General features: G+C 40.5%; 57 protein-coding genes, 1 other RNA gene, 2 pseudogenes and 2 riboswitches. Of the genes and pseudogenes, 46 read left to right on the plus strand and 14 right to left on the minus strand.

Annotated features, from left to right (window positions below; genetic code table 11):
• Nucleotides 1-203 precede the first annotated feature (203 nt).
• The 10 genes and pseudogenes from BABA_RS24950 to BABA_RS24985 all read left to right on the plus strand — a co-directional run bounded on the left by BABA_RS24950 (nt 204) and on the right by BABA_RS24985 (nt 10804).
• Nucleotides 204-950 carry an alpha/beta hydrolase gene (locus tag BABA_RS24950; protein WP_007088057.1) on the plus strand — a complete coding sequence of 249 codons (747 nt, stop codon included), beginning with the start codon at nt 204-206 and terminating at the stop codon, nt 948-950.
• Between the two features lie 28 nt (nt 951-978).
• Entirely contained in the window at nt 979-3363 is a 2385-nt protein-coding gene (gene rnr, locus BABA_RS24955) for a ribonuclease R (protein WP_007088058.1), read from the plus strand.
• A 94-nt stretch (nt 3364-3457) separates the two neighbouring features.
• Nucleotides 3458-3925, plus strand: a complete 468-nt coding sequence (smpB, locus tag BABA_RS24960; RefSeq protein WP_007088059.1) for an SsrA-binding protein SmpB — start codon at nt 3458-3460, stop codon at nt 3923-3925.
• Between the two features lie 177 nt (nt 3926-4102).
• Nucleotides 4103-4438, plus strand: a transfer-messenger RNA (tmRNA) gene (gene ssrA / locus BABA_RS26895).
• A gap of 496 nt (nt 4439-4934) precedes the next feature.
• Nucleotides 4935-5642, plus strand: a complete 708-nt coding sequence (locus tag BABA_RS24965) for a DUF421 domain-containing protein (RefSeq protein WP_007088060.1) — start codon at nt 4935-4937, stop codon at nt 5640-5642.
• 104 nt (nt 5643-5746) lie between these two features.
• Nucleotides 5747-6085 carry a YmaF family protein gene (locus tag BABA_RS24970; protein WP_007088061.1) on the plus strand — a complete coding sequence of 113 codons (339 nt, stop codon included), beginning with the start codon at nt 5747-5749 and terminating at the stop codon, nt 6083-6085.
• A gap of 233 nt (nt 6086-6318) precedes the next feature.
• A pseudogene (gene tnpA, locus BABA_RS26900) lies at nt 6319-6718 on the plus strand (IS200/IS605 family transposase).
• A 4-nt stretch (nt 6719-6722) separates the two neighbouring features.
• Nucleotides 6723-8138 (plus strand): RNA-guided endonuclease TnpB family protein, encoded by a 1416-nt coding sequence (locus BABA_RS24975; protein WP_007088062.1) that lies wholly within the window; start codon nt 6723-6725, stop codon nt 8136-8138.
• A gap of 789 nt (nt 8139-8927) precedes the next feature.
• Nucleotides 8928-10175: an MFS transporter gene (locus BABA_RS24980; RefSeq protein WP_007088063.1), complete on the plus strand. Its 1248-nt coding sequence runs from the start codon at nt 8928-8930 to the stop codon at nt 10173-10175.
• 16 nt (nt 10176-10191) lie between these two features.
• Nucleotides 10192-10804: pseudogene (locus BABA_RS24985) on the plus strand (undecaprenyl-diphosphatase).
• A 694-nt stretch (nt 10805-11498) separates the two neighbouring features.
• On the opposite strand, the gene BABA_RS24990 reads toward BABA_RS24985, so the two are convergent.
• Entirely contained in the window at nt 11499-12395 is an 897-nt protein-coding gene (locus BABA_RS24990; protein WP_007088065.1) for a pilus assembly protein TadG-related protein, read from the minus strand.
• Between the two features lie 3 nt (nt 12396-12398).
• Nucleotides 12399-12749 carry a DUF192 domain-containing protein gene (locus BABA_RS24995; RefSeq protein WP_007088066.1) on the minus strand — a complete coding sequence of 117 codons (351 nt, stop codon included), beginning with the start codon at nt 12747-12749 and terminating at the stop codon, nt 12399-12401.
• Nucleotides 12750-12983: 234 nt separating this feature from the next.
• On the opposite strand from BABA_RS24995, the gene BABA_RS25000 reads away from it, so the two are divergent.
• The 9 genes from BABA_RS25000 to BABA_RS25040 all read left to right on the plus strand — a co-directional run bounded on the left by BABA_RS25000 (nt 12984) and on the right by BABA_RS25040 (nt 19661).
• The gene (locus BABA_RS25000; RefSeq protein WP_007088067.1) at nt 12984-13160 is read left to right on the plus strand and encodes a Flp family type IVb pilin; all 177 of its coding nucleotides are present in this window, start codon (nt 12984-12986) and stop codon (nt 13158-13160) included.
• Between the two features lie 69 nt (nt 13161-13229).
• Complete coding sequence (locus BABA_RS25005) at nt 13230-13736, plus strand: A24 family peptidase (protein WP_007088068.1); 507 nt, start codon at nt 13230-13232, stop codon at nt 13734-13736.
• Nucleotides 13736-14134 (plus strand): TadE/TadG family type IV pilus assembly protein, encoded by a 399-nt coding sequence (locus tag BABA_RS25010; protein WP_007088069.1) that lies wholly within the window; start codon nt 13736-13738, stop codon nt 14132-14134. The genes BABA_RS25005 and BABA_RS25010 overlap by 1 nt, the downstream gene beginning before the upstream one ends.
• Before the next feature lie 67 nt (nt 14135-14201).
• Complete coding sequence (gene cpaB, locus BABA_RS25015; protein ID WP_007088070.1) at nt 14202-14798, plus strand: Flp pilus assembly protein CpaB; 597 nt, start codon at nt 14202-14204, stop codon at nt 14796-14798.
• A gap of 13 nt (nt 14799-14811) precedes the next feature.
• Complete coding sequence (locus BABA_RS25020) at nt 14812-15999, plus strand: AAA family ATPase (RefSeq protein WP_007088071.1); 1188 nt, start codon at nt 14812-14814, stop codon at nt 15997-15999.
• Between the two features lie 12 nt (nt 16000-16011).
• The gene (locus BABA_RS25025) at nt 16012-17355 is read left to right on the plus strand and encodes a TadA family conjugal transfer-associated ATPase (protein ID WP_007088072.1); all 1344 of its coding nucleotides are present in this window, start codon (nt 16012-16014) and stop codon (nt 17353-17355) included.
• A gap of 2 nt (nt 17356-17357) precedes the next feature.
• Nucleotides 17358-18320, plus strand: coding sequence for a type II secretion system F family protein (locus BABA_RS26210; RefSeq protein WP_007088073.1), 963 nt, complete (start codon nt 17358-17360; stop codon nt 18318-18320).
• A gap of 4 nt (nt 18321-18324) precedes the next feature.
• The gene (locus BABA_RS25035) at nt 18325-19257 is read left to right on the plus strand and encodes a type II secretion system F family protein (protein WP_007088074.1); all 933 of its coding nucleotides are present in this window, start codon (nt 18325-18327) and stop codon (nt 19255-19257) included.
• A gap of 74 nt (nt 19258-19331) precedes the next feature.
• The gene (locus tag BABA_RS25040) at nt 19332-19661 is read left to right on the plus strand and encodes a helix-turn-helix domain-containing protein (protein WP_007088075.1); all 330 of its coding nucleotides are present in this window, start codon (nt 19332-19334) and stop codon (nt 19659-19661) included.
• Between the two features lie 48 nt (nt 19662-19709).
• Here BABA_RS25040 and BABA_RS26215 read toward each other — a convergent pair whose 3' ends face one another.
• Together BABA_RS26215 and BABA_RS25050 are read right to left on the minus strand one after the other, a co-directional pair.
• On the minus strand, nt 19710-20342 hold the full coding sequence (locus BABA_RS26215) for a DUF2085 domain-containing protein (RefSeq protein ID WP_007088076.1): 633 nt from the start codon (nt 20340-20342) through the stop codon (nt 19710-19712).
• Nucleotides 20343-20465: 123 nt separating this feature from the next.
• Entirely contained in the window at nt 20466-20687 is a 222-nt protein-coding gene (locus BABA_RS25050) for a hypothetical protein (protein ID WP_007088077.1), read from the minus strand.
• Between the two features lie 325 nt (nt 20688-21012).
• Between BABA_RS25050 and BABA_RS26220 the strand changes: the two genes are divergently transcribed.
• The 5 genes from BABA_RS26220 to BABA_RS25075 all read left to right on the plus strand — a co-directional run bounded on the left by BABA_RS26220 (nt 21013) and on the right by BABA_RS25075 (nt 25583).
• Nucleotides 21013-22023: a polysaccharide deacetylase family protein gene (locus BABA_RS26220; RefSeq protein WP_007088078.1), complete on the plus strand. Its 1011-nt coding sequence runs from the start codon at nt 21013-21015 to the stop codon at nt 22021-22023.
• 79 nt (nt 22024-22102) lie between these two features.
• Nucleotides 22103-23113: an AI-2E family transporter gene (locus BABA_RS25060; RefSeq protein WP_007088079.1), complete on the plus strand. Its 1011-nt coding sequence runs from the start codon at nt 22103-22105 to the stop codon at nt 23111-23113.
• Between the two features lie 80 nt (nt 23114-23193).
• Nucleotides 23194-23427, plus strand: coding sequence for a hypothetical protein (locus BABA_RS25065; protein WP_007088080.1), 234 nt, complete (start codon nt 23194-23196; stop codon nt 23425-23427).
• Nucleotides 23428-23524: 97 nt separating this feature from the next.
• Nucleotides 23525-24499 carry a cation diffusion facilitator family transporter gene (locus BABA_RS25070; RefSeq protein ID WP_007088081.1) on the plus strand — a complete coding sequence of 325 codons (975 nt, stop codon included), beginning with the start codon at nt 23525-23527 and terminating at the stop codon, nt 24497-24499.
• Nucleotides 24500-24581: 82 nt separating this feature from the next.
• Nucleotides 24582-25583: a DUF3231 family protein gene (locus BABA_RS25075; protein ID WP_007088082.1), complete on the plus strand. Its 1002-nt coding sequence runs from the start codon at nt 24582-24584 to the stop codon at nt 25581-25583.
• 37 nt (nt 25584-25620) lie between these two features.
• Here the strand turns inward: BABA_RS25075 and BABA_RS25080 are convergent, their stop codons facing one another.
• On the minus strand, nt 25621-26133 hold the full coding sequence (locus BABA_RS25080) for an acyl-CoA thioesterase (RefSeq protein ID WP_007088083.1): 513 nt from the start codon (nt 26131-26133) through the stop codon (nt 25621-25623).
• A 122-nt stretch (nt 26134-26255) separates the two neighbouring features.
• Between BABA_RS25080 and nadE the strand changes: the two genes are divergently transcribed.
• From nadE to BABA_RS25130, 10 genes are all read left to right on the plus strand, one after another.
• Nucleotides 26256-27077 (plus strand): ammonia-dependent NAD(+) synthetase, encoded by an 822-nt coding sequence (gene nadE / locus BABA_RS25085; protein ID WP_007088084.1) that lies wholly within the window; start codon nt 26256-26258, stop codon nt 27075-27077.
• Nucleotides 27078-27235: 158 nt separating this feature from the next.
• Entirely contained in the window at nt 27236-28054 is an 819-nt protein-coding gene (locus BABA_RS25090; RefSeq protein WP_007088085.1) for an MASE3 domain-containing protein, read from the plus strand.
• A gap of 203 nt (nt 28055-28257) precedes the next feature.
• Nucleotides 28258-29088, plus strand: coding sequence for an amino acid ABC transporter substrate-binding protein (locus tag BABA_RS25095; protein WP_007088086.1), 831 nt, complete (start codon nt 28258-28260; stop codon nt 29086-29088).
• On the plus strand, nt 29075-29773 hold the full coding sequence (locus tag BABA_RS25100) for an amino acid ABC transporter permease (protein WP_007088087.1): 699 nt from the start codon (nt 29075-29077) through the stop codon (nt 29771-29773). Before BABA_RS25095 ends, BABA_RS25100 begins: the two co-directional genes overlap by 14 nt.
• 15 nt (nt 29774-29788) lie before the next feature.
• Nucleotides 29789-30523 (plus strand): amino acid ABC transporter ATP-binding protein, encoded by a 735-nt coding sequence (locus BABA_RS25105; protein WP_007088088.1) that lies wholly within the window; start codon nt 29789-29791, stop codon nt 30521-30523.
• Between the two features lie 396 nt (nt 30524-30919).
• Nucleotides 30920-31465, plus strand: a complete 546-nt coding sequence (locus BABA_RS25110) for an NfeD family protein (RefSeq protein ID WP_007088089.1) — start codon at nt 30920-30922, stop codon at nt 31463-31465.
• 18 nt (nt 31466-31483) lie between these two features.
• Nucleotides 31484-33004: a flotillin family protein gene (locus BABA_RS25115; protein ID WP_007088090.1), complete on the plus strand. Its 1521-nt coding sequence runs from the start codon at nt 31484-31486 to the stop codon at nt 33002-33004.
• A gap of 254 nt (nt 33005-33258) precedes the next feature.
• The gene (locus BABA_RS25120; RefSeq protein WP_051186087.1) at nt 33259-35595 is read left to right on the plus strand and encodes an immune inhibitor A domain-containing protein; all 2337 of its coding nucleotides are present in this window, start codon (nt 33259-33261) and stop codon (nt 35593-35595) included.
• A gap of 287 nt (nt 35596-35882) precedes the next feature.
• Nucleotides 35883-36593, plus strand: a complete 711-nt coding sequence (locus BABA_RS25125) for a response regulator transcription factor (RefSeq protein WP_007088092.1) — start codon at nt 35883-35885, stop codon at nt 36591-36593.
• Nucleotides 36571-37944, plus strand: a complete 1374-nt coding sequence (locus BABA_RS25130; RefSeq protein WP_007088093.1) for a sensor histidine kinase — start codon at nt 36571-36573, stop codon at nt 37942-37944. The genes BABA_RS25125 and BABA_RS25130 overlap by 23 nt, the downstream gene beginning before the upstream one ends.
• 30 nt (nt 37945-37974) lie before the next feature.
• Here the strand turns inward: BABA_RS25130 and BABA_RS25135 are convergent, their stop codons facing one another.
• The 5 genes from BABA_RS25135 to BABA_RS25155 form a co-directional block, all read right to left on the minus strand.
• Entirely contained in the window at nt 37975-38733 is a 759-nt protein-coding gene (locus BABA_RS25135; RefSeq protein WP_007088094.1) for a (S)-benzoin forming benzil reductase, read from the minus strand.
• A gap of 103 nt (nt 38734-38836) precedes the next feature.
• Nucleotides 38837-39580, minus strand: coding sequence for an ABC transporter ATP-binding protein (locus BABA_RS25140; RefSeq protein ID WP_007088095.1), 744 nt, complete (start codon nt 39578-39580; stop codon nt 38837-38839).
• Nucleotides 39577-40275, minus strand: a complete 699-nt coding sequence (locus tag BABA_RS25145; RefSeq protein WP_007088096.1) for an ABC transporter permease — start codon at nt 40273-40275, stop codon at nt 39577-39579. Before BABA_RS25145 ends, BABA_RS25140 begins: the two co-directional genes overlap by 4 nt.
• Nucleotides 40276-40308: 33 nt before the next feature.
• Nucleotides 40309-41178: an ABC transporter substrate-binding protein gene (locus BABA_RS25150; RefSeq protein ID WP_007088097.1), complete on the minus strand. Its 870-nt coding sequence runs from the start codon at nt 41176-41178 to the stop codon at nt 40309-40311.
• The gene (locus BABA_RS25155; protein WP_007088098.1) at nt 41175-42116 is read right to left on the minus strand and encodes a substrate-binding domain-containing protein; all 942 of its coding nucleotides are present in this window, start codon (nt 42114-42116) and stop codon (nt 41175-41177) included. The genes BABA_RS25150 and BABA_RS25155 overlap by 4 nt, the downstream gene beginning before the upstream one ends.
• A gap of 229 nt (nt 42117-42345) precedes the next feature.
• Here BABA_RS25155 and BABA_RS25160 point away from each other — a divergent pair, with 229 nt between their 5' ends.
• Complete coding sequence (locus tag BABA_RS25160) at nt 42346-43008, plus strand: FMN-dependent NADH-azoreductase (RefSeq protein ID WP_007088099.1); 663 nt, start codon at nt 42346-42348, stop codon at nt 43006-43008.
• Between the two features lie 148 nt (nt 43009-43156).
• Here BABA_RS25160 and BABA_RS25165 read toward each other — a convergent pair whose 3' ends face one another.
• The gene (locus BABA_RS25165) at nt 43157-43939 is read right to left on the minus strand and encodes an undecaprenyl-diphosphate phosphatase (RefSeq protein WP_007088100.1); all 783 of its coding nucleotides are present in this window, start codon (nt 43937-43939) and stop codon (nt 43157-43159) included.
• A gap of 161 nt (nt 43940-44100) precedes the next feature.
• On the opposite strand from BABA_RS25165, the gene BABA_RS25170 reads away from it, so the two are divergent.
• Together BABA_RS25170 and BABA_RS25175 are read left to right on the plus strand one after the other, a co-directional pair.
• Nucleotides 44101-44865, plus strand: a complete 765-nt coding sequence (locus BABA_RS25170; protein ID WP_007088101.1) for a DUF4931 domain-containing protein — start codon at nt 44101-44103, stop codon at nt 44863-44865.
• 90 nt (nt 44866-44955) lie between these two features.
• Nucleotides 44956-46125 (plus strand): FtsW/RodA/SpoVE family cell cycle protein, encoded by a 1170-nt coding sequence (locus tag BABA_RS25175; protein ID WP_007088102.1) that lies wholly within the window; start codon nt 44956-44958, stop codon nt 46123-46125.
• A 192-nt stretch (nt 46126-46317) separates the two neighbouring features.
• On the opposite strand, the gene BABA_RS25180 is transcribed toward BABA_RS25175, so the two are convergent.
• From BABA_RS25180 to BABA_RS26905, 3 genes are read right to left on the minus strand one after another with little or no spacing between them, the layout of a single operon-like run.
• Nucleotides 46318-46656: a spore coat protein gene (locus tag BABA_RS25180; RefSeq protein WP_007088103.1), complete on the minus strand. Its 339-nt coding sequence runs from the start codon at nt 46654-46656 to the stop codon at nt 46318-46320.
• Nucleotides 46657-46674: 18 nt separating this feature from the next.
• A complete protein-coding gene (locus tag BABA_RS25185; protein WP_007088104.1) occupies nt 46675-46953 on the minus strand; it encodes a hypothetical protein in 279 nt (92 codons plus the stop codon).
• A gap of 18 nt (nt 46954-46971) precedes the next feature.
• Nucleotides 46972-47103: a YuzL family protein gene (locus tag BABA_RS26905; protein WP_007088105.1), complete on the minus strand. Its 132-nt coding sequence runs from the start codon at nt 47101-47103 to the stop codon at nt 46972-46974.
• 207 nt (nt 47104-47310) lie between these two features.
• Here BABA_RS26905 and BABA_RS25190 point away from each other — a divergent pair, with 207 nt between their 5' ends.
• The 9 genes from BABA_RS25190 to BABA_RS25230 all read left to right on the plus strand — a co-directional run bounded on the left by BABA_RS25190 (nt 47311) and on the right by BABA_RS25230 (nt 56804).
• Entirely contained in the window at nt 47311-49698 is a 2388-nt protein-coding gene (locus BABA_RS25190; RefSeq protein ID WP_040347534.1) for a 3-hydroxyacyl-CoA dehydrogenase/enoyl-CoA hydratase family protein, read from the plus strand.
• Nucleotides 49699-49754: 56 nt separating this feature from the next.
• Nucleotides 49755-50930 (plus strand): acetyl-CoA C-acetyltransferase, encoded by a 1176-nt coding sequence (locus tag BABA_RS25195; protein WP_007088107.1) that lies wholly within the window; start codon nt 49755-49757, stop codon nt 50928-50930.
• A 49-nt stretch (nt 50931-50979) separates the two neighbouring features.
• A complete protein-coding gene (locus BABA_RS25200) occupies nt 50980-52761 on the plus strand; it encodes an acyl-CoA dehydrogenase family protein (RefSeq protein ID WP_007088108.1) in 1782 nt (593 codons plus the stop codon).
• Between the two features lie 195 nt (nt 52762-52956).
• Nucleotides 52957-53313: an arsenate reductase family protein gene (locus BABA_RS25205; RefSeq protein ID WP_007088109.1), complete on the plus strand. Its 357-nt coding sequence runs from the start codon at nt 52957-52959 to the stop codon at nt 53311-53313.
• Between the two features lie 72 nt (nt 53314-53385).
• A complete protein-coding gene (gene gcvH, locus BABA_RS25210; RefSeq protein ID WP_007088110.1) occupies nt 53386-53769 on the plus strand; it encodes a glycine cleavage system protein GcvH in 384 nt (127 codons plus the stop codon).
• A gap of 231 nt (nt 53770-54000) precedes the next feature.
• The gene (locus BABA_RS25215) at nt 54001-54357 is read left to right on the plus strand and encodes a toprim domain-containing protein (RefSeq protein ID WP_007088111.1); all 357 of its coding nucleotides are present in this window, start codon (nt 54001-54003) and stop codon (nt 54355-54357) included.
• 5 nt (nt 54358-54362) lie between these two features.
• Nucleotides 54363-54671, plus strand: coding sequence for a thioredoxin family protein (locus BABA_RS25220; RefSeq protein WP_007088112.1), 309 nt, complete (start codon nt 54363-54365; stop codon nt 54669-54671).
• 211 nt (nt 54672-54882) lie between these two features.
• A complete protein-coding gene (locus tag BABA_RS25225; RefSeq protein ID WP_007088113.1) occupies nt 54883-55239 on the plus strand; it encodes a hypothetical protein in 357 nt (118 codons plus the stop codon).
• Between the two features lie 80 nt (nt 55240-55319).
• Nucleotides 55320-55422: riboswitch (SAM riboswitch) on the plus strand.
• 65 nt (nt 55423-55487) lie between these two features.
• Nucleotides 55488-56804, plus strand: a complete 1317-nt coding sequence (locus tag BABA_RS25230) for an O-acetylhomoserine aminocarboxypropyltransferase/cysteine synthase family protein (RefSeq protein WP_007088114.1) — start codon at nt 55488-55490, stop codon at nt 56802-56804.
• Between the two features lie 133 nt (nt 56805-56937).
• Nucleotides 56938-57048, plus strand: a riboswitch (SAM riboswitch).
• Nucleotides 57049-57178: the final 130 nt, after the last annotated feature.

Genomic DNA, 57178 nt, shown 5'->3' on the forward strand with positions numbered 1-57178 from the left:
CTTTCTTGACAGAAGACCAACATTGGCGGAAATAATTCAAATGTTGGCGGAATCCCACCCCGATTTGGCGGAATCCCATCCAAACTTAGCGGAATCCAACGAAATTAAATGAACATTCTCCCGCCACAAGCCTTTTTTCTAGCATGTTCATCCACACTTTGCTTAAACTAATAGAAGCGAATCGAAACAAAAGGAGTTTTTACATGAAGGTCACCACACCAAAGCCATTTACCTTTGAAGGCGGCAAGCGAGCGGTTCTCTTGCTCCACGGTTTTACCGGGAATTCCGCAGATGTCCGGATGCTCGGCCGTTTCCTTGAAAAAAAGGGCTACACCTGCCATGCCCCCCACTACAAAGGACATGGGGTACCACCGGAAGAACTTGTCCACACTGGCCCTGAAGACTGGTGGCAGGACGTCATAAATGGATACCATTTTTTAAAAAATAAAGGCCACGAAGAAATCGCTGTAGCCGGACTCTCGCTCGGCGGTGTTTTTTCATTAAAATTGGGTTACACTGTACCTATAAAAGCAATTGTGCCGATGTGCGCACCAATGCATATAAAAAGTGAAGAAGTGATGTACCAGGGAATTCTTGATTATGCCCGTGAATTTAAGAAATATGAAGGAAAAACTAACGAGCAAATCGAAATGGAAATGAATCAGTTTAAAAAGACACCAATGAAAACATTAAAAGCACTGCAGGAATTAATTGCTGATGTTCGTGAAAATATCGATATGATTTATGCACCAACATTTGTGGTTCAGGCACGCCACGATAAAATGATTAACACGGAAAGTGCCAACATTATTTATGAAAACATTGAGTCAGTCAAAAAGGAAATCAAATGGTATGAAGAATCTGGGCACGTAATCACGCTCGATAAAGAACGGGATCAGCTTCACGAGGATGTTTATGCCTTTTTAGAAAAGCTGGATTGGCACGAATAACACAGAACACCCCTAAGGAGGAATTAGTTTGGAAGAAAACATTCAAAAGCACATTGATAGGCTTTTGCAATATATGAGGGAAGAGGCATACAAACCTTTAACGGTTCAGGAGCTGGAAGTAGCCTTTGGCATTCAGGACTCTAGCGACTTTAAAGAGTTTGTTAAAGCTCTTGTTCAGATGGAAGAAAAGGGTCTTGTGGTTCGCACCCGCAGCGACCGTTACGGTCTGCCGCAAAAAATGAACCTAATTCGTGGAAAGCTGATTGGTCATGCCAAAGGTTTTGCCTTTGTTGCCCCTGACGAACCTGGGATGGATGACATTTTTATTCCGCCTAACGAAACCAATACGGCGATGCATGGCGATATTGTTTTGGCCCGTGTTTCATCCGAAACATCCGGCCAGCGCCGGGAAGGTACGATTATCCGCATTATTGAACGCGGTGTGCAGCAAGTCGTCGGAACGTATGTCGAAAGCAAAAGTTTTGGCTTTGTGATTCCCGATGATAAAAAATTTGCCAGCGACATTTTTATCCCAAAATCGGCTTCTAAAGGAGCGGTTGAAGGGCATAAGGTAGTCGTTAAGCTTGTCACCTACCCTGAGGGGAGAAAAAGTGCCGAAGGTGAAGTCATCACGATTCTTGGTCATAAAAATGACCCGGGTGTGGACATTCTCTCTGTCATACATAAGCATGGATTGCCGATGTCTTTCCCTGATGAAGTATTAAAGCAGGCGAATGATACACCTGAAACCATCGATGAAAGTGAATTAGCAAATCGCCGTGATTTACGGAACGAAACGATCGTCACCATTGACGGCGCAGATGCAAAAGACCTTGATGACGCGGTAACCGTGACAAAGCTGGATAATGGCAACTATAAGCTAGGCGTCCATATTGCTGACGTCAGCTATTATGTAAAAGAAGGCACGCCCATTGACCTTGAGGCAGAGGAACGGGCAACAAGTGTTTATTTAGTAGACCGAGTGATTCCGATGATTCCACACCGCCTCTCCAACGGGATTTGTTCGTTAAATCCGAAGGTGGATCGGCTTGTTTTATCCTGTGAAATGGAAATCACATCTGAAGGTGCTGTCGTCTCCCATGAAATTTTTCAAAGTGTGATCAAAACAACCGAGCGGATGACCTATCATGATGTGAATCTGATTCTTGTTGAAAAAGAAGAAGAAACACGCAAGCGATACGAACCAATTGTCCCCATGTTTGAATTGATGGAAGAACTCGCCGCAATCTTACGCAATAAACGGATGAAGCGCGGGGCGATTGACTTTGATTTTAAAGAATCAAAGGTATTAGTGGACGAAGAAGGCAAGCCAACAGATGTGGTTCTTCGTGAGCGCTCTGTGGCGGAAAAATTAATTGAAGAGTTCATGCTTGCCGCCAATGAGACAGTTGCTGAGCATTTCCACTGGATGGATGTTCCGTTTATTTACCGTATTCACGAGGATCCGAAGGAAGATAAGCTGAGGAGATTTTTCGAGTTTATCACCAACTTCGGTTACATTGTGAAAGGAACCGCCAATGATGTACATCCAAAAGCCTTGCAGGAAATCATTGAAGAGGTTCAAGGGAAACCAGAGGAAATGGTGGTATCGAAGGTGATGCTCCGCTCGATGCAGCAGGCTAAATATGATCCGGAGAGCCTTGGACATTTCGGGCTATCAACGGAATTCTATACCCATTTCACCTCGCCGATTCGCCGTTATCCCGATACGATTGTCCACCGCTTAATCAGGACCTATCTAATCGAGGGCAAGCTTGATGAGACAACACGGGAAAAATGGAACGTGCGCCTACCTGAAATTGCTTCGCATTCTTCAAAAATGGAGCGCCGTTCAGTAGATGCCGAACGCGAAACCGATGAATTGAAGAAAGCGGAGTACATGGAGGATAAGATTGGCGTCGAGTATGACGGCATTGTCAGCTCTGTGACAAACTTTGGAATGTTTGTTGAGCTGCCGAATACAATTGAAGGCCTTGTCCATGTCAGCTATATGACCGATGATTATTATCGTTATGATGAGCGCCATCTGGCGATGATTGGTGAGCGAACCGGCAATGTGTTCCGAATTGGTGATGAAATCACCGTTCGCGTGGTAAAAGTCAATAAAGACGAGCGCTCGATTGATTTTGAAATTGTCGGCATGAAGGGAACACCCCGCCGGGAACGTTCTGAGACACCGAAGGTTTTTAAAACAGGCAGCGATACACATAAGCCGCGCCGCAATAAGCAGCAAGGTGACAGTGGTCAGGGTCGAAATAAAAACCGTAAATCCAGCCAAGAAGGAAATCAAAATTCCGAAGCTGGCGGTGGCCAGGGCAACAAAAAGAAAAAGAAACGCAAATTTTACGATAATGTGCCTAAATCGAAAAGCACAAAACGGAAAAATAAATAATTGTGTAGAGGGAGCCTTTTATTGAAGGCTCTCTTTCAATTGTAGCGGCACGTTTTTTTTGCTAAAATAAAAACTATAGATTGAGGTGAAAAATATGCCAAAAGGTGTAGGGAAAGTAGTCGCACAAAACAAAAAGGCTTACCATGATTATTTTATCGAGGAAACATATGAAGCAGGTATCGTTCTACAAGGGACAGAAATCAAGTCGATTCGCGCGGGTAAAGTGAATCTTAAGGATGCCTATGCGCGGATTCAGAATGGCGAGGCGATTCTGTTTGGGATGCATGTTAGCCCTTATGAGCAAGGCAACATTTTTAATCATGACCCATTACGAACACGTAAGCTTTTGCTCCATAAACGGGAGATCAGTAAGCTGCTGGGAGAAACAAAAGAGGCTGGATATGCCCTTGTTCCATTAAAGCTTTATTTAAAAAATGGCTTTTGCAAGGTTTTAATTGGTCTGGCAAAGGGTAAAAAGAATTATGATAAGCGTGAATCCTTGAAGCAAAAAGAAGCAAAGCGCGAAATCGAACGAGCCTTCCGCGATCGTCAGAAAATGTAAGGTACAGTCAAAAATGCATTTTACAAATAATTACAATTGAAAAATCCGCTCAATGTGTTATAATAAGTTTGTCGCTAAGTTAGCGGCACAAACTTTTGCTCAAGACATTGTTGAGCTTCCTAACGTCTGTTGCTAGAATCTTTAACTAGATTTAAGCACATTTTATAATGGGGACGCTACGGATTCGACAGGGGTAGTTTGAGCTTAGGTTGCGAGTCGAGGGGATCGGCCTCGTTAAAACGTCAAAGCCATAACTGGCAAAACTAACAACAACCTAGCTTTCGCAGCTTAATAACTGCATAGCTGTTCGCCCCTCCATTGCCTATGTGGTAGGGTAGCGGACTCACTCTTAGTAGGCTACGCCGGATTCCACCGCCTGAGGATGAAGGAAGAGAACAATCAGGCTAGCTGACCGGACGCCGGTCGATAGGCAGAAGGCTCAGCGAAAAACCAATATATCGACTACACTCGTAGATGCTTAAGTGGCGATATCTTTGGACGCGGGTTCGATTAAGTATTAGTCGCCTTATGTGGTAACACATAAGTGAAAATCTGGCTTTATCGGTGAAACCTAAGTCACTTTATAGTGATAAGGCAATGCCGAGCGGTATGTGGAGTAATCCAACAGCCGTGTATCGACTTATAGGCTGCCATCCTAAAATGGTAGTACTAGGATGCGAAATTCCACCATTTGGTGAAAATTATGTTTCGCATAAGACGCCAGGGGGCCTGTTCTAGGGCAGGTTCAAGATATAGTCAGTGCCATGACGAAAGCATGGAAACGCACGTCCCGCCGTCTCCACCATACATAGGTGGATAATAACAAGATCAGCAGAAAATGCTGGTCTTTTTTATATGCAAAAAAAGGTATCTTCAAAATAAATCCTTTCCTTTGGAATAGTTTTGAGTCATATAAAAAGTAATTTCTTCTGGTTTAACCACAGTGAATTCTTCTAATAATAACAACTAGGGATTTGTTAATGGAATTTTCCTTAGGAGAGAGATACGTATGGAGATAATCTACCGAACCTTCATTGTTTTTATAGCGGGGTATTTGTTTTTACGAGTGACAGGAAAAAAAGCAGTCTCCCAAATGCACACGTTTGATTTATTGTACATCTTTGTCCTCACTAATATTATCAGTACTCCTGTAGAGGTTAATCATATAGGAAAAGCTTTAGCCTATGCGGTGATTATGGTCATTTTATATAAAATTTTTATCCGTTTATCATTACATAATAAATTAAGATGGATCTTATATGAAAGTCCTACCGTATTAATTCGTAACGGTGATATTGATCGAAAAGGACTGAAAAAGGTACGAATGCCCGTATATGAATTATTGTCGCATTTACGTGTAAAAGGGTATACGGATTCACAGAACATTGCGATTGCGGTAATGGAGGAATCCGGAGAAATCAGTGTAATCCCCAAGGCAGAATACCGGCCAGTTCAACCGAATGATTTAAACATACATGTAAAAAAGGAATATCTGCCTATCCCGCTGATTATGGACAGTCAAATTGTGTATCATAATTTAAAATATCTGCAATTAGACCAAAACTGGCTAATGAATGAAGTTAATAAAATGGGAGAAAAAGTAGATAATATAATGTTGGCTACTTATTTAGAAAACGGAACGTTATTTATTGATAATCATGAAGTAAAAGATCATAAAGGTGATCCTTATTACTATAATCCAGGAAAAGATAATTAACATGACTGCCTATTTTTTTGGGGCAGTTTTTTTATGTGAACTTAAACATAATGGATGAAGCAGGCAAATATGATTAGTAATAAAGCTACGGAAGGGGTGGGTTTATGACTAGAGCAGGAAAAGATGATTTTGTTAACGGGTTTGTGCCGCACCATAATCATGGGTCGGTTGATTATACATCGGTGGATCACGGGCACGTTCATCAATGTTTAGATGTAACTTTTCCGCCGACACAGACTCAGGATGGGAGCCATATCCATTATACGGAAGGCTATGTAATGTTCGAAAACGGACATACCCATCATTATCAGGCCTATTCCGGACCAGCTATTCCAGTAGGAAATGGCATGCATGTTCATTATTATGATTTTTTCACCAGTGAAGATGATGGACACCGGCATCATGTGAAAGGGGTAGATAAACCGGCCCCAGGTAATATATAAATAGTAAAAATACCAAACCAAATGCAAAAGTTGTAGGCATAAGTCCAGTAAATTAATACTGGCTTTTTTTATTTCCTCGTTGAAGTTTTAAATCCTCTAATCAACATCAATAATACCAAAACAAACAACCCAAGCCCCAGCTTTCATGTATGGGGTTAGGTTGTTTATTTTTTTTAGAACAAATGTTCCCTAAAATATTGTAATTAGTATTAAATTTTTGATATAATAGATATATGAAATGTCAAATTCAGTACAAAAGTAAAAATAATGTAGTATATTCCTGCAAATATCATGTGGTTTTGTGCCCTAAATAAGAAGAAGTGTCTTAATAAATGGAGGAGATGAAGGGCTTAATTCTATTGTTTTTGAAGTTGCAGAAGAAACTTATTCTGAAGTGATTGAAATGGAAATCATGCCTAATCACGTTCATCTCCTTGTTGAACGAGACCCCCAGTTTTGGAATTAATAAACTCATTAGGATGATGAAAGGATCTCGTTATTTACGTAGTGAGTTCCCGTGGTTAAAAAGTAGAATCCCATCCCTTAAGGACGAATAGCTATTTTGTTTCCACTGTAGGTGGCACAACATTTGAAGTAGTGAAACTGTACATAGAAAACCAAAAAGGAGTGTAATACCATGGCAACATCAAAAGACAGAACGCCCTCTTTTGTGGCAACGATTCGATTGAAGACGAATTTGAAAGAAGAGAAACAGCTTTTGGTGTTGTCTGATTGTGCAAGGCAACTATACAATGCCTGTCTTGGTGAAAGTTTGAAAAGACTTAAGAAGGTTCAAGGGACGGATTTATACAAGGAAACGATTCAACTTTCAAAAGTAACTGAAGCAGATGTAGAGAAACGCAGAGCTAATTTTAAGTATCTAAATGATTTGTTTGGATTTACGGATGCTTCCATCCAATCATTTGGGATAAAGACGAAAAATGATTCTCAATTTATTGCAGAACATTTGGGAACCCATGTATGTCAAAAAATCTCTACTCGTGCATTTAAAGCCACTCAGAAATATGCATTTAAATGTGCCAAGAAAGTGAGGTTCAAACGTAAGGGTGAATTTGTATCCATAGAAGGGAAAAATAATAAAACATTTCTTATGTATTCAAATGGATATGTTTTCGTTGGGAAAAACCTTACATTGAAATGCTTAATAGATCCGAAAGATCAATGGATGCAGTATGCCTTAAAACAGAAAATTAAATATTGCAGAATGATAAAAAAAGAGGTAAAAGGAAAAAAACGCTTTTATGTCCAATTAATTTTGGAAGGAAATCCATATCAAAAATATGAATTAGGAAAAGAGAATATAGGATTGGATATTGGCCCTTCTACGATTGCAATTGTTGGGGAATCGCAATCGAAATTAAAAGAGTTTTGTGAAGAAGTGGTATTGATAGATAAAGAGAAAAGAAGAATAAACCGCAAAATGGACAGGCAACGGAGAGTCAATAACCCTGGTAACTATTACGCCAATGGAACGGTGAAAAAAGGGAGTAAGAAATGGGTTCACTCCAATAGATATCTACATACTCGATCAAAACACCGAGAATTGGAGCGAAAGATCAAAGAAGTGAGAAAGCAGCTGCATGGACGAGACACGAACCAAATATTACAACTCGCTTCTTCCATAAAAACTGAAAAACTGTCTTACAAAGCATTTCAAAAAATGTTTGGGAAAAGTGTGGGCAGAAAAGCACCAAGTATGTTTTTGAACATGTTAAAACGAAAAGTGAAGGCTCGCGGTGGGTCATTCCGAGAATTTCCTACCTCCTCCACGAAGTTATCTCAAACCTGTCACTGTGGAATGATTAAGAAGAAGCAACTCAAAGAGAGATGGCATAAATGTGAGTGTGGGTTAGTTGCCCAACGTGATTTATACAGTGCTTATTTGGCTCGATATGTAACCAATTCTAATCATGTAGACATCAAAAAGGCTAAAATGGATTGGATTCAATTTTCCAATGTTTTGGATGAGTGTGTTTCAAAATTGGAAAGTATGAAAGCGGAAAGGAAGTTCATTTCAACATTTGGCATTTAAACCCTTTGAGATGGCAGGTTAAATCTCTCGGTGCAGACGTACCCCGAAACAGTCAATAAGTTGTGAGTGGTAAGGGAATCCGAGCCCATGTAAATAGTCCTATTTCGATTATTTGCATTAGAACGATTTCGGCTGTCGAAACCTTTTAGACCAAAGTGAAATTCATTTTCTAGATTCATTCTGGAGTTTGGAAGAGCCTAGGTTATTTAAAGGTGGAACCCCCTCCATTTATGGATGGAGAGAGCGTCAGAAGTAGTTGAATTTTGGGGAACCTGTTGTTAAGGCTATAGAAGAAACTCCATAAGAGGCACCAGACATCAAACCTGTAAATATTATTATCCAACAGGGCAGTAACCAATTTGAAATTTCACCTATAAAAAGGAAGCTTTTGATGCTGCACTCAATCAAAGGAAGCCAGACGAAAAATCGGTGGTGCAGCGTAAGCAGATTCCATTCGCCTATTCATCTAGTGAAACAAATATGATGTTTATTTGAACATGATCATTGTGGGGATATTAAAAACCTAAAATTACCTGAAATGAAAAAACTTGATTTACTGCCTGAAATCATTTAGAATTAAGCTTACAAAAAACGGAAGGGTGACCTTGGAACGATGATCTTATAATCCTATTTCGTATGAAAAAAATACAATCTTTTTTTCTGAATAGGATTAGTCTGTACTTTTATACAAGTCGATAAGATCAAAGTGTCCCATCATACTGGGGTATTTTTCCGCCTTGAAATAGTATTGTACTGCCTCCTGTTCAGACATTACCAGGAGGTTTTTATATGGAAAAAAACGTAACACAAACGGCTCCATCAAGAGGCTTATTTCACAATCGCGTCTTTCTCGCCATTATTATGTCAGGATTATTCCTACAGGTTGGTATATGGGTACGAAACTTTGCCGTTCTCCTATTTGTAATGGATCAGACAAATGGCGATGCCTTTGCCGTTTCGATGATTTCAGTAGCAGAATTTGCGCCAATCTTTATTTTTTCCTTTATCGGCGGAACCTTTGCGGATCGCTGGGCACCGAAAAAAACAATGGTTTGGTGCGATATCTTGAGTGCAGTATCCATTTTTGTTGTGCTGATTACACTCGTTTTCGGGACGTGGAAAGTCGTCTTTTTCGCGACGTTAATCTCAGCCATTCTGTCACAGTTCTCCCAGCCATCTGGGATGAAATTGTTTAAAATGCATTTGTCGCCAGACCAAGTGCAGCAGGCGATGTCGGTTTACCAAACCGTGTTTGCTGTTTTTATGGTTTTAGGCCCGGTGATTGGAACGTTCGTTTTTCAATCGTTTGGAATTGATATCTCCATCACCATTACTGGTCTTGCTTTCTTACTTTCAGCCGCTGCACTCGGATTCCTGCCAAAGGATCGCCCATTAGAAGAAGTGGGAGAATCAACTTTATTGCAGGAAATGAAAAGTGGTATAAAGTATGTTCTTGGAAAAAAAGAATTGAGCCTATTAGGTCTATGTTTCATGGCTGCAGGGCTTGGAATTGGCTTCATTAACCCGTTATCGATTTTTCTTGTCACCGAACAACTAGGCTTGCCAAAGGAAAATCTTCAATGGCTACTAATGGTTAATGGTGTCGGAATGATTATTGGCGGTGCCGTGGCAATGATTTTTGCAAAAAATGTAGCGCCGCAGCGATTGCTTGTTTTTGGAATGCTGGTTAATGGGATTGGCATTGCGGTTATGGGCTGGTCAACAAACATAACGATTACGTTGATTGCCGAGTTCTTTAACGGTCTGATGATGCCATGTATCCAAATTGGAATCAATACATTGATTTTGAAAAAAACAGAAGAGGCCTTTATTGGCAGGGTCAATGGGATTTTAAGCCCACTATTCGCAGGATCAATGGTGATCACGATGAGTTTTGCTGGTGTGTTAAAAGAGAATTTTTCATTGGTAACCACATTTGAAATATCGGCGATTCTTTTTATCATCGGTGTACTTGTGATCTTGCCGATATACAATCAAAAACAACAAACAAAAGCCGAAGTTCTTGGTTCAAAATAGCAGGAGGTTGTAAATCATGTCTTTATCGCAAGTAAACATCGATGCCTTTCGCGCAATCAATGATTTAGGAAAAGAATATGATTCTTTAAACCCAATCGCCATCTTCATGGCAGAATATATGTTATATATTTTAGCCGCTGGATTATTAGTTTATTGGTTCACCCGGATCAACAAAAATAGAATGATGGTTATCCAAAGTGTGGTTGCTGTTGTAATAGCTGAAGTCCTTGGTAAAGTCCCCAGGGAACTTTTATTCGCATAACCAGCCGTTTGCCGTGCTGCCGCATGTAAACAAGTTAGTTGACCATGCAATCGATAACTCATTTCCAAGTGACCACTCGATTCTGTTCTTCTCCATCTGTTTTTCGATTTGGTTAGTCAGGAAAAATGAGGGCTGGATTTGGTTAGTCGTTGCAGCTTTAGTGGCTATCTCCCGTGTTATGGTTGGTGTACACTATCCCGGCGACGTCCTTACCGGCGCCATCTTCGGAATCATTGCCGCCATCATTTCCTATTGGCTCGTTCCGAAGCTCGGCTTTGTTAAATCCATCGTGAAGCAATATGAAAAAGTAGAACAATCCATACTGCCAATAAAAGCGAAAAGCAAAGACCAATCCAATCATTTATAAACAGCAAAATCTCATTGAACTAGTTTCAATGAGGTTTTATTATGTTATGTAAGAATCTTTTTATAGGAATTCCCCCATAAAAGTAGTTTTAACGGGTTAAATGGTAGATTGCTTTGGCATAAATGTGCATGGCCTTAAACATTTTCTCTATTTTGCGTAGTTCTGTTATTAAATTATCCATGCTATTCCTCCATTCTTTTTACTAAAGGCGGGAGGCAAGGCCATCAGCTCTTTTCTCCTTTATAGTTAGCAATTTTCTACGTGACCAAGTGTTACAGCCATGACAGCTTTAATTGTACTTTATTTTCAGTCTGAAAAAATACCTTTGGATACTCGATGCGGAAGGTTCATTTGTTACTTCCAATTCAGCATATCATCCTTATTATTCTCCTTTTATAAAATTATTTGCGTACATCTTTGGGTAAAATTGCATGCTCATGCATCTTGGCAAAATAAAAGGCGACTTGTTGTTGGAGTCAGCCTCATTTATAGTTCTTTAAAATAATCCGGTTGATGGATTCTCATTTTTTTTGAAGTTACCGAGATAATCTTTTCTCTTTTTAAATGGTTAATGCCAAATGATGGAGATTGAAATGAACGAATGATGAACAAATTATAAACGTTTTAAATGGAGAAAGAGGCTAACCCAAAGGTTATTTATAACACCTTTTGGTTCAGCCTCTAATCTCGATGGTTACTCAATTAATTTTGAAGTTATCTTTGAATCAATCCCAATAAAATCTTCTGGAAAGTCATTATTGACAATATCATAAGAATCTTCAACTGTTAAAATTAATCTTTTTGCCTGTTCATTGTAATCATTTATCCTTACCTTGAGTAGAACAATGTCACTAAGGGGAATGACAAATTTATTTTTTAAATTTGAGTCATACTTTTTATTATTGATAACTTTGTTCGATAAGCTAAATAGATAGACTGATTTATTTTGGTTATACACATTAGCAACTTCTTGTTTAATATTAGCAACAACTCCTTTTGTTACAGTTATTCCATCCTTATATTTAACCTTGAAATAAGTCTTTTCTGCCACATTAGGATAAAAAATATCAAAATCATCTTTCCACAAACTTTCAAAATCTCCCGGTCCTGTCTTTTCCCACGCTTCAATTTTTGCACCCGGCTGATAGATATCATCTAAATTAATAAACGGCAATGCCTCTCCATCCCAATTAGAGGAAAATTTCGCTTTTGCCTTAACAGTTAATGAAAAGGATTTTGTGGTAAGGGCATTTGCAAAAAATTTTGGTACACCTTGCGTCATTTCCACTTCTATTATTCCTTTTGCTCTATCTACCAATGGTTTTTTAACTGTTGCAGCTTGCTTTAGATTTGAATCAGCCATCCCCATTACAATTGTTTCCACTTGTGTATCTGTTGACTTGGGAGCTGCAAGTGCCCCTGCTAATGCTGCCGCATCAGCAGCAGTCTGTAGGTTGCTTTTTTGATTATACATATAACCCACATCAATCACGATGGCAGTAAATCCAAGTAATGCTACAAGTGAGACTGCAAATAGAACAAGTGACTGGCCGGATTCCTCTTTTAATATCGCTTTAAGCTTCGTTAACATAGTTTATCCCACTTTCCCCTGTTGGTTTTGACATAAGATCCTATTACCTATTTGAATATCAAGCATTTCAATCGCCCCTGCTGGAAGTTCTAAAGTGGAATAAGCGGCTTTTTGTGGTTTTGTCATTTTCCACGGCTTTAAGCTGTGGTGCATCTCGATAACTTTATGTTGTTCATTAAGGAGAACAACATCGATGGGGAACTTCATAAAAAACATATGAACCGCGTTGCAGGGTATGATCCACAACCCTTCATCCTTAAGGGGCTCCTTTCGAAACATGAGTCCTTTAAGCCGTTTGAAAAAAGAATCTGCCTTTTTTATTTGATAGGGGATCAAAATGTTTCTTTCCTTCATATTAAATCACCTCTCTATGGATAATACATTCATTATAATAAACAATTTGTTTTATATAAAGAACAAGAAACTAAGAAAAAACGAGGATGATAGAGAAAAAAGGGTAATTAGTCCTAAAAATTCACTAAAACGAATGAAAATGACTGTTTTCAAATCCGCTTGTTCATTATATATTAAATACATGTTCTAAATATAGAACGTAATATAAAATTAACTTTAATAGGAGGAATTGAAATGTTGAAAAAAATGAAAAACCTAGTAGTGGAAGAAAAAGGGCAAGCGTTAACGGAGTACGGGTTGATTATCGGGCTTATCGCTGTGGCATTGTTAGTTGTTGTGGTTGCTTTAGGGGATCAAATTAAAGCAAAATTTAATGAAATTATTGTTGGATTAGGTGGAACTGCAAAATAATATACATTTAGCCCTGCTTTTCAGGCACGAGAAGCAGGGCTTTACCTTATAGAAGGGAGTAACAGTCTCTTGGAAAAAGTCATTCTAGTCATTGTTCTTTTTATTTGTTTATTTACAGATATTAGGTCGCGGAAAATATTAAATATTGTGACATTGCCAGCTATTGTGTTTGGATTATTTTTTTACTTATCTACTACTGGATTTGAAGGTTTTCTATTTAGTGGCAAGGGCTTTCTTGTTGGCTTAGGGTTACTCATCATCCCCTACATATTAGGCGGTATGGGAGCTGGAGACGTAAAGTTAATGGCGGCAATCGGAGCATTAATGGGGACAGGTTTTGTTTTTTATGCGTTTATTTATACTGCACTATTTGGTGGAGTTATTGGACTTTTGCTGATTATTAAACAAAGAGGAATTGTTAACTTGATGAAATCGTCTATATTTACACTAGTTTTTTTTCGCAGCAATCTTGGATCTATAATAATTGAAAAAGATAAGCAGTCAAGTATCTCATTCCCTTATGGTATCGCTATCGTCTTAGGCACATTTTGTACACTTATCTGGGGTGGATTCTGATGAAATCCGAAAAAGGGCAATCACTCGTTGAATTTGCGCTGGTTCTTCCATTAATCATCGTACTGTTATTTGCCATTGTTGATTTCGGCAGGGCTTTTCATGTGTATCTCACACTTGATCATACAGGAAGGGAAGTTGCACGACTAATTAGTGTAGGTGGAAAAGAAGCTGATATTGTAAACGTCATTACCTCAACTAAAACCAGTATCGATACAGATGAAAGCCAACTAACTGTTACCTACCCTAAAACAAAATTGTCTAGTGGCTCAGAAGCGAAGGTGACATTAACCTATCCATTTAAATTTATTACACCATTGGCAGGAATCGTAGATGCATTCTTTCATACAAAGATCTCAGAACCTTTAATTACGGATACGACAGTGATGAGGGTGGAATAGGGCTAAGAATAAAGAAGAAGATTAAAATTCGCATAAATAAAGTGGTTCGGGATGTTAGGAGGGCGTCATGAATACAAAAAAAATCTGGATGATATCAGTCATATTAGGAATGGCGGTAGCGGCATTTGCCTACATTACTATCTTTTCAAAAGAAACGGTTACAACGGCTTCCGGGACAGAAAGCAGTCAAGAACAAAAGAAGGAAGATCAATCAAGCAAACAAGCTGAAAAAAAGAAGGAAGAAAAGGCGAAAAAGCCGGAACGGGAATTCACTAATTCTATTGTTGCGGTAAGTAAAGGAAAACGGGCGATCTCGTTAAAAGTCAACCTTGAACAGGGGGTATCTGGTTATGTTGCTCCTAATTCGATGGTGGATGTCATTGCATATGAAACAACAAAAGATGATGCAACAGGTAAGGAGTTTAAATCATCTGTGCTGGTTCTTGAAAATGCCAAGGTATTAACCTCGGGTAAATCCGCTGACAATAAGGCGGAGGCATTACAATATGAAACGGTAACAGTCGAAGTTACACCTGAAGAAGGTGTCATGCTGGGGTTAGCTGCAAAAGACAAAGATGGATTCTATTTAATGCTTAGAAATACGGAGGATACTGAAAGCGGAAAAGCGGGAATTAAACAAACAAGAGAGGTTATTAAAGAGTAGGAGGCAGAAACGAATGATGATAAACTGGGTTTATTTTTCCGATACAAATATCCATCTAGAGGATTTAAAATCACTTTTAGAGAAACAACAATTTCAACTGAAAATAGCAAGTCAAGTCGAAAAGTTACATAACCTCCTAAATGATCATAATCAGACTGTCCTATTTATTAAAGCGCATACTTTGTATAACGAATACGACTTTTGCCAGGAAATTTCTGTTCTTTATCCGCATGTTTATATCATTTTAATTGTTGCCGATAATATGGAGAATCTGAAAAAGGCTATGCTTATGGGGGCATCAGATACCATCCGTTCGTCCCATACCATGGAGGAACTTAGTGAAACAGTTGATCATGCAAAGAAATATATGGGACATCGGGCAAAAATGGATCAAAAGTATATCAATCTCGTAAAAGAAAAAAGCAAAGTCATCGCTGTTACCAATCCCAAGGGTGGAGTTGGCCGGACGATTTTAACGGTTAATCTTGCTGTTGCATTGGCAAAAACGGGGAAGAAGGTTGCTGTAATTGATGGGAATCTTCAATTTGGCGAGGTGGCTATGTATTTTAATGAAAAGCCGAAAAGGACCATCTATGAATGGGTTAAGGAAGCATATGGACGGGAGCATTATGCCATTACTCAATATATGACCACTGTCGAGGGGGATGTATCTGTTCTTGCTGCACCGCATCGACCTGAATTTTTTGAGGGTATCTCCGAAGATCATATGAAAGAAGCCATTGAAGCAGCTAAGAAACTATTTGATGTTGTTTTGATTGATATGCCTGCCAATATTTCGGAAATTCATTTGCGGTGTCTTGACTTATCTGATGAGATCCTGTTGCTTACAAGAAATGAAATATCTGTTTTAAGGCTGACACAGCTCTATTTAGAAACCTTAGAAACGATCAGATTGAAGGATAAAGTTAGGCTTCTTTTAAACAGGCATGTAAAAGGGGAAGGGCTTGAACTTAAAAAAGTAGAAGAAATCTTAGGTTTAAGTGTTTATCATACTTTACCGGAGCAAGGAAATGTCGCTGCCTCTTCTATCAAGTCGGGTCAGCCGCTTATTCTGTCAAACTCTCGAAGCCACCTCGGCAAGGCTATATGGCATTTATCAGAAAAGCTTTTTGAGCATACCAAAAGTGATGTTTTGGTGGAAAAAAAGAAAGAGAAACGTTGGTCCCTCATTGGGCGGTAAGGAGGAAAGGGAATGTCACTATTTAAACGGTATATTGATTCATCCAGCCCCGCCACTCTTACAAAGGAAGTAGAAGATCTTCCTGTTTTGAAAAAAAACAAGGAATATTTGGATCTCCAGGCTGCTCTACATGATTATCTATTAGAAGAGCTTAAGAAGCATCCGGGACAAGATAAAAGTGATGAAAAACAGAAAATAGAGGAAATGGGGCAGGCCTTTTTTGAATTGGAGGGTGGGAGGTTAACCTTTGAGGAAAAGCAGGAAATTATCCATTATGTAAAGGACGAATTGTTGGAATACGGCCCTATTACTCCATTACTCGAAAATCCTCTAATAAGTGAGGTTATGGTGAATAGTTTTGATGAAATCTATTATGAGAAAAATGGGAAGATCATAAAAAGCAATGTCAATTTTATTGATAATCAGCATGTGTTGCGTGTAATTGAGAGAATCGTCTCACCGATTGGAAGACGGATAGATGAAAGCTCGCCTATGGTGGATGCTCGCTTGCCAAATGGTTCCCGGGTGAATGCGATTATCCCCCCGCTGGCATTAAAAGGGCCTAGTTTAACTATTCGAAAATTCTCCGAAACTCCTTTTACAATAAAAGATTTAATTCAATTTGGAACATTAAGCAGCGATATGGCAGATTTCCTGGATATGTGTGTGAAGTCAAAGTTTAATATTTTTATTAGCGGCGGTACAGGATCCGGCAAGACATCAACCTTAAACGTATTATCTTCCTTTATTCCTAATACAGAACGTATTGTGACTATTGAAGATGCGGCAGAACTGAAGCTAAATCAGGAACATGTGGTAGCATTGGAATCTCGTCCGCCAAATATTGAGGGAAAAGGACAGATAACAATCCGTGAGTTAGTTCGAAATTCATTGCGGATGCGTCCAGACCGAATTGTTGTTGGTGAGGTCCGTGGTGCTGAAGCATTGGATATGCTCCAAGCCATGAATACAGGCCATGATGGAAGCTTAAGTACCGGCCACGCAAACACACCAAGAGACATCCTCTCCCGCCTGGAAACAATGGTATTAATGGCAGGCTTCGAGCTCCCTGTAAAGGCGATTCGAGAACAGATTGCCGGTGCAATTGATCTTATTGTGCAGCAGTCAAGGTTAAAGGATGGTACGAGAAAAATAACGCATGTAACCGAGGTATTAGGAATGGAAGGGGACACCATTGTTTTACAGGATATTTTCATATTTAAGGAAACAGGGATCATGAATGACGGCAGAATTGAGGGGCGTTTTACTAGTACAGGTATTCGGCCGAAGTTCACAGATAAACTGGAACAGAATGGTTACTCTCTGCCTGCTTCATGGTTTAGTAAGGAGTGGTAAGGATGGAAATGCAGCTGGAAGTATCTCTTATTTTCCTTTTTTCGAGTATCTTCATTTTTCTATTTTTAAGAGGCTATTCAGTTAAAAGGAATATGAATGCCAGAATGACTAAGTTTTTACAATCCTCCCAAGTGGATACAGGTAAAATGATAAAAGAAAAAAGGCAGTCCATGTTCATTAGGTTTTTCCATTCAATCGCAAAAGTGTTTAAAAATATTCAATTTAATGACAGCACGGAGAAAATATTACTGGAAACAGGAAATAAATTAAAGCCAGAAGAGTTTCTTGTCCTTAGATTTCTAGCTGCACTTGGGGCTGGGGGGATAACCGCCGTATTAGGGTTTTCATGGTTTATGATGGTGACAGCAGCGGTCATTGGTTTTATTCTCCCTCTTGTATTTATGAAGCAAAAACGAAAAAAACGCCTGCAGCAGGCATCACATCAGTTAATCGATATTTTAGGAATGATGGCAAATTCTATGAGGGCGGGATTCAGTTTTATGCAAGCGATTCAGCTCGTCGGTAAGGAGGTACCTGATCCCCTAGGACCTGAATTTGCACGTATTGTCCGCCAAGCAGGATTAGGAGTTCCCCTGGAGGAGATCTTTGAAGATTTAATCAAACGTGTGCCCAACAAAGAACTTGAGGTAGTTGCACGGGCAATACTGGCCCAGCGAAAAAGTGGCGGAAATCTGGCCGTACTGCTTGAAACAATGGAAGAAACCATTAGAGGCAGGGTTAGAATACTGGAAGAATTGAACACATTAACAGCCCAAGGGAAAATGTCGTCATGGATTATTACGATGCTGCCGGTTGGACTAGGGTTATATCTATCACTGGTGAACAGAGAATATTTTGGACCCATGCTGGAGCATCCATTGGGGTGGGCGATGTTGTTTGCCGGCTCTATCTCCATATTCATTGGTTGGTTGTTTATCCAGAAGGTTATCCGAATCGAGGTATAGGTAAATGCAGAGTATTATTTTTTTGTTTCTAACAGCTGCGTTTCTAACTTTCTTACTGGCAGGAATACTATTTACTATTTTTAAAAGGCAAATTTCGTTTAATAAACGTATAAGTATGTATTTTGATGAAGCTAATAAAAGTTCAAAAATGGATCCTATCAGAAAAAGGAAGGAAAGCAAAGTAAAAAAGGGATTTGCCGATTTATGGGTAAGAGGAACGAAATTATTAAATAAAAAGGTCACTAAAGAAGAAAGAACAAAAATAAACATCTTGCTCCGGGATGCAGGGTATCCTTTTAAGACCGCCAATGATTTCAGACTGTTCCAATTGGTGCTTAGTGTGGCAATAAGTCTGCCGCTTGCTTTGTTACTATTGCCTTTTTCAGATAATAAACTGCTAACCTGGTTGATGGTAGCCATAATGGCAATATTAGGATTTCGCCTTCCGATATTTTATCTAGGGAAAAGGAAGACGGCAAGAATAAAAGAAATCAATCAATCCATGTCTGACTTTTTTGATACAGTAAATCTTCTGCTTGAAGCAGGGATGGGGCTCGATTTGGCTCTCGAAGAAGTATCCTCCAAAATGAAAGGGGCACTTTCCGATGAGTTTCGTCAGACACTGGAGGATATGAAGCTTGGGAAATCCAGAAGAGAAGCCTTTTATGATCTTCGTAAACGTATTCCATCGGGATCTTTTCAAGGTATTATTACTTCTTTAATACAAGCCGATCAACTTGGAATAGGTATGGCGAAAGTGTTGGGAAATTTAACTGTACGGGTTCGCGAGCAGCGGCGCGAGGCAGCAAGGGAGCAGGCAATGAAGGCGCCGGTAAAAATGCTGTTTCCAATGGTATTTTTTATCTTTCCATCATTATTTATTGTAATTTTGGGCCCATTGATTATTTACTTTGTTACAAAAGGTTTTGGTGGTTGATGAAGCCGTTAAATAAAAAACAGAGAACAGGTTAGTAATGCAATGATTGGAAGCAGAGAAGAAGGAGCGGTTCAATGGATGGTAGTAAATTCAAAAGTTTGCGATTGGCCAAAGGCTATTCTTTATCTAAGTTAAGTATACTTACCGGTATTTCAAAGTCCTATTTAAGTTTAATCGAACGGGGGATCCAGCGGAATCCCAGTTTAGATATCATAGAGAAACTAGCAAAAACCTTTGCTGTAGAAGTGGAGGATTTAGTAAAACCTAAAAAAGGTGAAAAGGCCGAAAAGAAACATTCCATTAAAAGTGTTTTAAAAGTAGAAATTGAATTATCTGAGGATCAATTAAATCCTCAGAAATTAAAACAAATAAAAGAGTTAATCGATGCGATAAAAACAGAATAAAATCCATTACATGGGAACTGTTTCCAAAACGGAAATTGTTCTTTTTTTTTATGGAATAATTAAACTATGTAACAAGGAAAGTACCGAAAGAAATGCGATACCGCAAAAAGCAGATAATGCTGACTTAAAACGGATGTCCTGAATCCTCGAAAACAAAAATGACCAACACATGCTAAACCAAACAATGACAGTCAATATAATCAAACCATCTAAAACGAAATAGGAGATCTTCCCCCAATAAACAAGTCCCCCAAGTCCGTAACATAAAACCACAGGAACAAAAAAATCCTTCAAATCACCAATAACCGGCTCACTCTCATTCTCAAGCGCCTTAGCCGACAGCAGCGGATATAAAAAATAAGGCAAAACAAAACCAAAGCTGGTGCCTGACACCAACCTCCTTAAATTAGTACTCTCAAATAAATGGGCATAAGAGCCTAAACCGTCGACCGCCATGGGTACCATAAATAATAGAAGAAAGAAGCTCATTTTAATCGAAGGAATCGTAATTTTCTTCTTTCGCTTAAACAGATGCAAATAAGCTAGTGTTGAAAAGATGCCGATATAGATCCCAGTATCGCGGGCACAAACGGAAAGTGTTTCTCCTGAAGCATGGAGTGACCGTTCCTCTAATTGGTGGCAGATGGCTCTTCCGAAAAAGTGCAGCACTTCTTGAATCAACACGAATCACTCCTATGACAATGGACCCAATCCATTCCATATGAATTGGGTTTTTACTGGTAATAAATGAATTTAAAATTCCGACCTTGAGAAATGTCCAGCTCAAGAAGCCTTCCGCTTTTCTTAGTAACCCGTCATAAACGCAGGGGCAATCGAGAGGGCAGAAAGAGCAAACCAACAAATACAGCTTAAGACAGTTACGGCAATCGCAATGATTAAACAGTTTTTGCCGACCACTTTCTTTTCTGGATCTTGATCATTCATCCAAACAATACCTAAGACAATACCAACAATTGGAATAAGGATTGATAAGATGTAGCAGAGTGCTTTTTGCCCACCTGACACAAATCTCACCTCCACGGAAAGTCTGTTTCAATGATATGTATGTTACTTGGTCACGGAATTTGCCTGTACCCATTTTGGAAATTTCTGATTTATTTTTTCCTCTAGCTCCTTTTTTCATTTTTTTCTTGTTATAATGGATTGGTAAAAAGTTGTAAATTACACATTATCATGAGGGATACAGGTTTTTGTCAAACATTGCTGTCGGATTTACCATTAATAGTCAGTAATTTTAATAGAATTGTAATATTTTTAATAGATTAGAAACAAATTAGTCACAAATTCGTCTATAATGAAAGAAGGAAAAAACAACAAAGAGGGAGAAACAATGGTGAAACGAAAGAGCGGATGGTCAAGAGGGACAGTCATTGTCATTATTGCTATTGGGTTCTTATTTGCGGGGGGATTTTTGGGCAATTATTTTTTGAAGAAGGCTGCAGGCGAACCTAGTAATCACTCAAAAAATGAAAATATTAAGCATGCCTCAGCTAAAGGTCCAACAACAGGATCAGTTGTGATGAACACTAGGGACTCAAAAGAAGAAAAAGAACGGATGAAAAAACAGCAGGAAAAAGCAGACATTTGGGGAAATAAACAAGAACAAGTGCCAGAAACTACTCCTACCGAAACCACCGAGGCACAACCTGCCACACAGGAAACCGGAACTCCTCAGACACCGGCGAATGAAACACCTGGAACTCAGCCGGAGCAAAATAATACGCAGCCACAGGGGAACAACAAGACGATTTATTTAACCTTTGATGATGGTCCGGCACCATTTTCCGCTGATATTATTGCATTGCTGGAACAATATCAATACAAAGCGACATTTTTTATGATCGACGGGAATATTCGCAGGTATCCTGATGCGGTTAAATTAATGGCACAGAAAGGAGAAACAGTTGGTCTCCACAGTGTCTCCCATAACCAGAAAGTTTTTTATGCATCAGTTGATTCGATCCTCTCGGAATTAACCCAAAATCGGAACACGTTAAAAGAAATTTCCGGTATCGATTCCTATATTATGAGAACGCCATATGGCAGTGTTCCATATATGACAGGTGAATATCGCCAAGCGGTTAAGGATAATGGCTATTTAATGTGGGATTGGAATATTGACAGCAAGGATTGGTATTATAAAGATGCACGCTTTGTCAATAGTGTTATTGAACAATTAAATAAATTGGCAGACCATAATGGGCCGATTGTCATTTTATTGCATGAACGACCAGAAACGCTTGCCCATCTGCCAGCGCTGCTAGATTATCTAAGTGCGCAAGGTTTTGAAGGGAAAGCAATTGACAGTTCGATGACACCTGTTCAATTTAGTGCAAGATAGCAGTTAAAAAAGGACAGATTACCTTGAACTTTGATATAATATTCACATAGTAAATAGTAAACATAATGGGGTTCGATAATTGCCTATGATAAATAAACTTATGCAAAGCAGCGGATTTAAAAGAATAGCCATTTTTGTGTTAATTGCGATCATTTTATATTCAATGAGATCGATGATTAATTTGATTTTACTCACGTTTATTTTTACTTTTTTAATGGATCGCTTGGTTCAATTTATTGAAAAAAAAGTCTCGCTCAATCGCAGGTTGCTTGTGGTTGTATCCTATGCCAGTATTGTCGGTTTGCTTTCGTATGGGTTAGTGATGTACTTGCCGATGATTGCCGGTGAAATTACCGCTTTGATCAAGCAATTAACGGCCTTTTACACCTCAAATCATAATAATGAAATCTTGAATTACCTTGTGAGTCAGATTGAGGAAAATAAAATTTCCAATTACCTCGAGCAAGGCTTTACCTTCTTGATTAAATATTTTACTGATATAAGTAAAATCACGTTACAAGTTTTATTGGCACTGTTATTGAGCTTATTTTGTTTATTAGAAAAACCGCGTTTAATTGAATTTACGAAGAAATTTAGAACGAGCAAAATTTCATCTATTTACGTAGAAATTGAGTTCTTTGCTCATAAATTCGTGGGAACGTTCGGTAAAGTAATTGAAGCGCAACTAATCATAGCTTTGGTGAACTGTATTCTTACAACCATCTTCTTATGGATTCTTAAATTCCCGCAGCTTGGCGGTTTATCGATTATGATTTTCGTTTTGGGCTTAATCCCGGTTGCCGGAGTGATCATTTCGTTAATTCCACTTGTGATTATTGCCTATAGTATTGGGGGCATGATCAAGGTTCTCTATGTCGGGATAGCGATTGCGGTCATTCATGCCATCGAAGCCTATATTTTAAATCCGAATTTAATGAGTTCAAAAACAAATCTTCCAGTCTTTTATACGTTTATTGTCTTGATCTTCTCGGAGCACTTCTTTGGTGTATGGGGGTTGATCATTGGGATTCCCGTATTTGTTTTCCTCTTAGATGTTCTAGAAGTGACGGAAAGTAAAAAGGCTAAGTAGAAAAGCCCATTCAACGGGCTTTTTTTTATTGGCCCATTTCTGCTATTCTAAATGTATTCATTGATTAGGAGGATTTTCAGATGAGCGAATGCAAATTAGATCACACCCAGGAAGATGTAAAAAGCAAATACGATTCACAAGCAGCCTTTTTACCGGAGGAATTGAAACCTTTATTCGATCAGTTTTTTGCCAAAGAGCACACACAAGATATTTTAAATGAAGTATTCCATCTCTTGAAAAAATATGATTTGGCTTCTGTGGAGGAACAGGATGAACGAAATAATCGGTTATTTTTGGTACTAAGAAACGTGTAAAGAATGATGCCCCTGCACACTGTCAGGGGCATGATTTTTCAGACTTTAGAAAATAGTAAAGGTAACCGATAATTTTTTAAAAGGAAAAGAGGATTCGATGGGAGAATTATTACAGCTTTTGAAACGTGGAAATAAGTCCGCCATGCTGGCTGCTATTATTAATACGATTATTTCGATTATTAAAGGTGTGGCCTTTATGTTTACGGGTAATGTCGCCATGTTTGCCGAAACGATGCACAGTCTTGGAGATGCAGCGAATCAGTTTTTTGTGTTTATCGGGTCTGCCTTAAGTAAAAAGGCACCAACGGAAAAATACCCTAACGGTTTTGGCCGCCTCGTCAATCTTGTCCTTTTGGGCGCGGTATTGATTGTCGGAATAATGGCCTTTGAAACAATCAAAGAGGGTTGGCATCATACCATCCATCCGACAAAATCCAGCGGGTTTTTGATTAATATTCTGGTTCTCGCTGTGTCAACGATCCTTGAAACCTTTGTTTTGTTTAAAGCAATGAAAGAAATTTTACATGAAATTGGTGTGGAAGCAAGCGGCCCAAGTGTGTTTGCAAAAAGTTTTGCCAATTTGGGTAGGGCGAAACCGGCGACAAAGCTAGTATTTATGGAGGATCTTGTGGCTACTTTGGGCGGTTTATTAGCCATTTTAGCTGTTGTGATTGCCCACTTTACAAATCTTCACCAGTTAGAGGGGATTGCCTCGATGCTGATTGGAGCGATGATGTTCTTTGTAGTAGGGAAAGTCTTTTTAGACAATGCTGCAGGGGTGATTGGGCAGGCCGATGAGGAGATGGAAAACAAAATCGGCACGATGGTCATGGCAGACCCTGATGTTATGGATATTCAAGATATAACCGTCATTAAAGAAGGAGAAGACTTGCACGTAGAATTGGAGATTGAAATCGACCCGAAACTAACAGTAGCCGCTGCCGATGATATAAAAGACCGTTTAGAGGAAAAAATCATGGCGGAAAAAGGGGTTGTTGATGTCACGATTGAGATTGATGAAGAGGATGGTGTGATGACTTGGAAAAGCCGTGGTGATTCGCCTGCGGAATAGGTAATGGGAAGAGGAATTTGAATAAATTAGTCCTTTGATAGGAAATCTATCCCTAAAGTGTTTTTTCAGGAGGATTAATTCAATGGCAGTACATAGTATCAGACTATCCAGTGCGGAGATTGGTGGATTATGGGCCACCTATCTTCAAGAGAATATGGCTGTTTGTTTATTAACCTATTTTCTTCACCACAATAAAGATGAAGAGATTGGGAAGACACTAAAGCATGCATATGAGGTTTCCGACGGCCATGTAAAGAAAATTGCGTCAATTTTTACAGAGGAAGGGATACCCATCCCTGATGGTTTTACGGAAAAGGATCTTGATTTGACAGTGCCGCCTTTATTTCATGATTTATTTGGCCTAAGCTTTGTTTATTCTATGTGCCGCATGGGTTTGATTAACACAGGATTTATTACCTCAAGTATGGCTAGAGAAGATGTACAAGATTTTTTTGTGAAGATGGTTCAGGAAAATTCGCTGTTATATAAAGAGTCCACAACCTTAATGCTTTCAAAGGGACTCTATGATAGGCCGCCAATGATTCCCTACCCTAAAAAGGTGGAATACATTGAAAAACTTTCTTATCTTAGTGGATTTGGAAAAAAACGACCATTAAACGTCGCTGAGATTACAGAAATCTTTTTTAATACTGAACGAAATTATTTTTCAATCCTACTTTGTATGGGATTGCTTCAAGTAATAAAGGACAAGGAGATTCATGATTATATTCAAGAAGGTAAGAAAATTTCTGAAAAACAAATTAATACCTTCAATGATATTCTCATGAGGGAGGAATTACTTGGAAATATATCGACAATTGTAGATGTGACGGAGACAACGGTTTCTCCTTTTTCCGACAAGCTCGTGGTGACGCTGTTCCATGCGTTAAATGCGATTGATATTACCATGATTGGTCATGCATTGTCTTTGTCCATGAGAACAGACCTTGCCGCCTATTATCAAAAGTATATTTTAGATATTTTGGTTTATTCAGCAAAGGGCTTTGATATTTTGGTTGACCGCGGCTGGGCGCAAGAACCGCCCCATGCTCCAGACAGAAGGGATCTTCAGAAATTGAAATAGGTTCGCACTGACAGGTGCGAACCTTTGCTGTCTTCTTTTATTCCCACGGTTTATGGGTGGTAAATTCTCCCGCTAATTCTTTGCTGCTTTTTCGATGCTCTTTCCGTTTTTCTGCCCTTTCCTTACCCGTTTCATGAAGTTTTTTCTCTTCGTCGGTTTCAGGGATGATGCTGGGAACTTTTGTTGGTTTTCCATTTTCATCTAGTGCGACAAAGGTTAAAAAGGCGGTTGCAGCAATTTTTCGATCACCGGAAATAAGATTTTCTGCAATAACTTTGACGAAAATCTCCATGGAAGATGTCCCAGTCGAGGACACAAAGGTTTCAATACAAACGGAGTCTTTGGGTGTAATAGGGCTTAAGAAATCGACAGAATCAATCGAGGCTGTCACACATTCAGCACGGGAATGCCGTACTGCCGAAATCGAAGCAATCATATCAATATCGCTAATTAACTTGCCGCCAAACAAGGTATTATGGTTGTTTACGTCATTTGGAAAAATCCTGCTCGTTCTGACAACTCTTGATTCATTGCATGTTTTTGCTTCCAATTTAAATTCCTCCTACAGCTGAATATTTTTAGTTTACCCATATGAATTTGTTTGATTTAGTGAAAAGTGCGCTTTTGTGGTACATTACATTTATATCAATAAGTGGTCAGGGGGTTCAATAAATGAGCTTGCAAGCGCAGATAATGAAGGATTTACATATCACGCCAAACATTCAGCCAAAGGAAGAAATTCGAAAGCGAATTGATTTTTTAAAAAACTATCTGGTAAAAACGAAGGCAAAAGGCTATGTATTAGGGATTAGCGGTGGCCAGGACTCGACGCTTGCCGGACGTTTGGCACAAATGGCAGTGGAGGAATTGCGTAAGGAAGGAACAGAATCCTTGTTTATCGCAGTCCGTCTTCCTTATGGTGTTCAGCAGGATGAGGAAGATGCAAAACTGTCTATTGCGTTTATTGGTGCTGATCGCGAAACAAGCTTTAATATTAAAGCGGCGGTTGATGAGGTGCAAAAGGAATATGACCAAAGTTATGAGGGGAGCCCGCTGAGCGATTATCAAAAGGGCAACGTCAAGGCGAGACTGAGGATGATTGCTCAATATGCCATAGGCGGTATGGAAGGGCTTCTTGTCATCGGAACAGACCATGCGGCAGAAGCGGTTACCGGCTTCTATACGAAGTATGGCGATGGCGGTTCCGATGTCCTGCCTTTGACAGGATTAACGAAACGGCAAGGGAAGGCATTATTAAAAGAGCTGGGGGCAGACGAACGCCTGTATTTAAAGGTTCCGACAGCAGACCTGCTTGATCAAAAACCGGGGCAAGCGGATGAAACGGAATTAGGAATTACCTACGATGAACTTGATGACTATCTCGAAGGGAAACCTGTTTCCAAAGAAGTGGCGGAAAAGGTTGAAAAACGCTATCTCCTCACAGAACATAAGCGGAATATGCCAGCCAGTATGTTTGATGATTGGTGGAAATAAAATAGAGTAATGCGAAAGATTACCTTAAATAAGGGTAGTCTTTTTCTATGTAAAGTTCCATAAATTTTCACAAGTCCTAGGACAATAAAGAAAAAGCAGGATATATAATGGTGAAAAAAGACGATTGATTTATTTTTTTAAAAAAGGGAGGGAAGGATTTGAAAATTACCGAGGGAAGATTTATTATCTTTTCGTTGTTAGCCATTGTGCTACTGATGGTTATTCATCTATTCCAGCCGCAAATCCTGACCATCTATAATCCCGCCAATTATGTCGGTTTCCATGCCCTTTTAGAGATATTCAGCATTTCGATTTCGGCAGCCATCTTTCTTTACGGTTTAAAATGCTATGGAAAAAGTCATTCAAGCCGGATGCTTCTTTTATCTTTTACGTTCTTATTGGTTGGAACGCTAGACCTGCTCCACACTTTATCCTTCAAAGGAATGCCGTTTTTTATTACTGAGAGCTCTGTGGCAAAAGCTACCTGGTTTTGGGTATCGGCGCGGGCTATTCAATCCCTCTTCATTCTGTCAATTCTGCTGATCCCTGAACGAAATTTAAAACGGGACTATAGGGGTGGGAGTGTCATCATAGGAATGGTTGCGGCGATTACGGTCAGCTATCTGATTATTCATTTTGAGAACAGACTGCCGGTACTTATGGTCGAAGGCAGTGGAACAACCCGCTTGAAAAATGGAATCGAATACGTAATCAGCTTCATCCAATTTGTTTCACTAATTATTACTCTATATCAATATCATGTAGATAAAAGTGAAGCAAAATTATCAATTGCGCTGGCTTTTGTGTACCTCCTTTTGACAGAGCTCATCTTTACAATTTACCAAAGTGTGTTTGACCTCGATAATTTTACTGGTCATATCTTAAAAGCAGCTGGATTCTATTTTATTTTAAAAAGTTTTTACTTTTTAAATCAGGAGAGCGAATCGGCCTATTTTGATTCGGTTTCGATCAAATAGTAAAAAGATGTGCAAGAATCGAACAAAAAGAAGCACCACTTTCAGCTTAACCTATCAGATACTCTCTGATAGGTTTTTATTTTTTATAAAAGGGTAAAATAAACCTAAACTTTTTGAAATATATCTTTTGACAGGAAGTAAGGGATGTAATATGATAATTAAATCCAAGAAGAACAATCAGAATTAGGGGGTTTACAGGTAACATGAAAAAACTAACAGTTATTTTTGCATTATTATTAAGCTTTATGGTTGTATTATCAGCATGCGGTACAAAGGATGATAATGCTGGGAAAAATAAATCTGATAACAAAACGGCTGAAAAGGCGGACAAGGATTTATTAGCGAAGGTAAAAGATGAAGGGAAACTTGTCATTGGTACAGAAGGTACATATGCTCCTTTCACCTTCCATGATCCAAGTGGAAAGCTTACCGGGTTTGATGTAGAGCTTGCCGAAGAAGTGGCTAAGCGTTTAGGCGTGAAGGCAGAGTTCAAGGAAACACAATGGGATGCAATCTTTGCCGGCCTTGATGCGAAGCGTTTTGATATGATTGCCAACCAGGTGGGAATTCGCCCGGATCGCCAGGAAAAATACGATTTCTCTGATCCGTATATTACATCTGCCGCTGTTCTTATCGCTGCAAAGGATAACGATAAAGTGAAATCATTTGAGGACATGAAGGGATTAAATTCAGCGCAATCCCTAACAAGTAACTATGCAGATATCGCGAAAAAGAACGGTGCTAATATTGTCGGTGTTGATGGTTTCCAACAAGCGGTTGAATTGCTTGCACAGAAACGTGTCGATGTAACGGTTAATGATAAAATTGCCTATTTAGATTATACAAAACAAAAGCCTGATGCACCAATCAAAATTGTTGCAACGGCTGGTGATGCCTCAACAAGCGGATTTATGTTCAGAAAGAAAAATGACACACTCGTAGATGCTGTCAATAAAGCATTAAAAGATATGATCGATGATGGCACATACAAAAAAATCTCTGAGAAATGGTTTGGTGTAGATGTACTTAAATAGTATTTTTGCTGACCCGGAACGAACAGCAAGACTGATTGATATCGCCAAAACCTCCCTCCAGCCGATGCTGGAGGGTGCTATTATGAACACAATCCCATTAACACTTATTTCCTTTATCATTGGTATCATTCTGGCTGTTCTGACTGCCCTTGCTCGCATTTCTCATGTAAAGGTATTTCAGATAATCGCAAGAGTTTATGTTTCAGCCATCCGCGGGACGCCATTACTAGTGCAATTATTTATTATTTTTTACGGCCTTCCCAATATCGGGATAACGATTGATCCATTTCCGTCAGCTGTCATTGGCTTTTCCCTAAGTGTTGGTGCGTATTCATCAGAAGTCATCCGCGCTGCCATTCTTTCGATTCCAAAAGGGCAGTGGGAAGCCGGTTATTCGATTGGTATGACTTATACTCAAGCATTAAAACGAATTGTTTTGCCACAGGCTGCAAAGGTATCAATTCCACCCTTATCAAATACCTTTATTAGCCTTGTCAAAGATACCTCGCTTGCTTCACTCGTGCTTGTAACCGAGATGTTTCGCCGCGCTCAAGAAATTGCTGCAACCAATTATGAATTTTTGTTGGTCTATATCGAAGCGGCCCTCCTTTATTGGATAATCTGCTTTTTCCTTTCCATGATTCAAGGATTTTTGGAAAAAAGATTAGATCGCTACGCATCATAGTAAGGGAGTTTTATGATGATTTCAATTAAAGGTTTATATAAACAATTTGGTCAATTAGAGGTTTTAAAGGGAATTGACCTCGAGGTGGAAAAAGGAAAGGTAGTGGTCGTCATCGGCCCGTCCGGTTCTGGGAAAACTACCATGCTTCGCTGTTTAAACGCGTTAGAGGTACCTACCAAAGGTACCATTTCGATTGAAGGTCAAAGTTTGGATTTTTCAAAGGCCGTTTCGAAAAAGAATATTACCTCTTTCCGTCGGTTAACTGGAATGGTTTTTCAAGGGTACAATCTTTTTCCTCATAAAACGGCTCTTGAAAATGTCATGGAAGGACCGGTGATTGTAAAAGGAGAGAGTAAAGAGGCTGCACGCAAAAAGGCCTCAGCTCTTTTAGAAAAAGTCGGTCTTGGTGATAAGGAAGATTATTATCCTGCACAGCTCTCGGGCGGCCAGCAACAGCGCGTCGGGATTGCACGTGCTCTCGCGATGGAGCCAGAGGTCATGCTGTTTGATGAACCAACCTCTGCCCTTGATCCCGAGCTTGTCGGTGAGGTATTAAAAGTAATGAAGGATCTTGCCGCGGAAGGGATGACGATGATCGTCGTCACCCATGAAATGCGCTTTGCCCGAGACGCTGCCGATGAGGTCATCTTTATGGATCAGGGTGTTATAGTTGAACGAGACAAGCCAGCGGAGATTTTCACGAATCCAAAAGAAGAACGAACAAAGAAGTTTTTGAATATGATTCAGTAAGGTGCTGTAGCTCATAGGGGCTATGGCATTTTTTTGTGTTTACGTTACCTTTGCATGGGAAAAGAATGCTGGCGGGTAACGTAGAAAGGGTCTACGTGACTGAAAGAGGTGGAAAAGGTTGATGGAGGTAACGTAGAAAGAGTCTACGTGACCGAAAGAGCTGGAAAAAGGCTACTATGTCATTCACGTTTTGTCGAAGAATGCTCTATTTTAAATTGGCAAATAATGATAAAATTGTCTTATGTGTGAAACCTTTTACATTTTAATTCGTATTACGTAACATACATAACCATAAGGAAGGGGAGGATCCGTCATGCTTGAGATTTTATGAAATCCAAAACCTGCCATTCACTTTCCTTTGTATATTTACTATAATCAAAAAAAGGATTGATGCTCATGGAACCTTTCAGCATACCTTTAGAAACAATTTATCTTTATGGGTTAATCATTTCAGGAGTTTTAACAGTTATTTATGTTTTATTTGCCGATGTGTTTCATTTTCAGGGAGCTGGGGACGGCGGGCTTCACTTCCTTAATCCAGTCCTCATCTTTGCCTTTGTGACCATTTTGTCCGCGAACGGTTACTTGTTTGAACGTTTGTCATCGCTGCATTATTTACTCATTTTGGCTATCTCTGCAGTCATCGCCTTTATTGTTGTTACCTTATTAAATGTGTTTGTTCTTTTACCGTTGTCTTCTGCGGAAGAATCACTTGTATATAAAGATTCGGATTTACAAGGACGAATTGGGACAGTCATTACCTCGATCCCAGCCGATGGCTACGGTGAAGTGATGATTGAGAGTACAAGCGGAAGAATTGCTAAACCAGCTGTAAGCTTTGATGGCGACCAAATACCTAATGGCACTAGTGTCCTTGTTATCCAGGTGAAGGACGGAGTGCTCCAGGTTACGGTTCACCATCAATTAGAAAGTTTTTTATAGATTAGGGGGAATAGAAAAATGGAATTTAACATTATTTGGGTCATTGTCGGGATTGTCGTTCTTATTTTCCTAGCATTAATCGGTGTTTTTATTACAAAGTACAGGACCGCCGGACCGGACGAGGCTCTTATCGTAACAGGAAGCTTTCTCGGAAACGGAAGTGTCCACGTGGACGAAGCCGGAAATAAAATCAAAATTATTCGCGGCGGCGGTAGCTTTATTTTACCAGTATTCCAGCAGGCAAAACCGCTTAGCTTGCTATCTAGTAAACTAGAAGTTACCACACCTGAGGTTTATACGGAGCAGGGTGTGCCGGTCATGGCCGATGGTGTTGCCATTATAAAAATTGGCGGTTCGATTAGCGAAATTGCAACAGCTGCTGAGCAGTTCCTTGGAAAACCAAAGGAAGACCGTGAAAATGAAGCAAGAGAAGTCCTAGAGGGGCACTTGCGATCAATTCTTGGTTCGATGACAGTGGAAGAAATCTATAAAAACCGTGATAAATTTTCACAAGAAGTCCAAAGGGTAGCATCACAGGATCTTGCAAAAATGGGTCTTGTCATTGTATCGTTCACGATTAAAGATGTCCGTGATAAAAATGGCTACTTGGATTCCCTTGGTAAGCCGCGGATTGCTCAAGTTAGAAGAGATGCAGATATTGCCACTGCTGAAGCGGAAAAAGAAACTCGTATCAAAAAAGCCGAAGCCTCTAAAGAAGCCAAACGTAATGAATTAGAGCGGGCAACAGAAATCGCTGAAGCAGAGAAAGTGAATCAGTTGAAAGTTGCTGAATTCCGCCGTGAACAGGATATTGCCAAAGCGAAGGCTGACCAGGCCTATGATCTAGAAACAGCGAGATCAAAACAGGATGTAATGGAACAGGAAATGCAAATCAAGATTATTGAAAGACAAAAACAAATTGAGTTAGAAGAAAAGGAAATCCTTCGCCGCGAACGTCAATACGATTCTGAAGTGAAGAAAAAGGCCGATGCCGACCGTTATTCCGTCGAGCAATCTGCCGCAGCGAACAAGGCAAGAGAAATGGCGGAAGCCGAAGCCAATAAGTACCGCATTGAAGCAATGGCAAAGGCGGAAGCGGAGCGGATTCGCCTCGATGGTCTTGCCAAAGCAGAAGCGCAAAAGGCTCAAGGGTCATCAGAAGCAGAAATTATTCGTTTAAAAGGTTTGGCAGAAGCCGAAGCCAAGGAAAAGATTGCCGAAGCGTTCGAACAATTCGGTCAAGCGGCCATTCTCGACATGGTTATCAAAATGCTTCCGGAATATGCGAAGCAAGTGGCTGCCCCATTATCCAATATTGATAAAATTACTGTTGTCGATACGGGCGGCGGTTCAGGAGAAAATGGCGGCGCCAATAAGATTACCAGCTATGCAACCAACTTAATGGCAAGCCTGCAAGAGTCGTTAAAGGCTTCTAGTGGAATTGATATAAAAGAGCTAATCGAGAACTACTCTGGTAAAGGGAATGTCAGAAAAAGTATTGAGGAATTAACAGACGAAATCAAGAATAAAACGGAATAAAGACCAGCCAAAAGGGCCTTATCTAAAGATAGGGTCTTTTTGGTAGTTTCGAATAGGTCTAAATACTCAGAATTTTCCTACTAAAATTTCTATTTATACTGAAATCAGACTATTTATAATATTCTTACCCCTCTGATAGAATAATAGAGCACCGTTTTTTTAAAAGAACGGTCGGATATATACAGTATAGGGGGTATAAACAGTTGAAGAAGAAAAACACTCTAAAAGTCATATCCAGCCTTGCAGCTAGTACAATGGTAGCTACTACCATGTTTGCAGGTGCATTTGCTGGAAGCACGCTAGCACCAAGAGCTGCAGCGGCAGCAACAGATGTGTCCGCGCCATTCGATTTGAATGTGGTAGATTTCGATCGTCTAGGTGCCGCATTACAAAAAAGAGGACTTATTGCAAAAGGTGCATCACAAGAGGAAATTACGAAGGCAGTAAAGAGCTACATAAATCAAAAACAGGGTGAAAAGCCTGGTAAAGAAGACAAAGCTCTTACAAAGGGGCAACAGGATTTTGACCAAAAAGCAAAAGACTTCGTTACAAAGCAGAAGGACAAGCTTTCAAAGCAGCTTGCTAAAGGTCATGAAAACTATAAAAAAGGCAAGCCGACAGGTGCTGTAAAAGTAGATTCGGCTAAGCAAGCTGGTTATAACGGCGATGTTCGTGAAGATAAAGTCCTTGTATTGCTTGTAGAGTATGCTGACTTTAAGCATAATAATATTGATCAAGAATCAGGATATATGTACGCGGATGATTTCAACAAAGACCACTATCAAAAGATGCTATTTGGTAATGAAGATTTCACTCTTTTCAATGGCGAAAAGGTAAAAACTTTCAAACAGTATTACGAAGAGCAGTCTGGCGGCAGCTACACAGTTAACGGTGAGGTTTCTGACTGGCTGACTGTACCAGGAAATGCAGCTGATTACGGTAGCGATAGTCCAGCAGGAGGACATGACAATAAACCGGGAGCAAAAGGTCCTCGTGGCCTAGTAAAAGATGCATTAAATGCAGCTGTTGCAGCTGGAATCAACCTTGCTGATTATGACCATTTTGATCAATATGACCTTGATGGTGATGGCGATTTAAACGAGCCAGACGGATTAGTTGATCACTTGATGGTTCTTCATGCGGGGGTTGGACAAGAAGCTGGCGGCGGCAAGCTTGGTGATAATGCAATCTGGTCACACCGCTGGGCGTTAAACGGTGTTTATCCTGTAGCAAATACAACTGCTTCCGTAGATTACTGGGGCGGCAAGATGGCTGCATACGACTATACCATCGAGCCTGAAGATGGAGCAGTGGGCGTTTTCGCACACGAATTTGGTCATGACTTAGGTCTTCCTGATGAATATGATACACAGTATTCTGGTCACGGTGAGCCAATTGCTTCATGGTCTATCATGAGCGGCGGCAGCTGGAACGGAAACATTGCTGGAACAGAAGCACCAAGCTTCTCTCCACAAAACAAAGAATTCTTCCAAAAGACAATGGGCGGTAACTGGGCTAATATTACTGAGGTAAACTACGAAGATATCGATAAAAATGGTCTTGCAACTATTATTGACCAAAGTGTGACGAAGTCAAAGAACCCTGGGATTGTAAAGGTAAATCTGCCTAGCAAAAAGGTTCCAGGTATTGCACCTGGGTTTGGAGCAAAATACTATTATAGTACTAAAGGCGATGATCTTCACACTGTTTTAGAAACACCAGTGTTTGACTTAACAAGTGCTGCAACTGCTACCTTTGATTACAAACAATGGTACGAAGTTGAAACAGGCTATGACTACCTATATGTAAAAGCGGTAACAGATGATGGCAAGAGCGTGACACTTGATACAATTGGCGACGAAAACACAGCAGGTGGTCGTGAAACTTCCCTAGGCAAGTGGGTGGATGGAAAGCTTGATTTAAGCCAATTCGCAGGCAAAAAAGTAAAACTAGTATTTGAATATATAACGGACGGCGGTCTTGCACCAAACGGTTTCGCAATCGATAACCTTCAATTAACAGTGGATGGCGCTGTAGTATTCTCTGATGATGCAGAAGGAACTTCAAAAGTAACATTAAACGGTTTTGAAGTATCTGATGGCTGGATTAACAAACCACATTATTATTACCTTGAGTGGAGAAACTATGCTGGCTCTGATACAGCACTACAATTCTCTCGCGGCGTTAAATATAATACTGGTTTAGTAGTTTGGTATGGTGACAACACGTTTACTGATAACTGGACTGGAATCCACCCTGGCGAAGGCTTCCTTGGCGTAGTGGATTCACATCCTGAAGCAATTGTAGGTACTTTGAATGGACAGTCATCTACAAATCAAAGTACACGCTACCAGGTGGCAGATGCTGCATTTTCTTTAGATCAAGCTCCTGCTTGGTATATCGATTCTCCATCGCGCGGAATCTATGATTACAAAGGTCTTCCAGGCGTAACAACATTTGATGATTCTAAGACTTATATCAATACACTTATTCCGGACGCTGGACGCAAGGTTCCAAACTTCGGCCTTAAGTTCCAAGTCATCGGCAAAGCAAAAGACAACTCCGCTGGTGCAGTTTGGATCCACAAATAGGAAATGAAAGAGACATCGGGATTCCGATGTCTCTTTTCTGGTTTTAATTACACCAAATTCACAAAAAAATAGGCGCCCCGTAGATCGGGACGCTTTTACTATAGTAAGAGAGAGGTTAAATTTGGGATGAGTAAGATGGTCACTAACCATGTATTACAACATCTTAACTACAAATCTATCTTAACGGGAAAAATTGAAGATGTTATGAAGAAGTTGTGGTGAATTTGTGAAGTTACAAAAATCACAGACCCAGGATGATATAGTAATGGTATGGGGAGTGGTGATTCATGAAGATTTTATTAGTTGACGATGAACGCAGAATCATAGAAGTTCTCGAAGCTTATTTAGAAAGAGAAGGCTATGAAATTCATAGTGCCGATAATGGAATTGATGCCTTGAAAAAGGCCAAAACAATCAACCCTGATTTAATCATATTAGATTTAATGCTGCCTGATATTTCCGGTGAGGAGGTTTGCCGCTTAGTCCGAAAAGAGTCGGATGTGCCAATCCTGATGCTGACGGCAAAATCAGCTGAAGATGATCGCATCAACGGGATTGTCATGGGCGCTGACGATTATTTAACCAAGCCGTTTAGCCCGCGGGAGGTAGTTGTCCGCGTCCAAGCGATTTTAAGGCGGGTGAAAAAGACAGAAAAAATTGAACGCCTCGAATTCAATAGGAAAAAACTAGCGATTGATTTAATCAAAAAAGAAGTGACCATAAACGGTGAGGATGTTACCTTAACACCGATTGAATATAAATTGTTAACAAATATGGCGGTCAATCCCGGCCGAGTTTACAGCAGGATGGATTTACTAGAGAAGATTCAAGATGAAGGCATGTATTATGAAGGCTACGAGCGGAGTGTCGATACCCATATCAAAAACCTCCGTAAAAAAATTGAATCAGATTCGCGACAGCCAGATTTTCTAGTGACTGTTTTTGGGATGGGCTATAAATTTGGAGGGGTACTTGATGCTGCAAACACTCCGGTCTAAGATCCTGTTTTATTTAGTCCTCATCTCCATGATCGGTATAGTAATTGTCAGCTTTTTTATCCAATATGGCTTTGAGGAAAGCTTTCATAGTTATTTAGACCGTAATCGCGAAAAAAAGATTGATCGAATTATCACCGAAATCGAGAAGGATTATCGAAAAAATGGCCATTTTACCAGTGACCCGGTATTTGGACTACTGCATGAGCATGCGATGACCGACCAGCTTTATTTTCAATTGTATGACCGATTTGGGCAAGTTCAGATGGATTCGTCCAACATTCGCGGCATGTTGAATAGCTTTGGCTTAACAGAACCGCCGCCGGACGGGGAAGAGTGGCACTCTACAACCTATACGCTCAAAGTTGACAATGCCATTATTGGAAAACTTGTGGCCATCTATCCCGAAGGCTTAATTGACGATGAATACACGTTTATCCAAACCATTCAGTTGTATATATTAGCTGCCGTCTGTTTAACGATTGTACTGGCAATTGTCTTTAGTATGATTTTTTCGAAAAAATTAACCTCTGGACTGAAAAAGCTTTCATTCGCGGCAGGTGAGCTGCAGCAGCACAACCTTGATATTCGCATTCCCTTATCCGGTTTGCCGACCGAGGTAAAGCAGATTGCAATTTCCTTCAATAATCTTGCCGAATCATTGGCAAAGGAAGAAATGCTGCGGAAGCAATTTACCGGTGACCTTGCCCATGAATTGAGGACACCGCTTGCCACATTAAGAAGCCAAATTGAAGCCTTCCAGGACGGAATTTGGGAGCCAACACCGCAGCGGCTGGAGGTAAGTCACGAAGAACTGATGCGCTTGGTTCGACTCGTGAATGAATTAGAAAAATTACTTGCGGCCGAGAATCCGCAAATCAGGCTGGAAAAAATCGAACTAGAAGCAGGAAGCGTATTAGCAGCGTTATGGGAAATGTTTTCGCCTATTTTTAAAGAAAAAGGTGTTGGACTGCAAATTAAAGAGCCTGATCAGGAAGAAATGTTTGAGGCGGATAAGGATCGCTTGATGCAAGTCCTTTCCAATATTCTCAATAATGCCCTGAAATACACGCCTGAAGGGAAGAATGTTACCATTTCAGTGGTGACAGAAAAGGATGGATATGTCGGCTTTATGATTCAAGACGAAGGTTCAGGGATGAAAGAGGAGGATATTCCGCATATTTTCGAGCGCTTTTATCGCGGTGACAAATCCCGTGACCGCAAAACGGGTGGCGTAGGGATCGGCCTGTCGATTGTAAAAGCCTTGATGGATGCCCATAAAGGCGTCATCAAGGTAAAAAGTAGGTTGAATAAGGGAACAAGTATCACCTTGTGGTTTCCACAGGAAGACTAAAAAGGCCGCTCACTCCAAGCGGCCTTATTACTATTTTAATAGGTCTTTAATATTGTATACCTTTCCACTTTCAACCTCGCCGCTTAGAACCAGATCGACTAAGGCATTCGCGACAACATCAGCCTTTAAAAGCATGTTCTTTTCTTTGTATTCTTTAAATTGTTCAAGATCTTTAAACGCTTCCACGCTGGACGAACGAATCGTTTCCTGCATGTTCGTATCCATCACACCAGGGCTAAAGGCAATAATTTTGTTACTTGTTTCCAACTCTGCCTGCTCTAATGCGGCGGTTTGCGTGAACATATTTAGCCCCGCTTTCGAACTGCAATACACACTCCAGCCTTCAATCGACCGGATCGCTGCACCTGAAGATACATTCACAACTGTTACTTTTGTGTTTGTTAACTGCGCCTTGTTAAAAAATAAATTGGTAATGAGAATGGGTGCGATTAAATTGACCTGAATGTTACTGATGATTGGCGTCTGATCTAGATTGCCAACTTTTTGAATGGGGTCAATCACGCCGGCATTATTAAATAGAAGAATTTCCTCCGGATCCTTTTGAAAAATACAATGGGCAATCTCCATGAAGACTTCCTGAACTTCTTTTTCTAATGATAGATTACAGGAAAGGTGCTTATAATCAATCCCTTGTTTGATTGCAAGACTTTTGATTTCTTCATTCTCTGTCCGTGAAACCGAAACAACGGCGATTTGTTCCTGAATGAGCCGTTTAGCAATCGCTTCACCCAACCCTTTTGATGCCCCAGTAATGATTGCATATTTCATCGTAAAACTCCCCCTTAGAACCCAGTTACAAAGCTATTACCATTTTAAGCTTGAAGGTTTTTTTAAGCAAATAAAAAAGGCAGCTCCAAAATGGAGCTGCAAATTAACGTGCTAATGGGTAAAATTTCTTCCACTCATTTAGGAAGGATTGAGTAGAAGAATTAGGATGTTCAAGGATCCGAGGGGTGGATCCAGATTGCTTTACTTCACCATTCACGATGATAGCCAGCCGATTCGTGAGGTAGTTAATTTCCATTAAATCATGGCTGACAAACACTGCTGTTGTTTGGGCCTTTTCGATAATGCCCTTGAAATCTTCCATTAACTTTATTTTGGTTGGAAAGTCTAATGCGGAAAAGGGCTCATCGAGAAATAGAATTTCCGGCTCAACAATCATCGCCCGCGCTAAGTTGACACGCTGCGCCTCGCCACCGGATAAATAAAGGGCATTTTTTTTCGCCAAATGACTGATGCCAAACAGCTCCATCCAATGAGCTACTTTTTCCTTAATGACGCTCTTCGGAATCTTTCGTAAGGTTAAACCTATTGCAATATTGTGAAAAACAGTTCCATCTAAAAGCAATGATTGCTGGAGGGCAATCGAGAACTTCCGCCGTAAATCGAGCGGGGCATTTCCCTTCGGAATGTTCTGGCCACGGAAAAGGATATCACCGCTCGTTTGCTGATCGAGAAATGCTAAGAGTTTTAACAGGGTACTTTTTCCGGCACCATTTGGCCCCATGATCCCGAGGAATTCCCCATCGTAAATCTGAAATTCTTGAATATCAAGAATCGTTTTCTTATGGGCAGTAAAAGTAATATTTTTCAGCTCAATTAACGGGTTCATGATATTCGCTTCCTTTGTTGTAAAAATGTTAAGGCGGCCGTTATCAACAAGGCAACAGATAATAAAATAAACGAAAGGGCTAAGGCAATGTCAAAGTTCCCTTTGGAAACCTCCATCACAATTGTCGTTGTTAAAATCCTTGTGTCGCCTTGAATATTACCGCCGACCATCATAGCGGCACCAACCTCAGCAATCACGCGCCCAAATCCGGCCATAACCGCTGCTAAAATCGCAATTTTTAATTGTTTTATAAGAATCATTAATGTCTGCAGCTTTGTGGCTCCGAGCGCCTTAATTTGCAGCAGCATCTTATCGCTGATTTGCTGAAATGCCGTGCATGTCAGGCTCGTGACGATCGGCAGGCTGACTAAAATTTGTGCCATCACAATCGCTGTCGGTGAATAAAGCAGGGTTAAGTCGCCTAATGGCCCGGAGCGCCATAGGAGCATCGTAATCCATAACCCGGCAACCACTGGAGGCAGACCCATACCAATATTGATCAATAATAATAGCAGCCTGCGCCCTTTGAATCTAGTTAATCCAAGGAAAATTCCAAGTGGCAATCCGATCAGGGTACTAATCAGAATGGAAATGAGACAGACCTTGAGCGTCAGCCAGGTAATCGCAAAAATTTCTTGATCACCGGAAAAGATCATTTCTATCGCTTTTTTGAGTCCATCTAGTAGTAATTCCATAATCGCAATGCCTCCAGGATTTCCATGAAAAAATTATTCTGTATATTTAAAGAATAGGGATTGTCCGTATTCTTTCTTACCGAAGTTTTCGATCACGTCTTGAGTTTTCGCATCTACCATAAAGTTTACAAACTTTTCGGCATCTTTACTATTCACTTTATCATGTTTTTCAGGATTTACTTGCATGACGTGATAGATATTCATTAAATCATTTCCGCCTTCAACGGCAATCTTGAGTGTATCTAAATTCTTTTCTTGGGCGAGCCACGTCGCACGGTCTGTTAATACATAGCCCTTTTTCTCAGCAGCAACCTGAAGAGTTTGTCCCATACCTTGTCCTGTTGATACATACCAATCTCCGGCTGGTTGAATGGCGTCAGCAGTCCAGATGCCAAGTTCTTTCTTATGTGTACCAGAATCATCGCCACGTGATACGAAAATAGATTTTGTATCAGCTAATTTTTTGAAAGCCGCCTTGATATCATCCCCGCTGACAGCTGCTGGATTTTCTTTTGGCCCTACTAAAATAAAGTCGTTATACATCACACGTTTGTAGTTAATCGCATCGCCTGCGTCTACAACTGCTTTTTCAGCTGCCGGAGCATGAACAAGAAGGACATCTGCTTCCCCTTTTGTGCCCATTTCTAATGCCTGGCCAGTCCCAACGGCAATTGTCTTCACTTTTACATTATTTTCTTTCTCGAACATAGGGACTAATACATCAAGCAAGCCACTGTCCTGTGTACTCGTTGTTGTTGCCAGAATCATTTCTGTTGGAGCCGGTTTTGGTGCAGGTTTCTTTGTCTCTTTTGCGGCAGCGTCTTTTGTGTCTGAGTTTCCACAAGCTGATAAAACTAGGAGCATCAAAGCAAATAGGGTCATTAATAAGCGATTCTTTTTCATACAAGTTCCTCCGTTTGAGTAGTTTGGTAGATGATTTTCCCTAGATCTTGAATTGAATAGCCTTCTAAATCTTGTAAACTGTTTTTAAAACTGGCGGACTGTAAGTACTGAATTAAGTCCGTTAAGCTTTGTTGGTTCTCATCGGTAAAGCGGAAAACTAGGTCAAACTGTTCTTTCGCTACCGGCACAAAATCTAGCCCTAAATGGCTGGCAGCAGACTGAATGCCAAAGGTCACATCTGCGATCCCTCGGCTAATGTAAGAAGCCGCCGACAAATGGTTCCATTCTTCATTGTCGTAGCCGTTAATTTTACTAGGGGCAATTCCACAGCTAGAAAGCTTGGAATCTAGTAAAAAGCGGGTACCCGACCCTTTTTGACGGTTAATAAATTGAATATCTTTTCTCGTCAGGTCGGAAAAATCAAGAATACTTTTCGGATTGCCTTTTGCGACTATAAAGCCTTGCTCTCTTACCGCCAATCTCACCGCCAAAATCTTTTCGTAGACAAACAGTTGATGGATAAATGGCAGATTATACTCTTGCGATGCCGGGTCTAACAGATGAATGGCGGCAATATCGCATTGTCCCCGATAAAGCATCATCAGACCTTCTAAACTGCCGATGAAGGAAGGCTGAATTTGCATATCTAACTTCTTTCCCGCCTGTTTGGTAAAATGCTCGACAAGGAAGTCGTGACTGCCGGAAAGCCGGATTGGCAGGTTGGTATTGCTCCCAGCGCTAGTTGGTTCCGCTGGCTGTTTTTTTGCAGGTGCCTTCATATTCTCCTTAAATCTTTCTATTTCGGTATGTTCGATTCTCATTTTATTACCGATTTTAAAGGCTTGCAGCTCGCCTCTTTTTATCAACTCATAAACGGTATGTTTTGAGATTTGAAAGATTTGTGCTACTTCATCAGGTGTATATGCCTTTTCGTCCATTGATTAACCTCCTTTTTCCAGTTTTTATTTTATAAAAATAATAGCATAATAAATGTGACTTTTGTTAAGTTTTGTTAAGTTTCGTTATGTTTTGTTTGGAATTGTCACAAATTATTCAAGGTCATCTAGCATAATTCACAATTTTTCCATATTGTTCAATGGTGAGCAAGGGAGTTTGTTGTAAAATAATAATAGAGAAAAAAATTGCAGCTAAAGGGAAGGGATGTACATGTCAAAACTTTTGTATATTACAGCAAATCCGAAAAATGACATTAAGCTATCAAAAGGGATGCAAATCGGGGAAGTATTTTTAGAGGAAATTAAAGCGGCGCAGCCGGATGTTGAAATCGAGCGCTGGCACTTATATGATATGGAAATCCCTGATATCGATATGGATCTGCTATATGCCCGCGCAAAATTATCATTTATGGGTTATACCAAGGAGCAGCTATCGGAGGCAGAGCGGACTAAGCTCGAAAACATGCATGCACTAGCCGATCGCTTTATTGCCGCCGATTATTATGTGTTTGTCACACCAATTTGGAATCTTGGTGCCCCGTCAATTTTGAAAAAGTTTATTGATAACTTATTTATTGTAGAAAAAACATTTACCAATACAGAGGCAGGACCAAAGGGACTCTTGACCGGTAGAAAGGCCATTCACATTCAAACTCGCGGCGGCATTTACTCCAGCGGGCCGATGGTAGAATTCGAAATGGGCGACCGTTACCTACAAAAGGTATTTAAATTCCTTGGATTTGAGACCCTCGATACGGTCGTTGCCGAGGGAATGGATCATTTTCCTAAAAAGGTACCGGAAATTATGGCAAAAGCGAAGGAACAAGCAGCAGAAGCAGCAAGAGAAATGGCGAAACAGGCAGTTATTAGCTAAAAGAGAGCGACTCGAGTTCATCGAGTCGCTTTTCATGTTTAAAATGAAACTTATTTGCGAATTTAACGGGTTTATTTGCGAATCCGATGGCTTTATTTGCGAAAATCACATCTTTATTTGCGAATCCACATCGAGAGACCGCCCCCGCCTAAAACTTCCCTGTAAATTGAAATACTAACACGAGGATTCCCAGTGCCCATACATAGATGGCAAACGGCTTTAAAGAATGATTTTTCAAGTAACCAATCATCCATCTAACGGCGACATAACCAAAGATAGCAGAGGCAATAATGCCGACAAGCAAGGCAGATAAGGAGATTTCCTCCCCCTGACCGCCGAGTAAATCTTTTGTTTGCAAGACAATTGCCCCGGCAATTGCTGGTGTCGATAGCAAGAAGGAGAAATAAGCGGCCGTTTCCCGGTCTAATTTTCGCCAAAGTGCCGCAACAATAGTCATTCCGGAACGAGAAATCGCCGGCATAATCGCAACCGCTTGAAATGTTCCAATAATGAGGGCATCCTTGTAGCTGATATCGTCCATTTTTTTGTAACCATTTTTCGCAGAATCAGCGATCCACAGGAATAATCCCGTAATTAGAAACTCCCAGCCAATCGTCACCCCTGTCTTCGAAATTTCATCAATATAATCTTTAAAGGCCAGTCCGAAAATGACTGCTGGAATTGTCCCCACAATCAACAAAAACGTTAATTTGCTAAAAGGATTTTTGATGATTTTGATAAATTCATCTTTATAAAAAACAAAGACGGCCAAGAGTGTGCCGACATGAAGCATCGTATCGAGCAAAAGCCCCGCTTCCTGTAAGCCGAATAAATTCCTTCCTAAATAAAGATGCCCTGTACTGCTAATCGGCAAAAATTCCGTTAAACCTTGGATAATTCCGAGGATCAATGCTTCTAGTTTTGTTAACATCAAAGTCCCTCTCATTCTCAAATTATGATGTGCCTGTACACTTAAAAGATATGCACAGCACCTCACTTTCATGAAAAGTTCAAATGCAAAACAAAATTAGTGCAAACCACCCGCTTTCTCCCATAAAATAGAAGTATAGCTTTTCGAGAGGGGATGCACGTTTGGAAACGAAACATCTGTATTTTAATACATCCATTGGTGTCAAGAAACCGGAAAATATTCGAAACAAAGAGCAGGCCTGCCCGTTTTGCGAACGGGACCAGCTGACAGATCTCATCGCAGTGGACGGATCCATTATTCTATTGAAAAATAAATATCCTGTATTGGAAAACGCCTACCAAACCGTGTTAATAGAAACAGACGATTGTCATGCCGATTTATCAACCTATTCAAAGGAGCATCTACATAAATTGATTAGGTTCGGCGTGCGGCATTGGTTAGAAATGGAGGAAACCGGCAGCTATCAATCGGTCATTTTTTTCAAAAATCATGGGCCATTGTCGGGCGGGACGCTTGCCCACCCCCATATGCAGATTGTCGGTTTACATGATATTGACTACAAAGAAAAGGTAACCCATGAAATGTTTGAGGGGATTGTGATTGCGGAAGCAGAGGGTGTTCGGTTTACATTATCGACAAAGCCGCGCGTAGGGTTTTACGAATTTAATGTGGAAATGCCGGATTCCGGCTATCAGGAAAAGTTTTCGGAATACATGCAGATCGCTGTCCACTATATCCTTAACCATTTTCCATTCAAGGCAACAAGCTATAATGTGTTTTTTCATCATATTGATGATAAAATCTATGCAAAAATTGTTTCCCGATTTGTCACCACACCGTTATATATCGGCTACGGTATTCCCCAAGTGCCGAATAATTTGCATTGGATGGCAGAAGAAGTGCGGCGGATTTATTTTAGTATGTAAATAAACCCATTGACGGGTTAGAAGTTGAGATTTGTTGTTATTAAAAATATAATGGAGGAATGTACAAGTTCTTAGTAAGGTGGAACGTAAATGACTTCAAAAAACAACACATCTTCAAAGCTCGATTATAATCTTGTTTTTATATTGATCTTACTTTTCTTAGCGAGCTGTTTGGCCATTTATAGTGCGCAGGCGAGCGGGCAGTACAAGGAAAACTTCTTAATCAAGCAAATTGTTTGGTACGGCGTTGGTGCCGGAATTATCGCGATTGTCATGACGCTTGATTCGGATCAATTACGAAAGCTCACCTGGTATGCCTACGGATTTGGTATTTTCCTGCTTTGCTTTCTAATCGTTGCACCGAAAAGTATTGCTCCGGTCATTAATGGTGCGAAAAACTGGTTTGTTCTGCCTGGGATTGGTTCTTTGCAGCCATCGGAGCTTGTCAAGATTTTTATCATTCTAGGCCTTGCACGGGTCATCGATCAGCATCATCAAAAAAATGTGATCAAGACCATGCAGTCTGATTTCTGGTTATTAATCAAGATGGGAATTGTCACCATGGTCCCATTAGCGCTGATCATTAAGCAGGACTTAGGAACAGCACTTGTTTTTATCGCAATTTTAGTAGGAATGATTTTTATCTCCGGTATTTCATGGAAACTATTAGTGCCGATGTTTTCTGCTGGGATTGTCCTGATTGGAACTGTTTTTTATTTTGTCCTTTGGAACCCAGATTTTTTAGCAAAGTATCTAGGGGTAGGTGAATACCAGCTTCGCCGGATTTATTCATGGCTTGATCCTTATAGTTACCAAGGGACAGATGCCTACCAGCTAACGAAATCCCTCCTTGCCATTGGCTCCGGGCAAACGGGCGGCAAAGGGTTCGGCAACCGCGAAGTCTATTTACCGGAAAGTCAAACAGACTTTATTTTTAGTGTAGTTGGCGAGGAATATGGCTTTATTGGTGCGAGCGTATTAATCAGTTTATTTTTCTTATTGATCTACCATATTACAAAAGTTGGCATGGAAACGAAGAATAATTTTTACACGTATATTTGTGTCGGAGTTATCAGCATGATTACCTTCCACGTGTTCCAAAATATCGGGATGACGATTGGTGTCCTGCCGATCACAGGTATCCCGCTGCCGTTTATCAGCTACGGCGGGAGCGCGTTAATGGGGAACATGCTCGGGCTGGGTCTAATCTTTTCGATTCGGTACCATTATAAAAAATACATGTTTTCAACAACGGCATAAAAGAGCGAGATTAGTCTCGCTCTTTTTTGTGTGCTTTGAAAAGGGTTTGGCGGAATCCGAGTGGAGTTTGGCGGAATTAATCCAAAAGTTGGCGGAATAAATTCAACGTTTGGCGGAATCCCCACCAAATTTGGCGGAAATCCTGCTCAAATTAGCGGAATCCCCAAGATTACTTACCCCTTGTTTCTTACATTATTGAAGCGTCCCGCCATTAGGAAATTGATTTGTATACCCCTGAAACTGCTGATATGATTGCTGAAGATTTTGCTGGTCAGCTGCTTCGACCGCATACCAGCCTTTTTGGAACATCAAATTATAAAGGTCGCGCTGGCATTGCTCTGTTTCGTTGAAAATCTGCATGATGTCCTGGTATAGCCCTTGATGGCTTGCTTCATGCATCGCCATGCTATAGGAGGTCGTCATATATTTCTCTGTTGTCAGTAAATCATTAATAAAATCACGATCATTCATTTGCGGTGTTTTTGGCACTTGTGTTTCTGGATTTTGAATCTTTTGCTGGTTTTGATTCATGATATAACCCTCCTTTTCTTATTGCATGTTATTTAACGGCTGTTGTTGGCTCGCGTGCTGACCCAAGTGCCCTAGGAGCTTCTGGTAATGTTGCTGATGCATTTGACCACATTTTACGGCTGCTGCCTTTACCTCAGGATCCTGACACTGTTGGGCAAAAAAGTGCGCTTTTTTCGCTGAAAGTAAATTCCACGACATCATGTCGGTCAAATAAAGCGAATCCTTTGTTGAAATGACTCCTGGCGGCTGCTGCATCTTCATTTGTTGATTTTGCATATTCATATTTTGCTGCTGCATCGTTATCCCTCCAATTTGCTACCTTTTATATTGATTATTCTGGCTGTTTTTCTTATCCAAGTGAGCCTCTTCGTTGCCAGGCCCGGCATTCCCCTTCACACTTGCGGCACTGACGCCTGCTTTGGAAGGATTCTTTTTCATCTTCGCCATCATTATCACCTCAGGAAATAGCATGCCCAAACAGGAAGTTTTATTTTCTAAAAATAAAAGTTCAAAAAAATTTCAATTTTCCACGTTTATGGATTGCAGAAATTTTCAAAATATTTTATAGTAAGTAGTAGTAGAACTCATTCAAATGTGAATTTTTTTTGACGCAAAAATGAATGAGCATTCATTCAAAGTGTGAAGGGGGAGACAATGTTGAACCAATTGATAAAAAAAGCAGCTGTCCTAGGATCTGGAGTAATGGGCTCAGGAATCGCTGCTCACCTCGCAAATATCGGCATTCCAACATTATTACTGGATATAGTGCCAGGTGAATTAACGAAGGAAGAAGAAGCCAAAGGACTTACAATAGCTGACAAACAAGTACGTAATCGAATCAGTGCAGGAAACATTCAAAAATTATTGAAGCAAAAGCCGGCACCACTGGCAGCGAAAAAGAACATAGCTCTTATTGAAGCAGGCAATTTGGAAGATGATTTAGTTAAATTGAAAGATGTTGACTGGGTTATCGAAGTCGTTGTTGAAAATCTTAACGTTAAAAAACAGGTTTTTGAAAAAGTGGATCAATACCGCAAGCTTGGCAGTATTATCAGCTCCAACACTTCCGGAATTTCGGTAGAAGCGATGGTAGAAGGCCGTTCCGACGACTTCCAAAAGCATTTCCTTGGAACCCATTTCTTTAACCCGCCTCGCTACTTAAAATTATTAGAAGTGATTCCAACCCAATTTACTGACCCGGAAGTTCTCTCCTTCATGAAAACATTCGGCGAGGATGTGTTAGGTAAAGGTGTAGTAGAAGCGAAGGACACACCTAACTTTATTGCTAACCGAATTGGGACATACGGCCTTCTTGTCACTGTTCAAGAAATGCTGAAAGCCGGCTTAAGTGTTGGCGAAGTCGATTCAATTACAGGGCCATTAATTGGCCGGGCCAAAAGTGCTACCTTCCGTACCCTTGATGTGGTTGGATTAGATACCTTCTATCATGTGGCTGGTAACGTGTATGACCAAGTGGAAGGAAAAGAAAAAGAAGTGTTTGAAGTTCCCGCTTTCTTAAAAGCTATGGTTGAAAAGGGATGGCTTGGAAGTAAATCCGGACAAGGCTTCTTTTTGAAAAAAGGAAAAGAAATTCTGGAACTGGATCCAACCACCTTGGAATATGGACCGCGGAAAAAGCTGTCAACGCCTGCAGTCGAGTTAGCTAAGCAGGAAAAAGGCACAGCCAATAAATTGAAAGCGCTTGTATACGCGAATGACAAAGCCGGACAATTTTTATGGAATACCTTCACAGCTTCATTTGTCTACTCCGCACAGCTGCTAGGTGAAATCGCCGATGATATCGTAGCAATTGACCGTGCGATGAAGTGGGGCTTTGGCTGGGAAATGGGCCCATTCGAAGCATGGGATGCCATTGGCGTTGAAAAGTCCGTTAAAAAGATGCAAGAAGCCGGTGTGGAAGTTCCAGCATGGGTGGCAGAAATGCTTGAAAAAGGAAATTCCTCTTTCTACTTAGAAGAAAACGGCGAGCAGTTCTACTATCATAACGGTCAATATAGACTAGTGGAATATAATCCAAAAGCGATCGACCTTAAAAAAATTAAACAACAAAAAGGTGTTATTAAAAAAAATAGCGGCGCAAGTTTAATTGACCTTGGCGATGGTGTTGCCTTGTTAGAGTTCCATTCACCAAACAATGCGATTGGTCTCGATATCGTGCAGATGATTAATTTTGCTATTGATGAAGTTGAGAAAAATTATAAAGGGCTTGTCATTGGTAACCAAGGAAAGAACTTCTGTGTCGGTGCGAACTTGGCGATGATGCTAATGGAAGTTCAGGATGACAATATTTACGAACTTGATCTGATTGTCCGCCACCTTCATAGTGCCCTGTTGAAAGTAAAATACAGCGCGAAGCCGGTTGTTGCGGCACCGTTTGGAATGACTCTTGGCGGCGGCGCAGAGGTTTGCCTGCCGACAGCCCATATCCAGGCATCAGCTGAAACGTACATGGGTCTTGTCGAAGTCGGTGTTGGCTTACTTCCTGGCGGAGGCGGAAACAAAGAGCTTTACATGAAGCATTTAGAAAATTTGCCAAATGGCGTTCCATTTGACTTACAGAATGTTGCCAATAAAGTGTTTGAATCGATTGCCATGGCGAAGGTTTCCACATCGGCAGAAGAAGCACGGGAAAATAATTTCTTAGATTCCTCAGATGGTATCAGCTTCAATAGTGATCATTTGATCTATGATGCAAAGCAAGCCGTACTTGCTCTACATGAACAAGGCTATAAACCAAAAGTGCGCAAAAAGGTTCCGGTTGTTGGGGAAACTGGATATGCCACCCTGTTACTTGGTGCTGAAGGAATGCGCTTATCCGGTTATCTTTCTGAACATGACATGAAGATTGCGAAAAAGATTGCCTATGTCATCGCCGGCGGTAGAGTACCGTTTGGAACAGAGGTCGATGAGCAATATCTTTTAGACTTAGAAAGAGAAGCTTTCCTAAGCCTGATTGCAGAGCCAAAATCACAGCAGCGCATGCAGCACATGCTTGTGAAGGGTAAACCATTAAGAAACTAATACGTTAACAAATAGATTCGTATTTTTCAAATATAAGAGAAAGCGAGGGAACTTGCATGAGAGAAGCGGTAATCGTTGCCGGAGCTCGTACCCCGGTTGGTAAAGCAAAGAAAGGAACGCTTGCCCATGTTCGCCCTGATGACTTGGGAGCGTTAGTTGTAAAAGAAACATTAAAACGTGCGGGAAACTATGAAGGAAATATAGATGATTTAATTATCGGCTGTGCGATGCCGGAAGCTGAACAAGGAAATAACATGGCTCGTAATATCGGTGCCTTGGCAGGACTTCCCTATACAGTCCCTGCCATCACTATTAATCGTTTCTGTTCATCAGGCCTACAGGCGATCGCCTATGCGGCGCAAGGAATAATGCTCGGACACACGGATACAGCAATTGCCGGCGGCGCGGAATCAATGAGCATGATCCCAATGATGGGTCACGTCGTGCGTCCAAATATTAAACTAGCCGAAACAGCCCCGCAATATTATATGGGAATGGGACATACAGCGGAGCAAGTTGCGCAGAAGTATGGCATTTCCCGTGAAGATCAGGACGCTTTTGCGGTAAGAAGTCATCAGCGTGCCGCTCAAGCCATTGCAGAAGGTAAATTCGTGGATGAAATTGTTCCGGTTGATGTAACGATTCGCACGGTTGGAAATGATAATAAACTTGTTGAAAAAACGATTCAATTTTCACAAGATGAAGGGGTTCGTCCGGGTACAAACCTGGAAACACTCGGGAAGTTACGTCCAGCCTTTTCCGTTACTGGCTCTGTAACAGCTGGAAATGCATCACAAACAAGTGATGGAGCTGCTGCTGTAATGGTAATGGATCGTGAAAAAGCAGAATCACTTGGCTTAAAACCATTAGCTAAATTCAGATCGTTTGCTGTTGGCGGCGTACCGCCGGAAATTATGGGTGTCGGGCCAGTTGTCGCCATTCCAAAAGCTGTGAAACTTGCCGGCTTAGAGCTATCTGATATTAATTTGTTTGAATTGAATGAAGCGTTTGCCTCACAGTCTCTGCAAGTCATTCGTGAACTTGGTCTGAATGAAGAAATCGTAAACGTTAACGGTGGAGCCATTGCGCTAGGGCACCCGCTGGGATGTACGGGTGCAAAGCTTACTTTGAGCCTGATCCATGAATTAAAACGGAGAAACCAGCAATTTGGTGTTGTAACGATGTGTATCGGTGGCGGTATGGGCGCAGCCGGAGTATTTGAATTACTTTAAATTACAAACATGGGGCTAGTCCCGTGAAAATGATTAGGAGGAGTTTTTCATGACTGAAACTAAAAAATTCGTTAAAGGCGGAAGCTTTTTAATAGAAGATTTGTCATTTGAGGATATTTTTACACCAGAGGATTTCTCTGAAGAGCATTTAATGATTGCGCAAACAGCAGCAGATTTTATTGAAAAAGAAGTGGCTCCACAAATAGAGCATTTAGAAAACCATGAATTTGATCGTACGGTAAAGCTTTTAAAGAAAATGGGTGAGCTTGGTCTCTTAGCCGTTGACGTTCCGGAAGAGTTTGAAGGTTTGGGATTAGATAAGGTAACTTCATCTGTAATTACAGAGAAAATGTCCGGGGCTGGCGGTTTTTCCCTATCTTATGGCGCCCACGTAGGGATTGGGTCTCTGCCAATCGTTTTATTCGGAAACGATGAGCAAAAGAAAAAATATTTACCTGCCCTCGCATTAGGTGAAAAGATTGCGGCCTATGCTTTAACAGAGCCAGGTTCAGGTTCCGATGCCCTTGGTGCGAGAACGACGGCAAAATTAAATGCAGCAGGTACTCACTATATCTTAAATGGTGAAAAGCAATGGATCACAAATGCAGGCTTCGCTGATGTCTTTGTTGTCTATGCAAAGATTGATGGCGAACATTTCTCTGCATTCATCGTGGAAAGAGAGTATCCAGGTGTATCCACTGGTGCAGAAGAGAAGAAAATGGGGATTAAGAGTTCCTCCACACGTACGCTTATTTTAGAGGATGTAGCTGTACCTGTTGAAAACTTATTAGGTGAATATGGCAAAGGTCACGTTATTGCCTTTAACATTTTAAACATTGGCCGATACAAATTAGCAGTTGGCGGTGTTGGCGGCTCTAAAAAGGCATTTGACATGACGGTTAAATATGCTAATGGACGTAAACAGTTTAAAACGCCGATTTCATCGTTCAATTTAACAAAAGAAAAGTTCGGAACGATGGCCTCAAAAATTTATGCAGCTGAAAGCTCTGTTTACCGGACAATTGGTTTATACGAAGACAACCAAGGCCAGCTTTCTACTGAAGAAGCGAAAGACCTTAAGAAGGTGGCAAACTCGATTGCAGAATATGCCATTGAGTGCTCGGTTAATAAATTCTTTGCAAGTGAAGTATTATCTTACGTTGTAGACGAAGGTGTCCAAATTCATGGCGGCTACGGCTTCATGCAAGAATATCCAATTGAACGAGCTTATCGTGACGCTCGTATTAATCGTATTTTCGAAGGCACAAACGAAATTAACCGCCTTCTTGTTCCGGGTACACTTGTGAAAAAGGCAATCAAAGGTGAGCTGCCACTTTTCCAAAAGGCAATGGCGCTTCAAGAAGAACTAATGATGCTCATGCCGGAAGAGCCAAGTGACGAGCCACTTGCGCAAGAAAAACATCTTGTGAAAAATGCGAAAAAGATTGCTTTATTATCAGCTGGTTTAGCAGCACAAAAATTTGGCAAGTCCCTTGAAAGAGAGCAAGAAGTGTTAGCAAACATTGCTGACATTGTCTCGGATGTTTACGCAATGGAGTCAGTTGTTTTACGTACAGAAAAAGCCATCGCCAAAGACGGATTAGAAAAGAGCAAGCAAAAACTTCTTTACACACAGATTTTCTGTCAAGAAGCCTTCAATGAAATTGAAGCGATTGCGAAAGAAACTCTAGTAGCTGTGGAACAAGGTGATACACTTCGCATGATGCTGTCTTCACTTCGCAAATTTACGCGTCATACCCCAATCAACGTGATTGCGAAAAAACGTGAAGCTGCAGATGTATTGATCGAAGTTGAACGCTATACTGTTTAATTGATCAAGGCTCCCTTCCAGCGTGAAGGGGGTCTATTTTTTTGAAAAATAATTATTATACTATGGCAGGACTTTTACGAAATTAGTCGAATTTTTGATATGGAGAACTTTTTAGGCCACTTGTTAGGATTTTAAAAAACGTTATGGTACTATTCTATTGACGCAATCACATTTTAGTAAAAGGCGGTGAAACAAGTGTCTCTGACTTTTTACTGGTATCCCAAATGCGGAACATGCCGAAATGCAAAGAAATGGCTTGATGCCCGAAAGCTTTCCTATGAAGAAGTACATATTGTGGAACATCCCCCAACTCGTGATGAGTTGCAGGCGTTTTATCAAAAGAGCGGCTTGGAATTAAAGAAATTTTTTAATACCAGTGGTTTGAAGTATCGGGAATTAGGGATCAAGGATAAAATGAAGTCTGCTTCCGATGACGAACTGCTTGATTTGCTTGCTTCTGATGGAATGTTGATCAAACGACCGATAGTAACGGATGGTGAACGTGTCACAGTCGGTTTTAAAGAAGAAGAGTATGAGAAGATGTGGCTTTAAGTTATTATTAAAGGGAAATCGATTTATTTCGATGATAGATTTTAGAAAAAAACAATGGAGGGATTTGAGTAAATGAGTACACCAAAAGAATTACGTTATTCAGAAGAACATGAATGGGTAAAGGTTGAAGGGGAAAGAGTCCGTATTGGGATTACTGACTTTGCACAGCATGAATTAGGCGACATCGTTTTTGTTGAGCTTCCAGAAGTAGGCGATGAAGTAACAGCTGACGAACCATTTGGCAGCGTTGAATCCGTTAAAACCGTTTCTGAGCTTTACGCTCCAGTCAGCGGTAAGGTTGTAGAAGTAAATGAAGATTTAAGTGACAGCCCTGAATTTGTCAATGAATCAGCATATGAAAAAGCATGGATGGTTGTTGTCGAGCTTTCTGATTCAAGCGAGTTAGACAAGCTGATGACTGCTGAACAATATGAAGCAATGACAAAGGAAGACTAATTATACATTTTGAAAAAGCACCTTGTGGGGTGCTTTTTCTCTTAAATTCCCACTTTTTCTTCGACTAAAGTAGGGAAGTCTATAATAAAACGAAGAGTAATGCGGCGGAATCAAAGGGGCAAGCAAAACCCTGTTTATATAATGATTATAATGCTATAGTGAAAGAGGCACACGGAATCAATATTTTAGAATATGTTAACATAAACAACTTCTAATACAGGTGATGTGGATATGAATGATTCGTATGTTGACAAAGTTCTTATTGTTGAAGGAAAATCGGATAAAAATAAGGTAAAGAATATTGTAAAGGAACCGGTTGAAATCATTTGTACAAACGGGACCATCAGTCACACCAAATTGGATGAATTGATTGATTTTCTCGAGGACAAGGATGTCTATATTCTTGTTGATGCTGATGCTGCCGGCGAGAAGCTCCGCAAACGTTTTAAACGGGAGTTTCCACAGGCTGAACATTTATACATTGATCGGATGTATCGCGAGGTAGCGACCGCGCCAGTGCACCACTTGGCGACCGTTCTCCTAGGAGCGAATATCGATGTGCATACTGAGTTTTTAGAAATGGGATAATGTTTATGAACGAATGGAATCAAGATGATTTGACTGCTTTCCTCGAAGATGCGGAAAGCGGGATACTATATTTTTATACACCACTATGCGGCACTTGTCAGCTTGCATCTAGAATGCTGGCTGTGATTGAGGAACTCGTAGAGATTAAAATGGGAAAAATGAACTTGAACTTTTATCCGGATATAGCGGCGGAATTTGAGGTAGAAAGCGTGCCATGTCTATTAATTGTTCGGAGCGGCAAGGTGAAAGAGACACTTTACGCTTTTCATTCCGTGCCTTATTTGCTGGAAAAAATAAAAGAATATCTAACTTAAGCAGATGCGGGCTAGCATCTGCTTTTTGAGTTCGAGTAAATCTCCATATTAGACGAGTATATAGATCAAAGTGACGAGTAAATTGGACTTCTGTCAAGACCTTCATGAAAATCCGACATATTTCTTAGGAAATTGTCGAGTGATAATAAAAGGATTCCACACCTGATTGCTGAATTAGTATTGTAAAAGCAAGATGACCGGAGTGGTGAAAATGATTGAAGCAGTAAAAACTTTTCTGGTGAAAATCAAAGAGCAGGGACACGTCCTTCCCTTGATTCATCAAGCGGATGTACAAATTAACCTTCGATGTGAGGAACAAACCATCCAGTTAATGATCAAAAACGGAACCATCATGAGCTTGCAAAATTCAGAAGCACAACCGACAAAATACGAGATCACCGGCACCCCGGCCGCAATGAAAAAGCTACTAGAAGGAACGGAATGGCTCCGTGTTCTTGAACAGCAACGACAGCTAAAAGTTACAGCACCATTAAGAACCACTCTATTACTAGAATCCCTCTTCTTTTTGACAAAAGCACAGAACCATCCACTTGCAAAAATAATTTAAACAAAGTTATTGACTCGGAATTAAACTTGCTGTAATGTATTACTTAAATATTCAACCAATTAAAACAATTTAATAAAGCATTCTTATCAAGAGTGGCGGAGGGACTGGCCCTTTGAAGCCCGGCAACCGATATGCAACGCGGTGCTAAATCCAGCAGGGCAAAGCTGCTCTGGGAGATGAGAAGAGAGTAGCCCCTCTTCTTAATGAAGCGGGGTTTTAGTTTTTTTACAATAAAGGAGGAAGCGAGAATGGCAGAAAATCAAAAGAAATATCGTTTTGAAACATTAAGTGTGCATGGAGGGTTAGCTCCAGATCCGGTTACAGGTGCGCGTGCTGTTCCAATTTACCAAAATAATGCTTACCAATTTAAAAATACCGAGCATGCAGCAAATCTATTTAGTTTATCGGAACCCGGGTACATATACACTCGAATTCATAATCCAACGACAACGGTTTTTGAAGAAAGAGTAGCATTATTAGAAGGCGGTGTCGGAGCGCTTGCCGTTGCCAGCGGCATGGCAGCCATTACGCTAGCGATACTAAACCTTGCAGAGGCAGGGGATGAGATTGTCTCTGCATCGAACCTTTATGGCGGAACGTATAATCTATTTGCTGTTACCCTTCCAAAGTATGGAATTAAGGTCAAATTTGTTAACCCTGATGATCCAGAGAACTTCCGCGGGGCGATTACGGAAAAAACAAAAGCGGTTTTTGCTGAAACAATTGGTAATCCAAGTTTACGCGTTCTTGATATTGAAAAAGTAGCGGAAATTGCTCATGAGGCTGGAGTTCCATTAATTATTGACAATACCTTTGCAACCCCATATCTCTGCCGTCCATTTGAATTCGGTGCCGATATTGTCGTCCACTCGGCGACAAAATGGCTGTTAGGTAATGGAACATCAACTGGCGGGATCATTGTTGATGGCGGGAAGTTTGACTGGAATTCACCGAAGTTCCCAGGCTTCACGACACCTGATTCGAGCTATCATGACCTTGTTTATGCGGAAGCACTTGGGGCCATTGCCTACATTATTAAAGCCCGCGTGCAATTATTGCGTGACCTAGGACCTGCTCTCAGTCCGCTAAATGCCTTCCAATTTACAATTGGCCTCGAGACTCTACATGTCCGAATGAAAGAGCATGTGGCAAATACAAAGCAAGTGGTTGAATATTTAGAGAATCATCCTGCAGTTGACTGGGTATCCTATCCGGGGCATCCATCGCATCCTGATTTTGAATTAGCGAAAAAGTATTTGCCAAAAGGTGCTGGCTCAATGGTCGTCTTTGGCATTAAGGGCGGCAAAGAAGCAGGGGCTAAACTGATTGATTCATTGTCACTATGGGCGCATGTGGCCAATGTTGGCGATGCAAAAAGCCTAATCATTCACCCGGCAAGTACGACACATCAGCAATTAGATGCAGAAGGATTGAAAGCGGCAGGTGTTTCAGAGGATTTAATCCGTCTTTCAATTGGGATCGAGAATGTGGAGGATTTAATCGAAGATCTCGAATCGGCGATTGAAGTGGCAACGGGCTTAGCTTCAGTGAAGGAAAATGCCTAAAATTACCTAAATCAATTTTCCGAAAATGAAGATTCTTTTTATTGACACTCTTTTTTATCCGTGATACGATAGCTTTTGTAAAATAATTTACTTAAACAATTTAACGTGTTAATTGAATATAGAATGCTGTTAGCTCTTATCAAGAGAGGTGGAGGGATGTGCCCGATGAAGCCCGGCAACCGTCAATATTAATTTATTGAAATGGTGCCAATTCACACAAAGCGTAGGCTTTGGGAGATGGGAGAAAGGTTTAGTTCGTGATGCCTTTCTGCCTGCGCAGAGAGGCATTTTATTTTGGGATAAGAAAGAAATTTTCGACTTTGAGAATTGTCCAGCTCCAGCACCCTAGCGGCTAGTGTCCTTCGCTCTCCGCC

The sequence above is a fragment of the Neobacillus bataviensis LMG 21833 genome, from assembly GCF_000307875.1.
GTDB lineage: Bacteria > Bacillota > Bacilli > Bacillales > Cytobacillaceae > Neobacillus > Neobacillus bataviensis.

What these genes read in the sequence shown, in the direction of transcription:
- BABA_RS24950 (WP_007088057.1), top strand. Translation starts at nt 204, where the DNA reads ATGAAGGTCACCACACCAAAGCCATTTACCTTTGAAGGCGGCAAGCGA.
- smpB (WP_007088059.1), top strand. Translation starts at nt 3,458, where the DNA reads ATGCCAAAAGGTGTAGGGAAAGTAGTCGCACAAAACAAAAAGGCTTAC.
- BABA_RS24965 (WP_007088060.1), top strand. Translation starts at nt 4,935, where the DNA reads ATGGAGATAATCTACCGAACCTTCATTGTTTTTATAGCGGGGTATTTG.
- BABA_RS24970 (WP_007088061.1), top strand. Translation starts at nt 5,747, where the DNA reads ATGACTAGAGCAGGAAAAGATGATTTTGTTAACGGGTTTGTGCCGCAC.
- BABA_RS24975 (WP_007088062.1), top strand. Translation starts at nt 6,723, where the DNA reads ATGGCAACATCAAAAGACAGAACGCCCTCTTTTGTGGCAACGATTCGA.
- BABA_RS24980 (WP_007088063.1), top strand. Translation starts at nt 8,928, where the DNA reads ATGGAAAAAAACGTAACACAAACGGCTCCATCAAGAGGCTTATTTCAC.
- BABA_RS24990 (WP_007088065.1), bottom strand. Translation starts at nt 12,395, where the DNA reads ATGTTAACGAAGCTTAAAGCGATATTAAAAGAGGAATCCGGCCAGTCA.
- BABA_RS24995 (WP_007088066.1), bottom strand. Translation starts at nt 12,749, where the DNA reads ATGAAGGAAAGAAACATTTTGATCCCCTATCAAATAAAAAAGGCAGAT.
- BABA_RS25000 (WP_007088067.1), top strand. Translation starts at nt 12,984, where the DNA reads ATGTTGAAAAAAATGAAAAACCTAGTAGTGGAAGAAAAAGGGCAAGCG.
- BABA_RS25010 (WP_007088069.1), top strand. Translation starts at nt 13,736, where the DNA reads ATGAAATCCGAAAAAGGGCAATCACTCGTTGAATTTGCGCTGGTTCTT.
- cpaB (WP_007088070.1), top strand. Translation starts at nt 14,202, where the DNA reads ATGAATACAAAAAAAATCTGGATGATATCAGTCATATTAGGAATGGCG.
- BABA_RS25020 (WP_007088071.1), top strand. Translation starts at nt 14,812, where the DNA reads ATGATGATAAACTGGGTTTATTTTTCCGATACAAATATCCATCTAGAG.
- BABA_RS25025 (WP_007088072.1), top strand. Translation starts at nt 16,012, where the DNA reads ATGTCACTATTTAAACGGTATATTGATTCATCCAGCCCCGCCACTCTT.
- BABA_RS26210 (WP_007088073.1), top strand. Translation starts at nt 17,358, where the DNA reads ATGGAAATGCAGCTGGAAGTATCTCTTATTTTCCTTTTTTCGAGTATC.
- BABA_RS25035 (WP_007088074.1), top strand. Translation starts at nt 18,325, where the DNA reads ATGCAGAGTATTATTTTTTTGTTTCTAACAGCTGCGTTTCTAACTTTC.
- BABA_RS25040 (WP_007088075.1), top strand. Translation starts at nt 19,332, where the DNA reads ATGGATGGTAGTAAATTCAAAAGTTTGCGATTGGCCAAAGGCTATTCT.
- BABA_RS26220 (WP_007088078.1), top strand. Translation starts at nt 21,013, where the DNA reads ATGGTGAAACGAAAGAGCGGATGGTCAAGAGGGACAGTCATTGTCATT.
- BABA_RS25065 (WP_007088080.1), top strand. Translation starts at nt 23,194, where the DNA reads ATGAGCGAATGCAAATTAGATCACACCCAGGAAGATGTAAAAAGCAAA.
- BABA_RS25070 (WP_007088081.1), top strand. Translation starts at nt 23,525, where the DNA reads ATGGGAGAATTATTACAGCTTTTGAAACGTGGAAATAAGTCCGCCATG.
- BABA_RS25075 (WP_007088082.1), top strand. Translation starts at nt 24,582, where the DNA reads ATGGCAGTACATAGTATCAGACTATCCAGTGCGGAGATTGGTGGATTA.
- nadE (WP_007088084.1), top strand. Translation starts at nt 26,256, where the DNA reads ATGAGCTTGCAAGCGCAGATAATGAAGGATTTACATATCACGCCAAAC.
- BABA_RS25095 (WP_007088086.1), top strand. Translation starts at nt 28,258, where the DNA reads ATGAAAAAACTAACAGTTATTTTTGCATTATTATTAAGCTTTATGGTT.
- BABA_RS25100 (WP_007088087.1), top strand. Translation starts at nt 29,075, where the DNA reads ATGTACTTAAATAGTATTTTTGCTGACCCGGAACGAACAGCAAGACTG.
- BABA_RS25105 (WP_007088088.1), top strand. Translation starts at nt 29,789, where the DNA reads ATGATTTCAATTAAAGGTTTATATAAACAATTTGGTCAATTAGAGGTT.
- BABA_RS25110 (WP_007088089.1), top strand. Translation starts at nt 30,920, where the DNA reads ATGGAACCTTTCAGCATACCTTTAGAAACAATTTATCTTTATGGGTTA.
- BABA_RS25115 (WP_007088090.1), top strand. Translation starts at nt 31,484, where the DNA reads ATGGAATTTAACATTATTTGGGTCATTGTCGGGATTGTCGTTCTTATT.
- BABA_RS25120 (WP_051186087.1), top strand. Translation starts at nt 33,259, where the DNA reads ATGGTAGCTACTACCATGTTTGCAGGTGCATTTGCTGGAAGCACGCTA.
- BABA_RS25125 (WP_007088092.1), top strand. Translation starts at nt 35,883, where the DNA reads ATGAAGATTTTATTAGTTGACGATGAACGCAGAATCATAGAAGTTCTC.
- BABA_RS25130 (WP_007088093.1), top strand. Translation starts at nt 36,571, where the DNA reads ATGCTGCAAACACTCCGGTCTAAGATCCTGTTTTATTTAGTCCTCATC.
- BABA_RS25135 (WP_007088094.1), bottom strand. Translation starts at nt 38,733, where the DNA reads ATGAAATATGCAATCATTACTGGGGCATCAAAAGGGTTGGGTGAAGCG.
- BABA_RS25140 (WP_007088095.1), bottom strand. Translation starts at nt 39,580, where the DNA reads ATGAACCCGTTAATTGAGCTGAAAAATATTACTTTTACTGCCCATAAG.
- BABA_RS25145 (WP_007088096.1), bottom strand. Translation starts at nt 40,275, where the DNA reads ATGGAATTACTACTAGATGGACTCAAAAAAGCGATAGAAATGATCTTT.
- BABA_RS25150 (WP_007088097.1), bottom strand. Translation starts at nt 41,178, where the DNA reads ATGAAAAAGAATCGCTTATTAATGACCCTATTTGCTTTGATGCTCCTA.
- BABA_RS25155 (WP_007088098.1), bottom strand. Translation starts at nt 42,116, where the DNA reads ATGGACGAAAAGGCATATACACCTGATGAAGTAGCACAAATCTTTCAA.
- BABA_RS25160 (WP_007088099.1), top strand. Translation starts at nt 42,346, where the DNA reads ATGTCAAAACTTTTGTATATTACAGCAAATCCGAAAAATGACATTAAG.
- BABA_RS25165 (WP_007088100.1), bottom strand. Translation starts at nt 43,939, where the DNA reads ATGTTAACAAAACTAGAAGCATTGATCCTCGGAATTATCCAAGGTTTA.
- BABA_RS25175 (WP_007088102.1), top strand. Translation starts at nt 44,956, where the DNA reads ATGACTTCAAAAAACAACACATCTTCAAAGCTCGATTATAATCTTGTT.
- BABA_RS25180 (WP_007088103.1), bottom strand. Translation starts at nt 46,656, where the DNA reads ATGAATCAAAACCAGCAAAAGATTCAAAATCCAGAAACACAAGTGCCA.
- BABA_RS25185 (WP_007088104.1), bottom strand. Translation starts at nt 46,953, where the DNA reads ATGCAGCAGCAAAATATGAATATGCAAAATCAACAAATGAAGATGCAG.
- BABA_RS26905 (WP_007088105.1), bottom strand. Translation starts at nt 47,103, where the DNA reads ATGGCGAAGATGAAAAAGAATCCTTCCAAAGCAGGCGTCAGTGCCGCA.
- BABA_RS25190 (WP_040347534.1), top strand. Translation starts at nt 47,311, where the DNA reads ATGTTGAACCAATTGATAAAAAAAGCAGCTGTCCTAGGATCTGGAGTA.
- BABA_RS25195 (WP_007088107.1), top strand. Translation starts at nt 49,755, where the DNA reads ATGAGAGAAGCGGTAATCGTTGCCGGAGCTCGTACCCCGGTTGGTAAA.
- BABA_RS25200 (WP_007088108.1), top strand. Translation starts at nt 50,980, where the DNA reads ATGACTGAAACTAAAAAATTCGTTAAAGGCGGAAGCTTTTTAATAGAA.
- gcvH (WP_007088110.1), top strand. Translation starts at nt 53,386, where the DNA reads ATGAGTACACCAAAAGAATTACGTTATTCAGAAGAACATGAATGGGTA.
- BABA_RS25215 (WP_007088111.1), top strand. Translation starts at nt 54,001, where the DNA reads ATGAATGATTCGTATGTTGACAAAGTTCTTATTGTTGAAGGAAAATCG.
- BABA_RS25220 (WP_007088112.1), top strand. Translation starts at nt 54,363, where the DNA reads ATGAACGAATGGAATCAAGATGATTTGACTGCTTTCCTCGAAGATGCG.
- BABA_RS25225 (WP_007088113.1), top strand. Translation starts at nt 54,883, where the DNA reads ATGATTGAAGCAGTAAAAACTTTTCTGGTGAAAATCAAAGAGCAGGGA.
- BABA_RS25230 (WP_007088114.1), top strand. Translation starts at nt 55,488, where the DNA reads ATGGCAGAAAATCAAAAGAAATATCGTTTTGAAACATTAAGTGTGCAT.